The following is a 42,736-nucleotide window of genomic DNA, read 5'->3' as shown; positions in this document are numbered from 1 at the left end:
TGTTGATGGAAGCATTATACTACATTGGGACATTTTCCTTTATGGTATATTAGGACATTATCATAAATGGTTCATATAATCAGGCATTTTATAAATTTTCTCTGGTATTTTTCTCCGCAATGTGCTACATTAAAAAGAATGTATTCACAGGATACACAGTAACTATTTTATTTTTTCAGATAACTATTCAGCAAATACTATTCCGCGAGGCATTTTCACTATGAAAGCCCCAGGAGACAGCTGTGGAAGTGCCGCAGGAGGGTTCGCCTTTCTGTGCATCACAAAGCGCGTAACTGTAAGAGAACTGAACAGTTACTTTTATTTGAGGTGAAGTTTTCATGATAACATTTTTATCCCATTTTTTCATCAAAGATTACAAAGACTACAACTCCCCCCAGGTTCGCCAGTCTTATGGCATGCTCTGCGGAGCTGTAGGAATTGCCTTGAACATTTTTCTTTTTATAGGAAAATGGCTTGCCGGAATCCTAAGCGGCTCTATTGCCATCACGGCGGATGCCTTCAACAACTTATCGGATGCAGGCTCCTCTGTGATCACTCTGGTGGGCTTCAAGCTCTCCGGACAAAAACCGGATACAGAGCATCCCTTTGGACATGGACGCATGGAATATATCTCCGGACTTCTTGTCTCAGTTGCGATTCTGATCATGGGCTTCGAGCTGATCCGCTCCTCCATTGACAAGATCCGCACCCCGGAGCCCATTGAATGCAGCCCGGTTATTATTGCTGTCCTTATTGCATCTATTCTGGTAAAAATATATATGTACTACTATAACCGCACTATCGGTCACAAAATCGACAGTACTGCCATGCAGGCTACAGCCGGAGACAGTTTAAGTGACACAGTTTCCACCAGTCTGGTTCTTCTGGCAACTATCATCAGTCAGCTTACCGGACTGGTGCTGGACGGATGGTTCGGTGTCCTGGTGGGCATTTTTATCTTCTATACCGGAACCACTACAATGAAGGATACCATTGATCCCCTGCTCGGACAAGCCCCGGAGAAAAATTTAGTAGAGGAAATCGAAGAGATCGTTCTTGCCCATCCCCTTGTCCACGGCATGCATGACCTGATTGTCCATGACTACGGTCCAGGCAGACTGATTCTTTCCCTCCACGCTGAGGTTCCCGCCCACGGAGATCTGCTGATCATCCACGATGAGATTGACAACATTGAGCATGAGCTTCAGGACAAACTGAATTGTTCTGCCACCATCCACATTGATCCCATTGTCACAGACAACAAGGAGGTCAATGAAATACGCAGCCAGATTGAAGAAATCACCCGCAATCTGGACCGTCGTCTTTCCATTCACGATTTTCGCATAGTAGAAGGTCCTACCCACACAAACCTGATCTTCGACATAGCGGTTCCTTTCGAATGCAAACTCACCAACGTGGAGATCACAAATCTCCTCAAAGAACGCATCCGCAATATGGATGATGGCAACTATTGTGCCGTGATTCAAATCGACAGAGTATATTCATAAAAAATTCTTTTCCCCATACAAAAAGACTGGTTCTTCATGCAGCTGCATGAAAAATCAGTCTTTTTGTTATTTCGTCCGCACTGCGTCCGCTTTGAAGCACCTTTCCTTATCGAATATTCAAATAGACATCCTCTCTCGTATGAAATCCCCCGTCAATGATCACCTTATCCATATTTTCCGCCGTCACCGCGATTGGATCGATTTTATAATAAGGAATGTCATATGTCCCATCATTGAAGGTTTCTACCGCCTTGTATTCCCCTTCTCCGGAAGTAATATCCTCTCCTTTGCCAAGCGCCACTGCGAACTCAGCCGCTGTATTCGCTTCCTGTTCAATAGGCTTATAGACGGTCATTTCCTGTGTACCTTCCACAATCCTCTGACAGGCTGCCAGATCCGCATCCTGGGCCACCACAGCAACCTTCCCGGCCAGCCGATTCTCCGACAATACCTTCACTGCCTGACTTGCCAGATCATCATTTCCGCACATCACCCCTACAATATCTTTTGTAACTTCCAACCCCTGAGTCACATAGTTTCCGGCCAGCTCTGCCATCCAGTTATCGCAATATCCCGTATAAACCACATTCAGATTACTGCCTTCAATGGCTTTATTGAACCCCCTCACAACTTCATCCACATTTCTGTCTGTAGGAGATCCATTGATAGCAAAAATATTTCCTCCCTCCGGACAAGCCTGGATCAGCGCCTCTCCCATAAGGGTTCCAACCTTTTCATTATCAATGGTAATATACAGATCTGCATTAACATTTTCCACAATGCGGTCATAACAGATTATATAAATCCCCATTTCCCGGGCTTCCTTCAGCACATCATACAGAGCATTTCCATCAATAGGGATCACCACGATCACATCCATCTTTTTCTTAATAAAATACTCTATCTGGGAAATCTGCTCTTCCACAACACCTCCGGCTACCTGCACATTCACTTCTGCCCCAAGGCTCTGGGCCGTAGAAACAAACATATCCCGGTCCCGCAGCCATCTCTCAATTACAAAAGAGTCAAAGCTAAGCCCGATCTGCAGCTTATCTTCCTCTTTTGCTTCTTCCTTCTGCGGCTCCTGAGGCCTACTTCCGCAACCTGCTGCCAATGCAGCTGCCAGGAGCAAAGCCAACGACAAGATCAGCCAACGACACTTTCTCATTTTCCATACCTCGCTTTATACTCACTTGGAGTCATATCCATCTGCTTCTTAAAAATCCTGCTGAAATAATTGGGATCCGAATAGCCGCTCTGGATTCCCGCTTCCTTTACGCTCACATTTGCATCTACCAGAAGCTCTTTGGCTTTATCGATCCGGACTCTGGTCAGATACTCAATAAAATTCTCTCCAGTCTCCTCCTTAAAAATCTTGCTGAAATAATAAGGACTGATATTTACCTGGCTGGACACATCATCCAGAGAAATATCCCTGCTGTAATTTTCCTGAATATAAAGCATGGCCTTCTTTACCGCGGAATTAGACTGATCTTCCTTCTGATCCCGGATTGCCCGGCATACATTTACCATCTTTTCCTGGAACCATTTACGAAGATCCTCATAGGTAGAAAGCGACATTGCAGTATCCAAATAGTCCCTGCGGTAACTAAATCCATAATTGATTGCGCCGCTGTCAAAGGCAATCTTCTCACCCCAGATAATAAACTCCAGTATTTTCAGGCGGATATTATTCATATCCTGTGAATAATGCTCTACCATCCAGTCACAGAAGAAGTTCACCTCCTGGAGCATCCCCTCCTCATTTCCCTCCTCAAGACAGCGGAACATCCTCTTCTCATCATTGCCGGGAAAAGCCTCGTCATAGACACCATTCTGGGAAAGATCCTCTATATGTATTACCCTGCTCAGGCTTCCGTTTAATGCCCGGAGTGCTTCGCGGTAAGATCTCTCAAGCTCTTCCATTTCCCATACTCTTCCAATTCCCACACGAAATTTTGCATCCAGTCTGCCCTCCAATCTTGCCACCAGCTCTCTTGCCTTTTCCACCAGATCAATGCGGTCTTCATAAGGATTCTGGAAAATTTCACAAGGCACTACCACAGGGATGCGGTTGGACATAATATTTCCAACTACACAGGGAAAAGCAGACTTCACCACATCCCGAAATTCCGGATAAAAGCTTTGCGCCTTCACATTCATTCCAACCGGGCTTACCAGTCTTCCATTTTCATAGCTTTGTCCAAACTGCACCACCATAACATAACCCTGGCCATATTCAATATCCAGAAGCTGCTGGTAATAACCTGCTGCTGCCATCTCCTTCTGGAAAAGAAGAGAATTCACATAACCAGATTCCACAACCGGGATAACTGTCTCTAGCTTTTCCTGGATTTTCAACAGATTACTTCTCTGATCACGAACCTTATCCACCTTTGCTGTCGCTTCTTCCACCACAGAAATAATCTTACTTTTCGAAATCGGTTTCGTAAGATACTGTTCCACACCAAGATTGATGGCTTCTTTGGCGTAATCAAATTTGTCATATGCAGAAACTACATAAAACAAGGCGGAATTGTTGAACTTCCGGATTTCCCGCATAGCCTGGATTCCATTAATTCCAGGCATGTGAATATCCATAAACACAATATCCGGGTGAAAGGTCTCCGCCTTCTCGATTACCGCCCTTCCTGTTTTCGCAGTTTCCACACTGCATTTATCTCCGAATTCAGCCAGAATCACTCCTTTAAAAGCCTCCAGCATAAGTCCTTCATCATCTGCTATCAGAATACGGTACATTTTTTTGCTCCCCTTTATTCAGCCTCTGTCACTGCTCATTGCAGCATACTCCATGCTATCACTTTTTACTCATTCACTGGTACCTTCAACCTCCACCGGTAAGGTGATATGCACACTGGTTCCAAGTCCAAGGCCCTCACTTTCTATGGTAAGAAGATCTTTTTGTTTATAATACAATTCCAATCTGTCAATTACATTTCCTACTGCTATGCCTGTAGAATAACGGTCCTCTCCATTATTTCGTGCTTTCCCTGCCATAACGGATTGAATCATCTCCTGTGTCATTCCGGCGCCATTATCACTGACTGTGATTTCCAGGTCATCCCCATCCTTGTGAATGGACATTCTGATTTTTCCAGTTTCCATACAGTCGTGAATTCCATGCTGCACGGCATTTTCCACCAGAGGCTGCAAAATCATGCTTGGAATCCTGAAATTCCCGATTCCCTCATCCACATCTTTTTCATAATTGATATCTCCGGCAAATCGGACATTTAAAATATAAATATAATTGTCAACTGCATCCACCTCTTCCCAGAGAAGAGCATCATCCTCCATTTTCCGCACATTATATCGGAAAAAGTCTGCCATCTTTTCCAGAAAAACACCGGTACGCTCTGCATCCTCCAGCATGGCAAGCTGGGCCCCGGCATTCAGACAGTTAAACAGGAAATGAGGATTGATCTGAGCCTGAAGATATTTCAGCTGTGCTTCTTTCAGATGGGTCTCCATAAGAAGCTCCCTCTCCTTCATCTGTGCCTGCTTCTCTATACTCTCACGCTGTTGTTTAATATGAATGCGTATGCTGTCCAGCATCTGATTAAAGCTCCGGGTTACCACGCCAACCTCATCCTCGCAGACAACAGGCAGAATTGGCACATTCAGATTTCCCATGGCAACCTCATGCGCAGTACTGGAAAGCTGGGTCAGCGGCCGGATCATGGATTGCACAAACAGAATGATAATGGCCACACCTACTGCCGCCACAATGAAAATAACCACCAACGCCAGCCGATACAGTACATCCATAGAAGAAAGCAGGAGCTGGTAATTGGAGGAATTCATCCGGAAACGCAGATTATTCAACTTGTAAATATAAGAATTGATATATTCATAAAGCTGCAGTTCTTTTTCATAAGAAGCCTTGTACTTCTCAATATTTCTGCCTCGCTTGGCTTGAACAGTCTCGCTGGTCTGATTCAGATAGCTTTCTGACATTCTGCGTATATTTTTTTCCAGCATTTTTACTTCATTATCCACATTCCGGTCATTCAGCTTATCCAGAAGCTCCCGGTAATCCTGCTCATAGCGATAGTAATTTTCCAGAGCCTTGGTTCCCTTTATATTCAGATATTCGTAAACCGTTCCTTCCAGCTTGTTTAAGGTATCCGAGAGATCATTAATCGCTGCATTGCTGGAAAAAACAGCATCAATCCGGTCTACACCGGTATGGATCTGTTCAAAGATAAAAAAATTGATGCATACTACAAACACCATGACAAGGGCCATAACAAAGCTTAATCTTGTCTGTATGGAATTCTGGACGGAAAGGCTTTCTTTTCTCTTTCTCACTTAATTCCCCTCCGTTCTGTAAGTCCCAACATTGCTTCTGGTGATCACATGCTGACCCACACTGTAATAGTTGCTGGTATGTCCCAAGGAGGAAAACTCTTCCAGGGCATTCACGCTGTATCTTCCGATTTCATCCATATCCAGAGCGATAGCCGAAGAAATAATCCCTTTGCTGATACCATCCAGAATTACATCGGAATAATAAAAACCAACTACATCCACATTTCCAACCTGGTTATAGTCAACCAGAGCCTGGTAAACGCACTCTGTCACAACCTCATCCATGCACACCAGCACATCTGGCAGGTTCTCCTCGCTTACAAAAATATCCCGGACAAATTCCTCTGTATCAAAGCCAGAGCTGCTGTCAATGTTGTATTCTGAAATCGTTACGGTCTGATAATCCTTCTTTTTTTCCTCCAGTTCTTTTTTAATCTGGTAATAAATCAGATTGGTCTCCTGGGTCTTGGACTGGGAATTTGACAAAAGAAGGACCTGCGTATTCTCATGTTCCTTTAAAAGTCCAAGAATCTGTTCCGTGTAAGCATTTCCCAGCTGATAACTATTCAGTCCAACAAAGCTGATTCTGGCACTGGAGGAATCATCTGTCAGCACCGTAACTACCGGAATATCCGCATCTGAGGCCTCCTGGATCAGTTCCTGCTCTTCATCGCTTCCATCAGCTTCCAGAATGATCCCGTCCACCTGGGAGGCAATTCCAATACGCAGATAATCCGCCTGACTATAATTGGAATCGTGCCCGGGCTCGATCAATTCCAGATAAGCATCTGCATCCTTTGCCGCCTGGCTGGCGCTTTCATAGATGGAATCCCACATCAGGGTATTTTCCGCTCCTGCTATCATCAGATAATGTTTTGCGTAACTGGATGCACCCTCGCCTTCACCAAGATCCACCTGATCCAGTTTTTTCTGGAAATAAATCCAGATTCCAGAGAGAAATAACATACAGCCTACTATAATAAAAAAAACAGTCAATGTGGATTTTTTCATAATTAATAAGTTCCTTTATTGCCCGCGCTTTTGCCTGTAGGCAAACCGCCATTTTATAAATATGATTTCAAATATCTACAGTTTACCATATTTGCATGCTATATGCAAAAGAAGCCATTGCATTTCTGCAACAGCTCCTTTCTAATTACTTTTTACTGCACTCTCAGCAGTTTTTTTGCAATTATTTAGTTGGATTTTCTGTTAGAGATAACATCAAATACAACTGCGATCAGAAGTACAGCACCTTTTACAACATACTGCCAGGAATCACCGATACCCATGATTGACATACCCATGTTGATAACACCAAGGAGAAGAGCACCGATTACAACACCGCCTACAGTACCACTTCCACCGTATGCAGAAGCACCACCGATGAAACAGGAACCGATTGCATCCATCTCGAAGGATGTACCTGTACTACCATTTACAGAACCTACACGTGCTGCGCAGAGAAGACCTGCAAGGCCAGCAAGTAAGCCCATGTTTGTATATGCAATGAAATAAACCTTATTTGTATCGATACCGGAAAGCTGTGTTGCTTTCTCGTTACCGCCGATTGCGTAGAAGTAACGTCCAAACGCTGTCTTGGATGTGATGAAGTTGTAGATCATGCAGATTGCAACTACCCATACAAGCATTACGGAAATACCTTTATACTGATATAATTTGTAGCAATACCACAGAATAACAACTGCAATCACGGCTGCTCTGCTGTAATCAGAAGCTGCTGTATTCTGGCGATAACCTTTTTTCGCTTTGTTTGCTCTGGAACGCATGGTAGAGAAAATAATATAGCATGCGATCAGAACACCAACGATCAGTGCAGAATATTTCTTTCCATCATCAAGTCCCGGAATGTTAATGTAGGATGTAAATACATTCAGGAAAGATTTGTTCTGGATAGATACTGTCTTATTATCCAGTACCAGACGTCCAAATCCACGGAAAATGAACATGCCGGCAAGTGTTGTGATAAATGGAGGAATTCTCTTATAACCAATCCAGTAGCCCTGCCATACACCAACCAGAAGGCCGATTACCAGGCAAAGGAGAATGGTGATAAATGGATTGAAGCCCTTGCTGCCGATCAGGACAGCTGCAACACCACCAACGAAGCAGATAACAGATCCAACAGAAAGATCGATGTTACCACCAGTTAAGATACAGAGTAACATACCACATGCAAGAACCAGTACGTATCCGTTCTGAAGCATAAGGTTTGACATGTTCTGTGCGAAAAGAAGTCGTCCATCAGTCAGAGCACAGAACAGGATAAATACGATTACAAGTGCAATAACCATCGTATATTTTCTTAAAAAGTCTTTTATTTTTGCATTCATTTTGTTTTCCCCCTTCATTATTTCTTCTGATTCTGCATGATATGTGCCATGATGCCTTCCTGGGTAGCTTCTTTCGCATCCAGTTCTCCGGCCATTTTACCTTCATTCATGATATAAATCCGGTCGCACATACCAAGGATTTCAGGCATTTCTGAGGAAATCATGATTACAGATTTTCCCTGTTCCACCATCTGATTGATCAGACAGTAAATATCATATTTTGCACCTACGTCGATACCACGGGTAGGCTCATCCAGAATCAAAATATCTGGTTCTGTGAACATCCACTTTCCAAGAAGGGCTTTCTGCTGGTTACCACCAGACAGGTTACCAATACGCTGCTCATTGGAAGGTGTTTTCGTTCCCATTTCTTTTGTCATCTGCTCCGCCAGCTGTACCTCAAGGTCCGTGTTGATAATTCCATTATCACAGACTTTGTTCAGACGGGCAAGAGTTGTATTGAAACGAATGGACTCATCAAGGATCAGTCCGTTTGTCTTACGGTCCTCAGTTACATATGCAAGACCATGCTGGATGGCTGCACGAGGATCTTTCAAATCTACTTTTTCACCCTTTATGTACAATTCTCCGGAAATTGCACTTCCATAGCTCTTACCGAAGATGGACATTGCCAGCTCTGTACGGCCTGCACCCTGCAGTCCTGAGAAACCAACAACCTCACCTTTATGTACTTTAAAGGAAATATTGTCGTCTACTATTTTTTCCGGATACAGAGGATGATGAACCGTCCAGTTCTTTACCTCCAGCATCACTTCTTTACTTACATTGTGCTCACGTTTCGGATAACGATCTTCCATAGGACGTCCAACCATTCCTTTGATGATCCTGTCCTCGCTTAAGTCATCCACGCCTTTTGTAAGTGTCTCGATTGTGCTTCCGTCTCGAAGAATGGTACAACGGTCTGCACAGTAAATGATCTCATTCAGTTTGTGTGTGATAATAATAGATGTCAGTCCCTGTTTTTTAAATTCCATAAGCAGGTCCAGAAGCATCTTTGCATCTTCATCATTCAGGGATGAAGTCGGCTCATCCAGGATGAGCAGTTTAACATCTTTTGAAAAAGCTTTCGCAATTTCTACCAGCTGCTGTTTGCCGGTTCCGATATCTTTGATCAGGGTCTGGGCAGATTCATGAAGACCTACCTGAGCCATATGTTTCTCAGCCTCGCTGTATGTTTTATCCCAGTCGATGGCTCCTCTTTTATTTTTGATCTCGTTTCCGAGAAACATGTTTTCACCGATGGAAAGCAGTGGGATCAATGCAAGCTCCTGGTGAATAATAACGATACCTTTTGCCTCGCTGTCATTAAGCTTTTTAAACTTACACTCTTCACCCTCGTAGGTAACCGTTCCAGTATAGCTGCCGTATGGATACTGACCACTTAATACGTTCATCAATGTGGACTTTCCCGCACCGTTCTCACCGATCAGCGCATGAATCTCGCCACGCTGAACTTCAAGGTTAACGTTATCCAAAGCTTTGACACCGGGGAATTCCTTCGTAATGTGTTCCATTACTAAAATATTGTCAGCCAAAATGGCGCCCCCTTTCCCATAAAACAGGCGGGGCTTTTCACCCCGCCCACATTTAAACCTTTATTTTTGATTTGTATGACGTTTTCGTTCAGCCTTCATTAGTTTGCCGGATGAAGATATCCGTCATCATCCATTGTGTAGTATCCTGGGTCAACCAGTGCTTCCTGAAGGTTGTCTTTTGTTACAACTGTAGGAACCAGAAGGAAGGATGGGCATTTGTTGCCTTCAGATGTCTCATAGGACTCTGTATCATATGCACACTCGAAATCCCAACCAGATTTTTCAATCAGAGACTCATCAACTGTATCACCAGCCAGCATTGCTTTTGCAAGGTCAAGTGTTACGACTGCTTCATTGGCAACTGCTTTGTAAACGGTCATGGACTGTTTTCCGTCAACGATGTTTGCAAGGTTTGCTTCATCACCATCCTGTCCTGTGATCAGGACTGTGTTATCACCAGCATAGTCAGACTCGATTGCCTGTGTTACACCAAGTGCTGTGGAGTCGTTGGAGCAAAGAGCTACGTCAAGCTGTGTTCCGTCTGCATAATAGGATGCCAGAATATTCTGCATTCTTTCAAGTGCTGTCTGGGTATCCCATGCAGGTGTTGCAACAGAATCAAAATCAGTCTGTCCGGAAACTACATTTAAGGTTCCTGCATCAATGTATGGTTTTAATACATCAAATGCACCGTTGAAGAAGTATCCGGCATTGTTATCAGCAGGATCACCAGCTGTAAACTCGATATTGTATGTCTTGTCTCCAGCATTGTCCAGATCCAGAGAATCTACTACGTACTGTCCCTGAAGGGTACCTACTGTGTAGTTATCAAAAGAAATATAATAGGAAACAGCGTCGGACTTGATCAGACGGTCATAGGAAATAACCGGGATTCCTGCATCTGCTGCTTCATCCATAACTGTATTAAGAGCCTCGCCATCGATAGCTGCTACAACTAACAGGTTAACTCCGTCGGAAATCAGGTTCTGGATATCGTTTACCTGACGGTCTGTCTCGTTGTCAGAGTATGTAAGTTCTACTTCGTATCCAGCATCTTCGAACTGTTTCTGCAGATAGGAACCATCACGATTCCAACGCTCCAGAGACTGTGTAGGCATTGAAATACCGATCTTTCCGCCAGCTGCTCCGTCTTCTGCCATTACCGGAACTGCAAGTGAACCAACTGCCATTGCTGCTACCATTGCCATTGCTACTTTTCTCTTCATGAAAAAACCTCCCGTATCATTTTTATTTGCTATGTTCTATAGCTTTTTGATGGGATTATAATATCATATCGATACTCTGTGTAAAATGGACTAATTTTGGATTGCTCTTTCATTTTTTGTGTTATGATATGCACAAAATTGTGCTGGGGTGGACATTTTTGTTGTGAAATTATGCTAGATTGTAATTATGTGCTATTGACATTTTTAATGTGTGAAGTGATATGCCAAAAAGAAGTATTGGAAAGGTGCATCTCGAAAATTTGCTATTTAATATGTTGAAAGTTGTTCAAGGCGAACGCATTCGGACAATGGTTATTGCTCACTCGCTGGAGCGTTGCGCCGGCGAGTGAGTAATACACATTGTCCAAATGCGTCCCTCCTGAAGAACTTTTCAACACATTAAATAGCAACGTTACTCATTAATCAAAGAACTGTATCCCCATCAGGGTGAGTCCCTGCGCCGGTGCGGTAGGACCAGCAGCGGAACGGTCTTTGGCATCCAGGATTTTCTGCATGCGCTCCGGTGGATACTGTCCATTTCCGATTTCAATCAAGGTGCCGGAAATAATGCGGACCATATTATAGAGGAAACCAGTTCCCGAAACGCGAATCGTAACTATGTCACCATCACGGAAAACTTCAATTCCGGTAACCGTACGGATAGTTGTTTTCACCTGGGCTCCGGAGCCGCAGAAACTGGCAAAATCATGCCTTCCGATCAGGTAGGATGTTGCCTCTCTCATTTTGTCCACATCTAATTTGTAATGATAGAAATAGGAATAAAGCCGCTCAGTTGGTACCGGAAATTTGCGGTTCAGAATGCGATATTCATATGTTTTCTCACTGTCACAGTATCTTGGATGGAAGTCCGGTTCCACTTCTTCAGACATCTGAATCCGGATATCCTCCGGCAGACGCTGGTTCAGAGCATAAGAAATCTTCTCTCCCGGGATGCGGGTGTTGGTGTCAAATACCGCTACGTTTCCAAGGGCGTGTACGCCTGCATCTGTACGACTGGCACCAATCGTTTCAATCTTTTCTCCCAGAAGCTCAGAAAGTGTATCATTCAACACTCCCTGTACTGTAATTCCATTGGGCTGTGTCTGCCAGCCACAATAATTCGTTCCATCATATGCTACAACAAGTCCAATTCGTTTCATCATCTTTCTCCTTGTGAAAATTCCCTCATCTGCATCCGTAGTCTATTTTAAGACTCTGAATACAGATGAGGGAACTATAACTTTTTAAATGGATGTTCAGTCGATTTAAATTCCAGCTGCCCTAAATCCAATTGCAACAGCCAGATACGCTGCCAAAATCACATATGCCATATGATCTCTTTTTTTATAACAAAGCGGTTTCATCTGGGTACGGTTATCGCCGCCATGATAGCATCTTGCTTCCATGGCCATGGCCAGATCATTTGCCCGTCGGAATGCGGAAATAAACAGTGGCACCAGAAGGGGAACCATGTTCTTCGCCTTCTGGATCAGATTCCCATTCTCGAAATCAGCTCCGCGGGCAATCTGCGCTTTCATGATCTTATCCGTTTCTTCCAGAAGAATAGGGATAAAACGTAGGGCGATCGACATCATCATAGCAATATCATGTACTGGTACATGGAGCTTATTCAACGGGCGGAGCAGACGCTCCAGGCCATCAGTCAGCTGGTTAGGCGTAGTCGTCAGTGTCATAATGGAAGAACCAATCACCAGATAAACCAGTCGGATCGCCATAGTACCTGCCAGCACCAGACCTTCCTTTGTTACCTTAATAAATCCCAGCTTCCATACCACCTCACCAGGGGTAAGAATCATATTAAAAAATATGGTGATCAGAAGCAGCATGAAAATAGTCTTCAGACCTTTAAAAATAAACTTCACAGGAACCTTGGACAACAGGATCATTCCTGCAAGAAATATAGTAGCCACTGCATATCCTGCGAAGGTGTGGAACAAAAATACAGATACAATAAATCCAATGGTTCCTACCAGTTTGGTTCTTGGATCCAGCTTATGAATCACGGAATCTGCCGGATAATACTGTCCAATGGTAATATCTCTGATCATTCGTTTCTGCCTCCCTTCTTAAGAAGTGAAGGCTTCTGCTTCTTTAAAGCTTCCAGAATCGTATCCCTGGCTTCCTCCACAGTGGTAGCTGTGGTATCCACATTCAGGCCATTTTCGGAAAGCGCATGCATGATATAGGTGATCTGCGGTGCCGCAAGTCCCATTCCTTCCAGTTCCTTATAATGGGAAAATACATTCTTCGGTGTATCGTCAAATACCATTTCCCCATGATTCATAACGATCAGGCGTTCCACATATTTGGCAATGTCCTCCATGCTATGAGAAACCAGGATAATGGTAATTCCTCTCATCTTATGAAGAGCCGCAATCTGATCCAGAATGTCATCTCTTCCCTGTGGATCGAGCCCTGCAGTAGGCTCATCCAGGATCAGGATTTTCGGGTTCATTGCCAGAACACCTGCAATGGCAACCCGTTTCTTCTGGCCTCCTGAAAGCTCGAAAGGAGACTTGGTAAAATTCTCTTCCTTCACACCTACATGGGCAAGAGCCTTTTTTGCCTCTTCCTCAGCCTGCTCCCTGGAAAGTCCCTGATTCATAGGGCCAAAGCAAACATCTGCCAGAACTGTATTCTCAAACAGCTGGTGCTCCGGGTACTGGAATACCAGCCCCACCTCACTTCGAAGAGCCCGGCGGTTATAATTCTCCGCCCACACGTCTTCTCCATTATAAAGGATCTGACCGCTTGTAGGCTGGATCAAAGCATTAAAATGCTGGATCAAGGTTGATTTTCCGCTTCCAGTATGACCAATCACACCAATGAACTGTCCATCCGGAATTACAAGATTTATATCTTTCAGGGCGTGGCTTTCATAAGCAGTACCCTGACTGTAAGTATAGGTCACGTTCTTAAGCTCTATCGACATAATGCACCCACCAATTCCTCTTTCGTCAGTATTCCTTCCGGAATGTCCACGCCAGCCTTGTGAAGCTCATGGGCGAGCAATGTCACCTGGGGTACATCCAGCCGGTATTTCTTCAGTGTCTCTACCTGGGAAAAAATTTCTCTTGGAGTTCCCTGCATTACCACATTTCCACCATCCATCACATAAACCTTGTTGGCATGGATCACTTCTTCCATATAATGGGTAATGAGGACAACGGTTACATTTTCTTTTTTATTGAGCTCGGAAACGGCTTTCAATACTTCTTTCCTGCCATTCGGGTCAAGCATTGCAGTTGGCTCGTCCAGTACAATACAGCTTGGACGCATCGCCACAACACCTGCGATGGCAACTCTTTGTTTCTGGCCTCCGGAAAGCTTGTTCGGAGACTGATAACGGTAAGCGGTCATTCCTGTCTTTTTCAGACTGTCATCCACACGCTTCCAGATTTCGTCTGTAGGTACTCCCATATTCTCAGGACCAAAGCCTACATCCTCTTCCACAACCGTACCAATGATCTGGTTGTCCGGATTCTGAAAAACCATCCCCGCTTTCTGGCGGATTTTCCACAGCTCCGGCTCCTTGGCTGTGTCCATATCATCCACCCACATGGTTCCCTCTGAAGGGATAAGCAATGCATTTATCTGCTTCGCCAATGTGGATTTTCCGGAACCATTGTGCCCCAGAACGGCCACAAAATCGCCGGCTTCAATGTCCAGGTTTACATCATTGACAGCACGCTGCGTTGCTTCCACATTGCCGTCCTCATCATACTTGAGATAGTCAAATCCCAGCTTGAATGCCTTGATAATTCCCATATTCTTTTTCCTCGTCTGTCAGGCCTTCAGCTCGTCCGTAGCTGCCGGAACTGCACCGGTCAACTCGTCCATTAACGCCCAAATTTCATCTTTTCCCTGCTTTGTCTCAGCGGAAAAAGGAATGATCTTACTGCCCGGGCGCAGCTTCAGTCCGTCCTTGATAGCCTTAATATTCTTCTGTACCTGACTTCTTTTCAGCTTATCCAGCTTGGTTGCAATAATGATCGGATTGTATCCGTTATTTACGATCCAGTCATACATCAGCTTATCGTTTGCAGATGGATCGTGCCGGATGTCGATCAGGAGAAATACTGCTTTCAGGGTCTGTGAGGTATGAAGATAACGCTCGATCATCTTTCCCCACTTCGCCTTCTCGGTCTCCGGAACCTTGGCATATCCATAACCTGGAAGATCCACAAGGTACATAAAATCATTTACATTATAAAAATTGATAGTCTGTGTTTTTCCCGGCTGGGAACTTGTTCTTGCCAGCGCTTTTCGGTTCAGCAGACCGTTAATGAGGGAGGATTTTCCCACATTGGATTTCCCTGCAAAAGCAATTTCAGGTCTTCCTGTGTCTGGCAGTTTGCTGGTGATACCACAAACGATATCCAGTGAAACATTTTTAATTACCATTTTTCCTACCTCTCATTTCAGGCAAGTGCCCGTTCCAGCACTTCATTCATATTTTCCACAAACGTGATCTTCAGTCCGTCTGTGATCTCCTCATCCAGTTCTTTGATATCCGGTTTATTGGACTTTGGAACCAGCACTTCTTTAATCTTGGCGTACTTAGCTGCAAGAAGCTTCTCTTTCAGTCCGCCGATTGGAAGTACACGACCTCTTAAGGTGATCTCACCAGTCATGGCAAGATCCGCTCTTACCGGCTTGTCAATAATGGCAGAAAGCATTGCAGTTGCCATGGTAATTCCGGCTGACGGACCGTCCTTTGGCACTGCCCCTTCCGGAATATGTACGTGAATGTCATTTTCCTGGAAAAATTCCTGATTGATTCCATATCTGGCTGCTACAGAGCGGATGTAGCTGATGCCCGCTGTTGCAGACTCCTTCATCACGTCTCCAAGCTGTCCGGTAAGCACAAATTCCCCTTTACCCGGCATAATATTTACTTCGATCTGAAGGGTATCACCGCCAACCTGTGTCCAGGCAAGACCTCTTGCGATACCAACCTCATCCTTTTTATTCGCCATCAGGTAATTGTATTTCTCCTGCCCCAGAAAGCTCTCAAGGTTCTTGCCAGTGACCGTTACCTTCTCTTTGCCATCTTCCATGATCAGACGTGCTGTCTTACGACAGATCTGACCGATGAGACGTTCCAGATTGCGGACACCGGCTTCCTTCGTATAATTATTGATGATTTTTCGAAGAGCGCCGCCCTGAATGGAAAGTTTGCCTTTCTCAATTCCATTGGCTTCCATTTGCTTGGGAATCAGATGCTCCTTTGCAATGTGCTCTTTCTCATTCTCCGTATAACCGCTGATCTCAATGACCTCCATTCGGTCAAGAAGCGGTCTTGGGATTCCCTGAATATCGTTGGCTGTTGCAATAAACAACACCTCTGAAAGATCCTGGGGAAGCTCCACATAATGGTCATTGAAATGACTGTTCTGCTCCGGATCCAACACCTCAAGAAGCGCAGAAGAAGTATCTCCCTTGTAATCACTGCTTGTCTTGTCAATTTCGTCCAGAAGCATAAGCGGATTGGCAACCTTTGCCTGCTGAAGGGCAACGGTAATCCTTCCCGGCATAGCACCCACATAAGTCTTTCTATGTCCGCGGATCTCAGCTTCATCCTTCACACCACCAAGACAGATACGGACATAACGCTTGCCAGTGGCTTCTGCAACAGATTTGGCAATAGAAGTCTTACCGGTTCCAGGAGGTCCCACAAGGCAAAGTATAGGAGATTTTCCTTTATGTGTCAGCTTACGTACAGACAGGAATTCCATAATACGCTCTTTTACATCTTTCAGACCATAATGACCTTCTTCAAGAATCTTCCAGGCTGCCTTCAGGTTTTCAGAATCTTCAGAGCACTTATCCCACGGAAGGGAAAGAAGTGTCTCAATATATCCCCGCAGAATGCTGCTCTCAGCGGCATTGGTGCTGGTGATTTTAAAGCGGCCGATTTCTTTGAAAATACGATCCTTTACTTCCTGGGAAGCAGTAAGCTCTTTGGCTTTTCTTCGGAACTCCTCAGCCTCATCAGCAGTATTGTCCTCGCCAAGCTCCTCCCGTATCAGTTTCAGCTGTTCTCTCAAAATATATTCACGCTGGTTTTTATCTACACGCTTTTTCAGTTTCTGCTGAAGGTCGTGGCTGATATCCAGCACATTGATCTCATTGCTCAAAATGGCACCAAGAAGCTCATATCTGTCTGTCAGCCTGGCTGCCTCCAGAAGCTTCTGTTTGCTCTGCCAGGAAAGAGGCAGATTAATTACGATCTGGTCGATCAGCTCCGGTGCTTTCTCTATATTCATGATCTGGGCAGACAGTTCTTTTCCAATCTTTCCACCCTTAGCGCAATAAGTTTGGAACAGCTCCCTGATACTTCTGTACATTGCCTCCAGCATCGCCTGAGGCAGTTCCTCTTCTTCCTCATTAACAAGAACAGTCTCTGCTCTTAAATATGGTGTCTCCTGTTCCAGGCCAAGAAGTTCTGCTCTTCTTTTTCCCTCAACAAGAACACGCAGCAGGTTGTCAGGAAGTTTCACAACCTGCTTAATATATGCAATAGTTCCTACCTGAAACAGCTGTACAAATCCAGGATCTTCAATCTGGGGATCCTTCTGGGTTACCAGAAAGATCTTCTGATCCTGAAACATTGCCGCTTCGATTGCCTTTTTGGAACGTTCCCTGCTTACATCGAAATGGATGATCATTCCCGGAAGAATGGTAGTTCCGCGAAGGGCAAGGGCAGGAAGTACATTGATTGGCTCACTCATTTGTAGTCAAATCCCTTCATCAGGCTGTTTCCGGAGTGCCCTTTTTGTGTGCACGCTGGCTTCTTCTGCCTGTATTTGCCGGATTCACCGGCTGTGCAGGAGCTTCCCCATGAACGATCTGAGGTTCACCAGTTCCCTCTACAGCTTCTTTTGTAATAATGCATTTACGAATGGTGTCGTCAGACGGAGTCTTATACATCAGATCCATAAGAGTGCTCTCCATGATCGCACGAAGTCCTCTGGCTCCGGTTTTACGTTCCATGGACTTTCTCGCCATAACACGAAGTGCTTCATCCTCAAAATCAAGCTCTACTCCATCAAGTTCAAACAGTTTATGGTACTGCTTGGTCAGTGCGTTCTTCGGCTCCTGAAGGATGCGAAGAAGTGCGTTTTCATCAAGTCCGTCTAAGGTTACCACTACAGGCACACGTCCTACAAACTCCGGAATCAGTCCATAACGGATCAGATCCTCAGGCATTACCTGCTTGAACAGTTCACCAACATTCTGTTCCTCTTTGGAAGCGACTTCTGCGCCAAAGCCAATTGCCTTGGTATCCTGTCTTCCCTCAATGATCTTCTCCAGACCGTCAAAGGCACCGCCGCAGATAAACAGAATATTTGTAGTATCAATCTGGATGAATTCCTGATGCGGATGCTTTCTTCCACCCTGAGGAGGAACACTTGCAACAGTGCCTTCCAGAATTTTCAGAAGTGCCTGCTGTACACCCTCTCCGGAAACATCACGAGTGATGGAAACATTCTCGGATTTACGTGTGATCTTGTCGATCTCATCTATATAAATAATTCCGTACTGCGCTCTGTCAATATCATAATCAGCAGCCTGGATGATCTTCAGAAGAATATTCTCAACATCTTCACCTACATATCCTGCCTCTGTCAGGGTAGTGGCGTCTGCAATGGCAAACGGTACATTCAGAAGTCTTGCCAGTGTCTGGGCAAGAAGTGTCTTACCGGAACCAGTTGGTCCAAGCATAAGGATGTTGCTCTTCTGAAGCTCTACATCCAGATTTCTTGAAGCAGTAACACGTTTGTAATGATTGTATACAGCAACAGAAAGTGCTTTCTTGGCCTCATCCTGTCCGATTACATAGTCGTCCAGAATTGCATGGATTTCCTCTGGTTTCATCAGATTGATCTCAGATCCAAGAATATCTTCCTGATCGTATCCTCCAAATTCTTCCTCCATGATTTCCGAGCAGATACCTACACACTCATCGCAGATGTAGGCACCATCCGGTCCGGCGATTAATTTGCGGACCTGATCCTCGGTTTTCTGGCAAAAGGAACATCTTACTTTTCCTTCTCTTATCTTCTCAGCCATGAATCTTTAACTTTTCCTTTCTTTTAAATAAAGCAACCTTATTCAGAGCTATTCTGAAAAAAGTTTTCTTTATTTCTTAAAATTTGGGATTATTCTGTAAAATATACCTATTTTACAAAATTATCCCGTTTTACAAGATAAGACTCCTGTTAGTTCAGGAGTCTTTTCTTACAGTAGCATGCAAAAGAAAACTCCGGCTATTAGAGTTCTAAAAGCTCCAGGGGGATTTCTTTTGTTTTCAGTTTAGGCGGGAAAGTTTATACTGGAAATACACAAATATACTACATCTTCATCAGTGTACACTCGGTTATCCAGTTACAGTTTTTCCCTATTTGTGGGTTACAACACCATCGATCAGACCATAAGCCAATGCTTCCTCTGCGGACATGTAATTGTCACGGTCTGTATCTTTCTCTACTACCTCAAGAGGCTGTCCGGTGTTTGCAGCCAGAATTTCATTTAATGTTCTCTTTGTCTTGGCAATGTGATCTGCCACGATCTGGATCTCAGTAGCCTGTCCCTGGGCTCCGCCAGATGGCTGATGGATCATGATCGTAGAATTTGGCAGTGCAAATCTCTTACCCTTTGTACCACCAGCAAGAAGGAATGCTCCCATGCTGGCAGCCATTCCCAGACAAATAGTGGAAACGTCGCACTTGATATACTGCATGGTATCGTAGATAGCCATACCAGCTGTCACGGAACCACCCGGGCTGTTGATATAAAGCTGGATATCCTTTCCAGGATCCTCTGCTTCCAGAAAAAGCAACTCAGCAACTACCAGACTGGCACTTACATCGTTTACTTCCTCTCCCAGGAAAATGATTCTGTCCTTCAGAAGCCTTGAATAGATGTCGTAGCTTCTCTCCCCTCTGCTTGTCTGCTCAATGACATAAGGCACTAAACTCATATATTCCCTCTTTTCTTATCAGATACGCTCCACCTGGTCTGCATTATAATGCGCCAGAGAGAGCGCTTTCATAACAAAATAATTTTTCCCTCTTGGGATGTGCAGTTATCTGCCTGCTGATTATTCAGCGTCTGCTGCTTTCTCAACTTCAACTGCTGCATCAGCGATAACAGTAACAGCCTTCTGAACAGCCATATCTTTCTTCATCTGCTCAAGTCCGCTCTCACCGATAGCTTCTCTGATCTTGTCAGCTTCCATCTTGTAAGCATCTGCCATCTTCTGGATTTCTTCTGTGATCTCTTCTTCAGATGGCTGGATGTTCTCAGCCTCAGCTACTTTCTCAAGAACCAGTCTTGTCTGGATTCTCTTGAGAGCCTGTGGCTTCATGTCTTCCATCATCTTGTCCATGCTCTGGCCTGTGAACTGGAAGTACTGCTCCATGGATAATCCCTGCTGCTGCATTCTTCTGGAGAAATCATCCATCATCTGACGGCACTCTGTCTTTGTCATAAGCTCCGGAATATCCATCTGTGCATTCTCGATTGCTTTATCTACTGCAGCGTTCTCTTTTGCAGTTCTTGCTTCTTTCTCTTTCTTCTCTGTCAGTTTCTTCTTAACATCTTCTTTGTACTCAGCAAGAGTATCAAATTCAGATACGTCTTTCGCAAACTCATCGTCAAGCTCCGGAACCTCTTTGGTCTCGATCTTCTTAACGTCACACTGGAATACAGCTTCCTTGCCAGCAAGCTCTTTTGCCTGATATTCCTCTGGGAAAGTAACCTTAACTTCTACATGGTCACCAGTGTTTGCTCCAACAAGCTGATCCTCGAATCCCGGGATAAATGTACCGGAACCAAGTGTAAGTGCGTAGTCAGTTCCTTTACCGCCTTCAAATGCAACACCATCAACAAATCCCTCGAAATCGATTGTTGTGATATCGCCGTTTGCAGCTGCACGATCCTCAACTGCAACTGTTCTTGCATTCTTATCCTGCTCTTTCTTAACCTCAGCGTCAACTTCCTCGTCTGTTACAGTGATCTCAGACTTCGGAACCTCTACACCCTTGTAATCTCCAAGAGTAACCTCTGGTTTCACAGCTACATCAGCTGTGAAGATAAGAGCTTTACCTGGCTCCATCTGTGTAACATTGATCTCCGGCTGGGAAACGATCTCAAGATCGCACTCGCCAAGAGCTTTTGTATATTCCTGTGGTACAAGAGAATTAACAGCGTCTTCCATAAATACACCCTTGCCATACATGCTCTCGATCATCTTTCTCGGAGCTTTTCCTTTACGGAATCCTGGAAGGCTGATTCTGCTTTTCTGTTTCTGGTAAGCTTTCTCCATTGCTTTGTCTAAATCTTCAGCGGAAACTTCGATGGTAAGCTTCGCCATGTTTTTCTCTAATTTCTCCACCTGTAAACTCATTTTCGTGTTCCTCCTTAATATTCTCAGGTAAAATGTCAGGTCCAATGCATTGACATTGTCCATTTCTTAATAATGATACCGCAGATGATAACCGGAAAGTCCAAAACAGGTTCCTGTCACTGCGATCCTTCTGCGGTTATAAATGCGCAGGGTTTCCCCCTATTATTACAGTCATTGTAGAAGTATAGCACAACCAAATTAAAAACGCCAGTGTTTTTTATGGTTTTCCCTGTTATTCCTAAAAAATTAGGGTTTTTTATAATATTTCCTACTTATAAACTACGGATTCTGCAATCTGGTCTGCTTTTTCCTGTCCAAGGAGCTGGGAAATCAGGGAAAGGGAAAAGTCAATTGCAGTTCCAAGTCCACGGCTTGTAGTAATGTTTCCATCAATTACAACCTTTTCTTCAGACTTCACAGCATCTCCAAGACCGTCCATGCAGGCCGGGTATGCAGTGGCCTTCTTTCCATGTAAAAGTCCGATTTCTGCAAAAACAGTAGGTGCCGCGCAGATGGCTGCGATCTTACCTCCATTATTATAGAAGCTTTTAACCAGATCGGTAAGTGGCTCGAATCCTCCAAGATAAGTGGTTCCAGGCTGCCCGCCTGGGAGAACCAGCATGTCCGCGTCGGAGAAATCCGCCTCACAGAAGGTGGTATCGGTCAGCATGGTGATTCCATGGGCTGTGGTGATCTGTTTGGTGTTTTTAATCGAAACGGTTGTAATAGTGATTCCTGCTCTTCGCATAAGATCAACTACAGTTAAGCCTTCAATGTCTTCAAAACCGTCGGCGAGGAAGATGTATACTTTTTTGCTCATAGTGGAACCTCCTGATTCATTTTCACAATTATTTACTTATAGTTACTGCTCACTGGTAATATTCCGCGAGATGTTTTTTGTAGGCAAAGCTCACATTTTCTTTCCTTTATCAGCAGCTCCCTGCAATGCTTCAAACACAGCACTGCGGAAACCATTTTTTTCCAGGATACGCACACCCTCAATGGTCGTTCCTGCCGGGGAGCATACCATATCCTTCAGTTCTCCCGGATGCATACCTGTCTCCAGAAGCAGCTTCGCACTTCCAAGTACAGCCTGGGCAGCAAACTGATAGGCCTGTTTTCTTGGCATTCCCTGTGCCACAGCTGCATCTGCCATTGCTTCAATAAACATAAATACATAAGCCGGAGAGCACCCACTGACTGCGCTAACTGCGTCCATCAGTCTTTCAGGTACCACCTCTGTGCGACCGAAGCTGTTTGTAATGGCAAGAATCTGATCCAGATCCTCTTCTGTTACCCGATCATTGACACAGGCACCTGTCATTCCTGCCCCTACCTGCGCCGGGGTATTCGGCATAAGACGTACCACCTTTAACGGCTGCTCACATTTTTCTTCCAGCCATGCAAGAGTTTTACCGGGCGCAATTCCTACGATCATATGCTGTGGTGTCAGGAAACTTTTAATTTCACCGATTACCTCCTCATAGAATTGAGGCTTTACTGCTAATATAACAATATTTGCATTTTTCACAACTTCACAATTATCCAGAGTTGTCACAACTCCAAGTTTTTCCCGACTTCTTCTGCTTCCTTCTTCTGTGAGATTTGAAACAATAATCTCATTTTTTTCAAACACACCATTTTTCAGGATTCCACCGATCATTGCAGAACCCATATTTCCACATCCGATAAATCCGATTTTCATATCTTTGCGCTCCCTTCATGTAGGTCATTTGTTTGTTATTGCTCATTATAAAATAAAAATTTTATCTCTTTTTCCCTTTACTTAGAGTACTGTTATGATACTCTGCAGAGTAGGTCACATCCTCCCCAAACCACTTAGGCGGCTGGTAGGCATGAGCGGCTTCTTCGTTTGGGAATTCCACCTCTGCCAGGAGAAGACCTTCGTAAGGGGCTTTGAATACGTCCAGTTCGATGGACAGGCCGTCTTTCTCGGGGATCACATAGCGGATCTTGGAGATCACGATTCCGTCTGCTTTGGGTTTTAAGTGCTCATAAGCTTCTTTTGTCAGCGGCAGATTGTATTCCTCTCTTGCCAGAAGTCCCTTTGATTTATAAGTCAGATAGTAATTGTCATTGGATTTGCGGATTCGCACTACCGGCTCTGTGCACAGATAGCCTTGCTCAATTGCCTTGTTTGGATACTGTTCCAGGTTTTCCGGAAGGTTTTCTCTCTTAACAAGAAACTTTCTCTCAATTTCCAACTTAGTTTCCTCCTCATGTCTTTTTATGAAAAGCACAAACTTTTCAGCTCTCCGTATATACAAAATTGAGGGCAAGCACCCTTGCCCTCAATTTTACTCTTCTACCTTTTTTTATGCAACAACTGATTAAATATTAAATTTATTCCATTTTCTCTTTCACCGGATCCGGGGTCCAGTTTTTCCTTCCGAATCTGGTTGCCAGAGTCAGCATTTCCTTCTGCAATTCTTTGCTGAACTGCCCTTCTTTCAGGCGCCACTTCCAGTTTGTTCCCAGAGTGGATGGCTGATTAATGCGGGCTGAATTATCAAGCTGCAGATAATCCTGAATCGGAATAATACATCTTCCGGCTACACTTCCCATAGCCAGACGGATCATATTCCGGCAGATGCCTTTCTCATCATCGTGGAAGTTCCACAGATATTCCCGAACCATATGACGCTCCTCAGGAGTGATATCCCCATACCAGCCAAGCAGTGTCTCATTGTCGTGGGTTCCGGTATAAACCACACAGTTATTTGTGTAGTTATGAGGCAGATAATCACTGGCATTTCCAGTATCCCGCTCATCAAAGGCAAACTCGATTACCTTCATGTTTGGATAACCGCTCTCTTCCACAAGACGCTTCACAGAATCAGTCATGAAACCAAGGTCCTCAGCAATAATGTCCTTGTGTCCCAACCGATAGGAAACGGTGCGGAAAAGATCCATTCCAGGTCCTTTTTCCCACCAGCCACGTTTTGCATCCTTGTCACCATATGGAATCGCATAATATTCATCAAATCCACGGAAATGATCAATGCGGACAACATCATACATATTAAAGCAATGTGCCAGACGTTTGATCCACCACTCGAATCCGGTATTTTTATGCACATCCCATCTGTACAGCGGATTTCCCCAAAGCTGTCCTGTTGCAGAAAATCCATCTGGCGGACATCCGGCTACCTGTGTAGGCTCGTTATTTTCATCCAGTTTGAAAAGTCCTGGATTTGCCCAGGTATCTGCGCTGTCCATGGCAACATAGATCGGAATATCTCCGATAATACGAATTCCTCTTCTGTTTGCATACGCTTTCAGTTTCGCCCACTGTTCATAAAATTTGAACTGCATATACTCCTGGAATTCAATTTCAAAATACAGTTCTTTTCTGTAATAATCCAGTGCATTATTCCAGCGAAGACGGATGTCCTCCGCCCATTCTGTCCACGGAATTCCCTCAAAATGATCCTTCACCGCCATAAAAAGTGCATAATCGCCAAGCCAATGCGCCTGCTCCTGCTGGAATCTTACAAAGTCAGGATTCTTGGAAATATCACTTCTCTCATAGGCTTTACGAAGAAGTTTGTATCGTCCTTTGTAAATTTTCTCATAATCCACATCATCTTCCCTGGAACCGAAATCCACAGCATCACACTCTTTTTCCGTAAGCACTCCCTCTTCGATCAGGTCTTCCAGACTGATAAAATAAGGATTTCCTGCAAAGGTGGAAAAAGACTGATAAGGTGAATCACCGTAGCTGGTTGGTCCAAGGGGCAGAATCTGCCAACAGCCCTGTCCAGCTGCCTTCAACTGATCCACAAACTCATAGGCACTTTTTGAAAAACATCCAATTCCGTATTTTGAAGGCAGACTGCTGATTGGAAGCAGCACGCCACATTCTCTCTGATTTCCCATTTTTTCCTCCCTGTTCAAAAGCATCAAACTTTAGCATATATTGTTACACTTATCACAGTGTAACATACATGTTTATATCATGCCACAATTCATGTCCTTAAATCAATATCATTTTTTCAAGAAATATGGTATTTTTTTCTAATAATTGTGATATTTATTTTTATTCTTCACCAGACAGGACACAGAACCGGTCAGTCCCAGAGCTTCTGCCATATACGTTTTCTCTCCTTTTTGCTTTCCCGATCTGTAAAGCAGCACAAAAAATCCGAAATCGGACCTTTTTTAATAGATTTAGTCCGATTTCGGATTATGATCAAGACATAGAAACAAACTGCTTACATGCATTCAGCTTAGATTTAGCAAACCAAATTTTATACATGTAAGCTATATTGTACCTTTCGCTTATTTAATAAATAGTTATTTAATAGCAGGCAATTTTACGCTGTTCGACTTCCTCTTGTACCAGCCATTCTGGTACTGGTATCAAATTCACGAAGTCTCCGTTTGGATTCCTCGCTTAAATTTCTCGGTACCTGAACCTGGACGGTTACGTACAGATCACCGTAGACTCCAGCTTTTCCCATTGCCTGGATACCTTTTCCTTTCAGACGGATCTTGCTGCCAGACTGTGTGCCTTCCGGGATACGGCACATTACCTGGCCATTCAGGGTCTGGACTTTTGCCTCACCGCCCAGAGCAGCTGTGATGAACGGCACATTTACGGTGGTGTAAACGTCGGTGCCTTTTCGCTCAAAGCCAGGGCGCTCGCCTACATGAACCTTCAGAAGAAGATCCCCTGCGGGAGCACCTCCGTAACCTGGATTTCCTTTGCCTCTCAGACGGATACTCTTGCCGTTGTCAATTCCGGCAGGAATGTGAACTTTCAGAGTCTGTTTGCCACTGCCGTCTGCACCAGAAAGATTAATCAGCTTGTCGCAACCAAATGCTGCCTCGTTGAAGCTGATGGAAATTTCTGCGTTCAGGTCCTGGCCTTTCTGCTGGTGACTGCCACTAAAGCCGCTATTGCAGCTGTTTCCAAAGCCATCTCCATAACCGGTACCATCAAAACCTCCACTGCCGAAACTACCATTAAATCCGCTTCTAAAAGAGCCGTTTTCAAAACCAGAGTGACCAAAACCGCTTCCTCCAAATCCGTGTGCGGAACCAGCCTTTCCAGAATTGCTTCCTCCTCCGAAGCCTCCTCCAAACAGATTCTTCAGAATATCGTCCATGTCACCACCTTCGAAATGAAATTCCTGATAGCTGCCATCCGGACTTCTGTAAGCACCGCTATGACTATTTCCAAAACCGCCAAAGCCACTGAATCCAGAGCCGTCAAAGCCGCCGTTTCTATTAAAGCCACCTTCACCATATCCGGCACCGCCAGCACCTTCTTCAAATGCTGCATGACCGAACTGATCATAGAGTTTTTTCTTCTCAGGGTCACTGAGCACATTATATGCTTCTGTGACTTCCTTAAACTTTTCTTCAGCATCCGGATTTCCCGCGTTTGAATCCGGATGGTATTTCTTTGCCATCTTACGATAAGCTTTCTTTATAGCATCTTTATCCGCGCTGCGACTGATTCCCAGCACTTCATAATAATCTCTCTTTGCTCCCATACTGGTCACCTCTGACTCCTCATATTGCGAAATAAATTCATTACTGCCCACAGCTTTCATCCATATACTTTGTAATATATTTTCTGAATACAGTAATGTCAATTTATTGTAACTATTCAGTATCTACAAATTCCCCGGAATCTCTTCCGGGGAATGCTGTTGTCCATCTCCCGAACATTCACGGGAAACAACTTTTGTTTTTGTTCTATTTGTAATATAACATTCATTCTTTTAAAAGTCAAGGTATGGAACATAATTTCATATTTTTTTCACATTAGGCTTTTTCAAACAGGCTTTAGAGTATTTTCAAGGTTACTGTTCACTGGTAACATTCCGCGAGGTGTTTTTTGTGAACAAAGTTCACAAAAAACCCGAGAATTGCGGCGCGAAATCATGCGAATGCATGATTTCTGTGCATCGCGAAGCGAGTTACTGGTCACGGAGTGAACAGTAACTTTTCAAGTCATATTTCATCTTCTTAAAATGCGTTTTCTATGGTATAATAATGATACTTTACTATTTTCAGGAGATCTAAAATGAAAAAGAAACAATTAAATCTCACCTCCGGTCCTATTTTACGGACTTTGTCTGAGCTGGCACTGCCAATCATGGCTTCTTCCTTCCTGTCTACCGCCTACAACATTACAGATATGGCATGGATAGGAATGCTGGGCTCTAAAGCAGTGGCGGGTGTGGGCGTGGGAGGTATGTACGTCTGGCTCTCCCAGGGACTTTCTTCCCTGGCAAGAATGGGAGGACAGGTAAACATGGCGCATTCCCTTGGAAGAGGTGATCAGAAGGCTGCCGCAGGCTTTGCACAGGCAGCTCTGCAGCTTACCATACTATTCTCTCTTTTTGTTACATTGATCAGTATATTATTTACGAATCCGCTGCTGCAGTTTTTTGCATTAAATGATGCAGAAACTTACAACAGTGCCAGAATTTATATGCGGATTACCTGCGGACTAATCCTGTTTTCCTTCCTTTCCCAGGTGCTGACAGGTCTTTTCACAGCCCAGGGCGATTCCAAAACACCGCTGAAAGCAAACTTCTTTGGCCTGATACTGAATATGATCCTTGATCCGCTTCTTGTTCTTGGTGTAGGACCATTTCCCAGATTAGAAGTTGTAGGAGCAGCAGTTGCAACTGTTACCGCACAGATTATAGTTCTGCTGATCCTTGTTGCAGAAATTCTCCGTGACCACGGTGAAGCCAATGTACTACACAAAATCCGTCTGCTTTCACGACCGGATATTGCCTGTTTAAAAGGTGTCTTTCGCATTGGAACCCCCACTGCACTTCAGGGAAGCCTTTACTGTATCATCTCCATGATACTCACCCGAATGGTTTCCGGATTCGGGGACGGAGCGATTGCCGTACAGCGTGTAGGCGGACAGATTGAGTCCCTTTCCTGGAACACGGCTGACGGTTTTGGCTCTGCCCTGAATGCTTTCATGGGACAGAACTACGGAGCAGGAAAAAAAGACCGAATCAAATCAGGATACCATATTTCCATTCGGCTTCTGATATGCTGGGCTGCACTGATCACTATTGCCTTTGTATTTTTTCCACGGCAGATTTCTGTGCTCTTTTTCCACGAAGAGGAGGTTATCCGGCTTTCCGTTGATTACCTGCGGATCATCGGATTTTCCGAAATTTTTCTCAGCGTGGAAATGATGACTGTGGGCGCCCTGTCTGGTCTTGGACGTACACAGCTTTGCAGTCTGATCAGCGTTGGCCTGACTGTTATACGAATTCCTCTTGCACTAGTCCTGTCAAACACTGCACTGGGACTGAATGGAATCTGGTGGGCACTGACACTTTCCACCGTTTCAAAGGGAATTATTTTTTATTTTGTGTTCCAGTATATTTGCGAACATAGTTTGTTAAGAACTACAAACAGATAATAAAAGGATCCGGCAGATGATATTTTCACAACATCTGTCGGATCTTATTATCTAATAGAATTTTCTGCTACTCCAGGCAGTTATTCTCCTATGAGTACTTCTTTTCCTTTAAATGCAAATCCGTAATGATGAATCTTTTCATTATAAAACTTGAATTCCAGAACCATAGCCGGCAGACTGCCTTCCCTTTGAGGACGCGGAATCAGCATAATATCATAGCGTCCAAAACCACTTTCCCGATTGGAACGAATCATATAATTCTCCCGTCATTCCACCCAAAACACCTTGATTATACCATCTCGCCATGCCAATATCTACTAATTTCATAAAAATACCACAATTTAAGCGGTCTGTGCGCTGTCTTTCATCATCCTGTAATAGCAAGGGATCAGAAGTGCACACGCACCGAACCAGGCCAGTGGACTGGCAATACAGACAGCCGTATAGCCAAGGATTCCTGCCATTCCAACAGTAGCAATGATCCGCATCACCAGCTCGATCATGCAGGCTGTGAAAGGAGCCCGGCCGTTTTGCATGCTCTGAATGGAAGTGCGGTATACGGCAAGCAGACCAAGAATGAAATAAAATGGTGCCACAATTGTGAGATACATATCGGAATAATGATATATTTCCTGTGTTGGATCAGACAGAAACATCCGCACGATCGGATGGCGAAGGATGAGAATTCCAACACACATAAACAGGTTAAAAGCTTCTGTCTGAATCAGGCAGGCGCGTACTCCCTGACGGATTCTGTCCTTCTTTCCAGCACCAAAATTCTGTGCCACATAATTGGAAATTGCAGTCATCATAGCATTATTTACAAGGACGGAAAGCTGGTCTGCTTTGGAAGCGGCAGTGTAACCGGCTACTGCTGCCGTTCCAAGAGAATTTACCACAGCCTGCATAGCCAGCTGTCCAATACACATAACCGACATCTGAAACCCCATTGGAAAACCGGTTTTCAAATGAAGGACTGCTGCGTCTTTCAGGTCATAAAAATCTTCTCTGTGAAGATGAAGAATCTGAAATTTTTTCATTCCTACAAGCAAGGAAAGTACAGCGGAAAGGAACTGGGAAAGTATGGTAGCCCAGGCTGCTCCTGCCACTCCCATATGCATGGGAACAATAAATAAAATATCCAGAAAAATATTCAAAACAGAAGAAAATACCAGGAAATACAGTGGTGTTTTACTGTCTCCAAGAGCCCTCAGCATATTAGAGATCATGTTGTAAAAAACGGTTGCACCGGTGCCCAGAAGCACCACAAACATATAGTCATAGGCTTCTCCGGAAATATCCTCAGGAATCTGCATCCAGCTAAGTATCTGATGCGCAAGCAGACAACAGACAAGTGTAAGAACCACCGTAAAGGCAATACTTAAAAGAGTGGAAACAGCAATGCTTTTTCGCATTCCTTTTTCATCCTTTGCACCACAACGCTGCCCCAGGCAGATACCAAATCCACCGGTAAATCCATTGATAAAACAGAACACAAAGTAGATAATAATGCTGGTGGAACCAACTGCTGCAAGGGACTCTGCTCCCAGCGTTTTTCCCACGATCACAGAATCTGCCAGAGTATAAAAAAGCTGAAACAGGTTTCCTAAAATTACAGGAATGGCAAATTTCAGCAAAGACCAGAACGGATTTCCTGTGGTCAGATCCATTTCTTTTGAACGAGACATCTGTACCTCCCTCTTGCGCTGCACATGTGCTGGCGCTATAATAAAAATATAAACCACTTGGAGAATTGTATATGTCAATGCGAAAAATTCTGGTAGACGATACCAACAGAGAACTTTGCCCTCATGGAACCGAAAGCTTTCCAATGACAGTGAGTCATGATGATCTCTGGGATTTTGAAGGAAAAAGTGTTCCCATTCACTGGCATAATGATCTGGAGATCAGCCTTCCCAGAAAAGGAGAATCTATCTATCAGATTTATCAAAAAAGCTATCATCTGAATCCAGGAGAAGGTCTTCTCATAAATCGAAATGTGCCTCACAGCTGCCATTCACCGGGCAATCAACCAGCCAGATACAGCACCATTCTGGTCCGCCCGGACTTTATGTACGGAGACTTTGGAAGTGATGTGGAGAAAAACTGTTTCAGACCTTTTCTTCAAAACGCAGCAATTCCATGTGTTCTTTTGACGCCTGATACACCTTCGCACCAACAGATCCTGGAAAAGCTTAATCTGATCGAACAGCTTTTTGATCACAAACCTTACTGTTACGAATTGAAAATCAAAGGACTTCTATGCCAGATTTTCAGTGATATTCTCTTTGAGAGTCAGAACTATTCCTCCCATTACACGCCTTCCAATCAGCTGGAGCTTGAACGTCTGGAACAAATGCTGAATTATCTGAATACGCATTTTGATTCTGTAATATCCCTACAGCAGCTTGCAGATCATGTGCATCTGTCCAGAGAGGTCTGCTGCCGTCTTTTCAAAAAAATGACGGGCAAAACCATCACTGCCTATCTGGAAGAATACCGGGCGAAAAAGAGCTTCTCCCTGGTACAAAGCGGGCAGTATTCCATGACTCAGATTGCTGCCCTGACAGGCTTCAGCAATGCAAGCCGTTTTGCCATCGGATTCCGCAAGTATTTCGGCTGCAATCCCGGTGAATACAATTCTCTGAAAAGCCAGGATTAGTGCTAACTCAGTTTAACCTGTGTTGACACTTTCTTTTCAATGCACGCCTATTATATACCTGCTTGTTAAAAAAAGACGATTCTAACATTGTCATTTCTGATACAGATATTGACATTTTCCAATTGCAATATAATCTCAATATTCTCAGAGCTTTTTTTGTGTAAAAGAAGTATTGCAAAGTAATTTCCTGATCACACAAAGAAGCCCTCGAATGCCAGTAACATTCGAGGACTTCTTCTTTTATTTTTGTATTCAAAACTTGTTTAATTGGAGGCAAGCAGATCTTCCAGGTCCGCTTTGCTACTTGCTCATAACCGAATAACTGCTTCGCAGTTTATCAGAAGGAGCTTACACTCCTCCTGATACAAGAAAGTCTCCCACTGCGTATTGCTTTTCGCAATCGCCCCAGGGAACTTACTTGATTCGGTTAAATTGCTAACAAATTCTTAATTGCTTCCATATACACTTCCACAGCCTCTTCCATCTCAGAAACCAGAATGAATTCATCTGCTCCGTGAATACGATAATCCACCCCCAGTTTCTCCGGACCAAATGCAATAATATTTTTCAGAGATTTGGCATAGGTACCACCGCCAATTACCATTGGTTTGTTCTCCGTGTCGCCAGTCACATCCACATAAGCCTTGTACAGGGCATTTACCAGCGGAGATTCTCTTGGGAAGAACAACGGATTACCGATTTCCCCCACCTCAATACGGCCATTTTCATCTTCCAGATTACCCTCTATACGATTCAGAATATCATCCTTTTTGAAGGTTACAGGTACACGGATGTCGATGGTGCAGGAAATCACACCATTCTCTGTTTTTACGATTCCATTGCAGAAGGTCAGCTCACCAAATTCATCGGCAATTTTAAGGCCAACACCGGAGCCATCACAGGCAGTTCCAATGTGCTGATTATAAAATTTAACAAAATCGTCTTCAAAGCCTGCCTTTGCAAGACATTCCATGGTAACACCTGCTGCGTTGATACCAAGTGTCGGGGTGCTGGCATGAGCCGGTACGCCTTTTGCATAAATGGTGATCTGGTTTTCGGTTTCCGTAACTTTATATTCCTGCAGTTTTGTTTCGGAAAGCATCTGCTCCAGTTTCTCCTTAAGACCAGCTTCTGCCGGAATCACAGTGGTACAGTTATCGCATACTGCGTTGGAAACAAAGCCACCATTCATGGAGATAATTCTGGTATTTTTGGAATATGCCATCATGGACATATAGCCTTTTTCACCATGAATACATGGGAAATTTGCATCAGGTGTAAAGCCGCAGGATAACTCTTCCTCTACCTCATTATAATGTGCCATACATTTGGAACCGGTCTCCTCATTGCATCCCATGATCAGACGGACTCTTTTGTTCAGTTTCACACCGGAATCCTTTAGAAGTTTCATCGCATAGAGAGCTTCAATTACAGGTCCTTTGTCATCTGTAGTTCCACGTCCGTATACATGGTCGCCATCTCGTGTCAGCTTAAATGGATCGTAGGTCCAGTCACCACCTACAGGTACAATATCAAGATGACCTGCAATACCTACGATTTCTTCGCCTTCTCCCATTTCGGCGTAACCACAGTAATTATCAAGATTTACGGTTTTAAAACCAAGCTCTCTGGCAATTTCAAGCCCGATCTCAAGTGCCTCTGCCGGTCCTTCTCCGAAAGGTTTCCCCTCTGACGTGGTGCCAAGCTGGGAATCAACGGCAACCAGCTTTCCAAGATTTTCAAGCATTTCCTCAGATAATGCATGGATTTGTTCTCTTGTATTCATAGATGTTATATTTCCTCCAAATTCTATTTTATCTGTGCAGAGCATTTCCACCAATTGTAATGACTCTCCCGGGTAACGTCTTTTCACAGCTGCTCCAACAGCTGCTTCTCCACATTTTCAAAGCCAATTCTCTCAATAGTCTCCGCAAAACGTTCTCCCTTTATTCCATTGTCACGGAAGAAAAGAATGGCCTTTTCAATCACATCCAGAGCTTCTTCTTTGGATGTAAAAATCCGGCCAAGGGCTTTTCCCTGAGATACTTTTTTACCCCAGCGTCCACCTATGTATATCTTATAGCCGTAAGCGCCGTCCTCAATGGTATGGAACGGACATTTTCCAACACAGCGGCCGCAGTTTTTACATATGTTTTTGTCAATCTGAATCTTCCCATCAACCACCTTTGCCACTTTGTTTGGACAGGCAGCCTCAATGGCACATTTCTTGCAGCCTTTACATACATCTGCATTGACGTTTGGAATTCTCTGTCCAATAATTCCTACATCATTCAGGTCTGGTTTCACACAGTTATTCGGACAGCCACCCACTGCAATCTTAAATTTATGCGGAAGTGCAACCTCCCTGTAGCCTTCATAAAAACGTCTGTAAATTTCTTCTGATACTGCATAGGAATCCAGAAGTCCATACTGGCATGTAGTTCCTTTGCAGGACACTACAGGACGTACCTTAGCCCCTGTTCCACCTGTTACCAGGCCTTCCTTCGCTATAAATTTCTGAAATTCTTCAATCTTATCGTAGGGAATTCCCGGGATTTCCACGGAAAGTCTGGTGGTATACAAAAGCTCACCGTTTCCAAATTTTTCTGCAGCGTCTGCCATACAGCGATGCTGTGCTGCAGTTACTTTTCCATTTGTTGTAAGAACTCTTGCTGAAAACAGGTCGGTTCCTCTGTTATTCAGAAAGCCCATTCCTTTTACTCTTTTTTCATCTTCCGGACTGATTGTTAATGCTGACATTTTTGATACCTCATTTTCTGATGTTATTCACTGATAATTTTTTCATCTATGAATTCTATTATAGCACCTGAATTGGTATTTGAAAAACGTTTTTCTCTGTGGTATTCTATAAGCATATAAATAATACAAACCGGAGGGATAATTTCTATGTTAATTTGTGATTATATTGTAGAATCTATTGACGGCGACTACGCTCACCTGCGCAGGACAGATCTTCCCGAGGAAGAACTGAAGCTGGTAGCAAGAGCGCTTCTGCCATTTGACATTACAGAAGGATGCAGATTACATTATGAAATGATGCAGTATACCATAGTTGACTGATATACTGCATAGTAATTCATTCGATTGTAAAACAACATTCAGGCATTTTCTAGCTCCGCATTAATCGTATCTTCACTGGCTGCCATTGCCTGCAGTGTCATGGTCAGCAATTTTTCCAGTTCCCATCCAAGCTGCTGCGCACCGCGCTCAATTACTTCCCGGGAGCAGCCTGCTGCGAAACCTTTGCTCTTGTACTTTTTCTTCAGGGATTTCAGTTCCATATCTTTAGTGCTCTTAGACGGACGCATTAAAGCTGCTGCCCAGATCAATCCGGTAAGTTCGTCTGCTGCAAAGAGCACTTTTTCCATCTCCTGTTCCGGTGCTACATCAATCGTTACACCGCAGCCTACGGTTATTCCATATCCGTGAGATACCACACTGTGTATCACATCTTCGCCTACCCCTGCCTCGCGAAGCATTTCCGGTGCTTTCAGGCAATGCTCTTCCGGATAAAGCTCGAAATCAATGTCGTGAAGAAGCCCTACGATTCCCCAGTATTCAGCATCCTCTCCATATCCCAGTTCGTTTGCATACCATTTCATGACCGCTTCCACAGTCAGTGCATGCTGGATATGAAATGGATCCTTGTTGTATTTTTTTAATAATGAAAAAGCATCGTCTCTTGTGATTGTTTCCATTGTTGTCACTCCTCGTATGTCTGTATCTGAACTTGATTTCCGGATTTTTCTCCAATTACCCTCACTCACGAACATGTTGTAAAGTCCTGCTCCCGATTTTTCTTTATTGTCAAGCGGATATTCCAGGTCCGCTTCGCTACGTATCTCTACACCGAATAACTGCGCCGCAGTTTATTCGGTTAAAATCTCCTCTTTCTTCGCAAGCAGTGCCTCGCATGCTGCACATGCCGGACAATCACAGTATTTTTCACCTGCAGCTTTGCGCTCTTTTGCGTGAAGCAAAACATTTTTCACACCATCTGTACCAAAAACCTTAGCTCCCATATCAGACTCAGCAAAGGAAATCAATCCCTCGATAGGCATAATATCCGCTTCCATCTCTGCAACGTATGCTTTGGCTGCATCTGCTTCTTTTTCCGTTCCAACAGCATCCAGATAATTTTGTGCTGCGTCTTTGATCTCTTTACAAGCGGATGGTGTTGCTAATAAATCCCCGGTTAATTCACGAATTGTTTTTTCCATAATAAAACTCCCTTTCTGAAGTGTGTTCTTTCTATACTCTGTTTACCACATGAGCATATTCATGATTTGGAATAAAAGAAAAACCTTGCAAATACTATACATCGTTCTTTATTTATATACAACCATTTTGAGGAAAGTAATAATTTTGATACCAGTGTCAAAAGGTCAAAAAGCCTTATCGTGCTTGCACGATAAGGCTTTTGAATATCATAATTTTAATTCCCTGATAACAATTTTTTCCAGGGTTCGTATTCTTTCATATAAGCAAACTCTTCTGCGTTTCTGAAGCCTTCCAGCAATTCTTTTTTCATTTCTTCCGTATATGGATTTTCAACTTCCTGGAATTTCATATGTTTGTATAATTGGGATTCCTGAAAATCACATATGGTATCCACATTGTTCAGCAATTGCTTTGCAACCTGGAAAGTACCCTCCACATTGTTCTCTGCGGTCACAACATTCAACATTGCTGCACATTCATTGTATTTTCCCATATCAAATCCTGAAGCTAATGTACACATTTTCTCTGCCAGAAACCTTGCGTATCCATGATCTTTTTCCTCAAGAGCCTTAGTAATCATGATTCCAAAAGCCAAATTCAAGGTGGTATACTCTGAAAAAACAGCCTTTTCCAGCATCTCAAATGCCTCTTCTTTTTTCCCCTGCTTCATATATAATTGTCCCTGCTTCACCTTTTTCATGGGATCATAATCGGAAAAATAGTTTAAATATTTTTCTGCCATTTCATAATTCTTTTTTCGCAAATAAAAGCCAAACAGGGAATCAGCTGCATAGTGCTGAATTTTTTCATCTTTATCACTCAGCGCCATTTCGTACCAGGAATTGATCTGCTCATCGTACCTATCCGGATTCTCGCACATGCCAATGATCCGGCGCGAATCAAGCATTACCGCAATTTGCCAGATCAGCAAATTGCAGTTTGGATATTCTTTTATGGTATTTACAGCCCACTGATAAGTCTTCTCAAAGCCTTCCTCAGAAAACATTTTGTCCATTTTGTGGATCAGCTCTTCGATTTCAAAGTCAGTCAGATTTTCGCGAAAAGACAGCAAGGTATCAAGGGAAATATGCAGTAATCTTGCAATAGGAGCTAACAATTCAATATCAGGATTGGAGTTCCCAGTTTCCCTTAGTTAAAGATATGAACCCTCTTTATCAGTCTACTTTTCCAATAAATCGGTAGTATATCTCTATTTCCTGTATTCTTTCGTTCTCCTCATTCGTTGTTGCTTCGTGAATAAGGATTTTTTCTATCATTGCATTTAATAACGGTGCTGTCAGTTCCTTTGGTACGGAATACTCCTTGATTAACTCAATCCACTTTTCAGCACCTATCATATCCTGTTCCATTTTACTTAATTCTTCTCTTAGGTTGGTTATCTGCTGTTCAAGTTCTATCTGCTCTTTTTGATATTTCCCCGACAGCATGATGAAGTTTCGTTCCGTTATCTTCTCACAGGCTCTATCTTCATACATTTTTGCAAATAAACGGTCAATCTCATTTTGTCGGTTCTCGGCTTTCTTCAAGGCACTTGCCTTTTTCTTCTTTTCCCGTATTCGCTCTGCATTGCCGACTTTCTGTATTTTGTTCAATACCTTTTCTTCGTCCTGCTGTACTGCCTTAGCCCAATACTGCAATCGTTCCAATACAGCTTGATACAGCACATCATAGCGGATATAGTGCATAGAACAATAACCTTTGCCAAACTGTCCGTAGAAACTACAAGAATAATAACTATACGGTGTTTTATTTGCCTTATTTGTCGCAAACCTCATAGACCAGCCACAATCCGCACACTTGACAAGCCCTGCAAATATCGGCGTTGCCTTTTCCTTTGTCTGTCTACGCCTTGATTTTATCTGCTCCTGCACACGATAGAACACTTCCTTGTCAATAATCGGTTCGTGCGTGTTTTCTACTCGAAACCATTCGCTTTCGGGCTTTCGTACTTTCTTCTTGCTTTTGAAAGAAACGGTTGATTGTCGATTATGAACGCTGTTTCCGATATAGACTTCACTTTTCAATATCGCCTTTACATGAGCAATCGTCCACTCATAACGCTTGCTTTCGGGCTTTCCCTCAAAGATATGAGCAAAAGTACCGTACCTTGTAAAATTCAACCAAGACGCTGTCGGGACTTTTTCTTCTCGCAGTATTTTTGTGATTTTGGCACTACCGTAACCTTGATAGGCTAGAGAGAAGATTTTTTCAACAATCCATTTTGTTTCCTCATCAACCAACAGTTTCCCTTTGATGTCGGGGTGTTTCTTATATCCTAACGGAGCATAAGCCCCATAATACGCACCCTCTGCAAATTTCGTCTTAAAGGCTGATTTCACTTTACGGCTCGTATCTCTTGCCACCCATTCATTGATGATGTTCTTAAATGGTGCAATCTCACTTTCGCCTTTTTCGCTGTCCACACCGTCGTCAATCGCTATGTAACGGACATTATGGCTGGGAAAATACAATTCTGTATATTGTCCTGTCATAATATAATTTCTACCAAGTCGTGATAAGTCTTTTGTTACAACACAGTTGATTTTTCCTGCCTCTATATCCTCAATCATTCTTTGAAAACTCGGTCTGTCAAAATTTGTTCCCGACCAGCCGTCATCAATATATTCATCAATCACATTCAAATGATGTTCTTTTGCATATAGACGCAACATACTTCTTTGTGTGGTAATGCTGGAACTTTCGCCCTGTAATTCATCATCTCGGCTTAACCTAAGATAAAGTGCAGTATTGTAAATCTGTTGTTTCATTGTCAGTTATCCTCCTTTATAACTAACCCGTGTTTACAATACCTGCTTGCAAGTAAAGTATAACACGGGTACTTTTTGTCATTCAATCTATTTCTTACAACTGCACCGATTTTATGCGATTGTCTGCTTTGCTTTTTCCAACATGACATCAGTTAGAAGTTCTTCCATTGTCTTTCCCTTTTCGGAGAAATGCTCTTTTACAACAATCTTTGTCTTTCCTCTGTTGCCAATGCCACACTTGTTATTTTTCTTTTGAATTGTTTTTACAGCATTATCAATAACACATACCCCCTTTCTGTAAAATCTTTCTAAGCAATTCAACGGCTTTTGTCATAGCCCACAGGACTTCCACCTCTGCATAGTTCTTATGTAGCCGTACCCATTGCGTGCGACGCTTTTAACGCTCAAGCTGTGGCTGTACGGGAGTATCATTATCTGACAGCACAGGTCATGGCGATAAAAGAGGACAAATCTTTTACAAGAACACAGATAGGTTGTCGCTCACTTTTGCAGGAGAAAGGTCATGGCGTATCTGTTTCAACGGCTCGCTGTCTGTCAAAGGTATTGAATTGCTTTATTCAGTTGTCAAAGAGCGATTGAAAGAAGAAAATCATCTTTCCTATATATCGCGTTGGAAAAGAGTAAAAGCGTAACCAATATTCAAAACTTTTTTCTTTTCTTGTACCATATAGGGAAAGAAATTGTCATTCTGCTAAGTTGATGATGAAAAGATTTCTTTTCACACCCTAACTACCTATGCAATACCGTTACTGCCAACTATGAAATGAAAGATTTTGTTTGCTCCATATAGGGAACGACAACTACCAAATGTTAAGTTGAGAATGAAAATATTTTCTTCTTTTCACATCAACACTCAACTGCTAATACCTGTTTGAATACAAATTGAAGATACTTTGTCTTCTTTCACATAACACTGTCCACTCATCTTGAATTTCCGACATTTTTTCAAAACTTTTCTTCTTTCACTCCATATAGGGAATGGAAACCTTGATTTGATGACCTATTTTCAAAAAAAGTTAGATTTCCTTTTCTCGTACCATATCTGTACACAAGTTGATGTTTTGTTGCAGATATTTTGAAGAAATTAAAAAATACCGTCATTCTCTTGTGGGACAGCGGTATCTATGCGTTCTTCTATGGTTGATTTTTCTAATTGTAATAAGTGTTTATGCTTATCTTTGAGTTCTGCCTGCTCAATCATATCTTTCAGTATCGTTGTATGATTTTCTCTGTCTAATGCTTGTACCATTTTTATGGTTGGTGCAACCTGTCTTTGTAACCAATGTAATGCCTTTTGTAAAGTATAAGGTTCTGGTTTAGTCGTTAATCGTATCGGCTCTCTATTTTCCCCTATAAACCATGCCCAATCATCATTTGTTTTCCATTGACTTTTCGGTTTATCATCTTCTCTATCAACAAAGCGGACATAATGATTGATGATAGAAAAAGCGGTGCGTTCAGCGTCCCGATAGGTCAGTAAATCTACAACCGCATAATAGGCTCGTTCATTCTTCATGCGTATTTCAAAACGGTTCTTGATTTCTGTATCTTCAACTTCTATGCCATTTTTGACATACTGCTCGTAATTTTTCTGATAGGCACACATATATAACTCACTACTGGTTGAACCGAGATATAAGGTTTCTCCTGTATTCTTTGGTAAATCGCTACCACATTTTTCCGTACCGCTGTAATCTTTCTGCATACGAAAGTAGGAGATACATTCGCCAGCCTTGTATTTTTCCTTTAACTTTGGAATATCTAATATTCCTGCTTTATCATTGATTGCCAAGTCAAGTCGTTTCATCTTACCACCTGCCGTTAAACAATCCAGCATAAAGTCATACCATGAGCGTTCCTGTGCCAATAGATAACTTTCCATTTGCCGACACCCTCTGCCTTTTAGTTCTAATAAAACACCTAAATGCTCTTGCATGGAACACATGATGTTGATGTCGCCTAAAACATATTTGCTTTCATATCCGTATTTTCCAAAATCTTCATAAAGCATATAATCGGCTTTTAGTTGTAATACTTCACGAATAATCTTTAATGCGTCTGTCGTAGGAAAGCGGACACGGAAGTAATCAATCAACAGAAATAGTGGTTCTTGCGGATTGAAACGCTCAATCTGTTTTTCTATCGTTTGTTTTAGTTCAGCAGAGGGAACAACAGTCCCATTCTCTATCTGGTTAAAATATGTACGACTGATACCACAGGCAACAGCAAGTTTTCTTTGTGTTACTCCATATTCTTCACGCTTTTGTCTTAATTCTTCTATAAAGTTTTTATCATTCATTCTTCAATTCCTCCAATCAAAAAAGGCAACTACCATATTTGATAATTGCCTATACTTAAATTTCCGCAAAAGAAAAGACAATCAATTTCTCGTTTGAAATCAACTGTCTTTCCTATGTCTTATTCAATTTTTATGTATTAAATGAGTGCTTTTTAGTTAACACCCTATTAAAAGCGATTTTACCTTGTAAATACAGCGTTTTCCGCTTAGTAGTGTATATTGTTTCTTGTTTTTTGTGCCCCCCTTGTTAGATAACGGGGGCTTTGAACGGCTCGCAAGCTCGCCGAACCGCCGAAGCGAACCGCCCCCTTGCAAGCATGGCGGAAAAATCTTAAGGATTTTCCCGCCAACGTGGTCGGATCGCTCCGTCGGTTTAACAGCTTTTCTGTTTCTCTCTAGTTATCTACGCATATAAATCAAATCGGTTATTCCGTTATAAGTCTGTGTTTTACAAAGCCTTAACTTTATTTCCCTGTCTATGTTGCCCAAAAGACGAACCCCATTTCCTAACAGAGTAGGAATAACAGAAATGTAATATTTATCAATCATATTTTTGCTTACCAACTGCTGAACAAGATTTGCTCCGCCACAAATCCAAATATCCTTTCCTGCTTCTTGTTTTAGCCGTTCCAATAATAAAACAGGATTTTCACTTGTAAAATGAATTTGTTGGGAAGAATTGCACTCTTTATGTGTTAATACATAAGTTGTAAATTTATTATATACCCATTCTTGCGGAGAAAGTTCAGTAACAACCTGATGAGAAGTATTCCACCCCATTAAGACAGTATCTATATCTTTGGTAAATTCTGTATAAGTGTCGATGTTTTCATTGTCATTTCCATGACCATTTAGCCAAGCTACTCCACCATTACCGTCCGCAATATATCCGTCAAGGCTCATGGCAATAAATAAAACTACTTTTCTCATTTTTTCTCTTTTATAAATACAAACAGGAATTTATTTCTCTTTTTTACTCATAAGGGAACAACTGATTGCTACAAATAAACCCATTAAAATCCATGGAAATGCTGCTCTTATAAAATCACTAACCATACTTTATTCCTCCTTAAATTCCAATTTCCTTAGTTCTACAAACTGAAATTTTTGCCTATGAATGTATCTTGTTCTTTATACGCAAACAGGCTTCTGTGTGCATAATCCAATGTCTTGAAAACGGCATTTGAATTAGTCCACAAATATCTTTATTACACCAATAATCAATCAGCCAAATTGCTTTTTCATTGTCGTTTACTACATTCAACGATTCTAAGTATCCTTTTCTTTCTTTCGGTATTTTTCTTTTCAATTCATCATAAGATAACCGTTCAAGCATTTTCTCAGTGCTTTCCCATACTTCGAAAATATATAAATATAATTCTTCCAGATTAAGCTGTTTTGAAAAGTCTGCAATCTGCTGTTTCATGAGTTCATTTCCTGTTGTAATGATAGGTGAATTGATACGCTCTTGATAATTGCCTGCAAAAAATACTTGTTCATCTTCATTTATCACTGTATGCACAACTATATCTTCAATGCGGAAAATATGCCAAATAGAATAAGCAATCGTCTTACTATGATAACCATCAGCGTTTATGAAGGGGATTGAGTTAAAATCTTCTCTGCATAATTCTTCTTTGAAAGATACTAAGGTTTGTATTAACTGACTTCGTAAAGTAAGTAAAGTATCAATACCCCTCTTATAAGTATCTTTCTTTTTTATTTGTGCCTGCATTGTTTTATTAAGTTCAGACCATTCCTTATTCATATTCAATCCTCTCTCAAATTCTGATTTTATCGCCCCATACAGTCGAGTAGACTAAGACCTCTCAATCTTAGCCCCTCACAGATCCGTACGTGCGGCTTTCCCGCATACGGCTCCT

General features: G+C 42.9%; 37 protein-coding genes. 4 read left to right on the top strand and 33 right to left on the bottom strand.

The window, feature by feature from the left end; translation table 11 throughout:
- The first annotated feature begins 338 nt into the window (after positions 1-338).
- A complete protein-coding gene (locus ACESTK_RS17640; protein WP_148461689.1) occupies positions 339-1,508 on the top strand; it encodes a cation diffusion facilitator family transporter in 1,170 nt (389 codons plus the stop codon).
- A 106-nt stretch (positions 1,509-1,614) separates the two neighbouring features.
- Here ACESTK_RS17640 and ACESTK_RS17635 read toward each other — a convergent pair whose 3' ends face one another.
- From ACESTK_RS17635 to ACESTK_RS17535, 21 genes are all read right to left on the bottom strand, one after another.
- On the bottom strand, positions 1,615-2,676 hold the full coding sequence (locus ACESTK_RS17635; RefSeq protein WP_195983248.1) for a sugar ABC transporter substrate-binding protein: 1,062 nt from the start codon (positions 2,674-2,676) through the stop codon (positions 1,615-1,617).
- On the bottom strand, positions 2,673-4,268 hold the full coding sequence (locus tag ACESTK_RS17630; RefSeq protein ID WP_195478432.1) for a response regulator: 1,596 nt from the start codon (positions 4,266-4,268) through the stop codon (positions 2,673-2,675). Before ACESTK_RS17630 ends, ACESTK_RS17635 begins: the two co-directional genes overlap by 4 nt.
- A gap of 69 nt (positions 4,269-4,337) precedes the next feature.
- Positions 4,338-5,840, bottom strand: a complete 1,503-nt coding sequence (locus ACESTK_RS17625) for a sensor histidine kinase (RefSeq protein WP_195700379.1) — start codon at positions 5,838-5,840, stop codon at positions 4,338-4,340.
- Positions 5,841-6,851, bottom strand: coding sequence for a substrate-binding domain-containing protein (locus ACESTK_RS17620; protein ID WP_195700380.1), 1,011 nt, complete (start codon positions 6,849-6,851; stop codon positions 5,841-5,843).
- 185 nt (positions 6,852-7,036) lie between these two features.
- The gene (locus ACESTK_RS17615; RefSeq protein ID WP_148461694.1) at positions 7,037-8,194 is read right to left on the bottom strand and encodes a sugar ABC transporter permease; all 1,158 of its coding nucleotides are present in this window, start codon (positions 8,192-8,194) and stop codon (positions 7,037-7,039) included.
- A gap of 17 nt (positions 8,195-8,211) precedes the next feature.
- On the bottom strand, positions 8,212-9,729 hold the full coding sequence (locus tag ACESTK_RS17610) for an ATP-binding cassette domain-containing protein (RefSeq protein WP_373120376.1): 1,518 nt from the start codon (positions 9,727-9,729) through the stop codon (positions 8,212-8,214).
- Positions 9,730-9,848: 119 nt separating this feature from the next.
- Entirely contained in the window at positions 9,849-10,976 is a 1,128-nt protein-coding gene (locus ACESTK_RS17605) for a sugar-binding protein (RefSeq protein WP_148461696.1), read from the bottom strand.
- 419 nt (positions 10,977-11,395) lie between these two features.
- Entirely contained in the window at positions 11,396-12,139 is a 744-nt protein-coding gene (gene truA / locus ACESTK_RS17600) for a tRNA pseudouridine(38-40) synthase TruA (RefSeq protein ID WP_330382759.1), read from the bottom strand.
- Between the two features lie 102 nt (positions 12,140-12,241).
- Complete coding sequence (locus ACESTK_RS17595; RefSeq protein ID WP_118582725.1) at positions 12,242-13,045, bottom strand: energy-coupling factor transporter transmembrane protein EcfT; 804 nt, start codon at positions 13,043-13,045, stop codon at positions 12,242-12,244.
- Positions 13,042-13,929: an energy-coupling factor transporter ATPase gene (locus ACESTK_RS17590; RefSeq protein ID WP_173719371.1), complete on the bottom strand. Its 888-nt coding sequence runs from the start codon at positions 13,927-13,929 to the stop codon at positions 13,042-13,044. The genes ACESTK_RS17595 and ACESTK_RS17590 overlap by 4 nt, the downstream gene beginning before the upstream one ends.
- Positions 13,920-14,765, bottom strand: a complete 846-nt coding sequence (locus tag ACESTK_RS17585) for an energy-coupling factor transporter ATPase (RefSeq protein WP_118582720.1) — start codon at positions 14,763-14,765, stop codon at positions 13,920-13,922. Before ACESTK_RS17585 ends, ACESTK_RS17590 begins: the two co-directional genes overlap by 10 nt.
- A gap of 18 nt (positions 14,766-14,783) precedes the next feature.
- The gene (gene yihA / locus ACESTK_RS17580; protein ID WP_118582717.1) at positions 14,784-15,401 is read right to left on the bottom strand and encodes a ribosome biogenesis GTP-binding protein YihA/YsxC; all 618 of its coding nucleotides are present in this window, start codon (positions 15,399-15,401) and stop codon (positions 14,784-14,786) included.
- Positions 15,402-15,418: 17 nt separating this feature from the next.
- Complete coding sequence (lon, locus tag ACESTK_RS17575; RefSeq protein WP_373120374.1) at positions 15,419-17,731, bottom strand: endopeptidase La; 2,313 nt, start codon at positions 17,729-17,731, stop codon at positions 15,419-15,421.
- 19 nt (positions 17,732-17,750) lie between these two features.
- The gene (gene clpX / locus ACESTK_RS17570; RefSeq protein WP_118582711.1) at positions 17,751-19,073 is read right to left on the bottom strand and encodes an ATP-dependent Clp protease ATP-binding subunit ClpX; all 1,323 of its coding nucleotides are present in this window, start codon (positions 19,071-19,073) and stop codon (positions 17,751-17,753) included.
- Between the two features lie 328 nt (positions 19,074-19,401).
- Positions 19,402-19,983, bottom strand: a complete 582-nt coding sequence (clpP, locus tag ACESTK_RS17565; protein ID WP_118582708.1) for an ATP-dependent Clp endopeptidase proteolytic subunit ClpP — start codon at positions 19,981-19,983, stop codon at positions 19,402-19,404.
- A 120-nt stretch (positions 19,984-20,103) separates the two neighbouring features.
- Positions 20,104-21,411: a trigger factor gene (gene tig, locus ACESTK_RS17560; RefSeq protein ID WP_118582705.1), complete on the bottom strand. Its 1,308-nt coding sequence runs from the start codon at positions 21,409-21,411 to the stop codon at positions 20,104-20,106.
- A 268-nt stretch (positions 21,412-21,679) separates the two neighbouring features.
- Positions 21,680-22,231, bottom strand: coding sequence for a DJ-1 family glyoxalase III (locus ACESTK_RS17555; RefSeq protein ID WP_173770237.1), 552 nt, complete (start codon positions 22,229-22,231; stop codon positions 21,680-21,682).
- Between the two features lie 90 nt (positions 22,232-22,321).
- Positions 22,322-23,116 carry a pyrroline-5-carboxylate reductase gene (proC, locus tag ACESTK_RS17550; RefSeq protein WP_118582699.1) on the bottom strand — a complete coding sequence of 265 codons (795 nt, stop codon included), beginning with the start codon at positions 23,114-23,116 and terminating at the stop codon, positions 22,322-22,324.
- Between the two features lie 61 nt (positions 23,117-23,177).
- Positions 23,178-23,636 carry a CYTH domain-containing protein gene (locus ACESTK_RS17545; protein ID WP_373120372.1) on the bottom strand — a complete coding sequence of 153 codons (459 nt, stop codon included), beginning with the start codon at positions 23,634-23,636 and terminating at the stop codon, positions 23,178-23,180.
- A gap of 139 nt (positions 23,637-23,775) precedes the next feature.
- On the bottom strand, positions 23,776-25,311 hold the full coding sequence (malQ, locus tag ACESTK_RS17540) for a 4-alpha-glucanotransferase (protein WP_373120371.1): 1,536 nt from the start codon (positions 25,309-25,311) through the stop codon (positions 23,776-23,778).
- Between the two features lie 437 nt (positions 25,312-25,748).
- Positions 25,749-26,933 carry a DnaJ C-terminal domain-containing protein gene (locus ACESTK_RS17535; RefSeq protein ID WP_195991342.1) on the bottom strand — a complete coding sequence of 395 codons (1,185 nt, stop codon included), beginning with the start codon at positions 26,931-26,933 and terminating at the stop codon, positions 25,749-25,751.
- Positions 26,934-27,469: 536 nt separating this feature from the next.
- On the opposite strand from ACESTK_RS17535, the gene ACESTK_RS17530 reads away from it, so the two are divergent.
- Positions 27,470-28,840 carry an MATE family efflux transporter gene (locus ACESTK_RS17530; protein ID WP_195589128.1) on the top strand — a complete coding sequence of 457 codons (1,371 nt, stop codon included), beginning with the start codon at positions 27,470-27,472 and terminating at the stop codon, positions 28,838-28,840.
- A gap of 80 nt (positions 28,841-28,920) precedes the next feature.
- Here the strand turns inward: ACESTK_RS17530 and ACESTK_RS17525 are convergent, their stop codons facing one another.
- Both ACESTK_RS17525 and ACESTK_RS17520 read right to left on the bottom strand, forming a co-directional pair.
- Positions 28,921-29,094, bottom strand: a complete 174-nt coding sequence (locus tag ACESTK_RS17525; RefSeq protein WP_148461707.1) for a hypothetical protein — start codon at positions 29,092-29,094, stop codon at positions 28,921-28,923.
- 87 nt (positions 29,095-29,181) lie between these two features.
- On the bottom strand, positions 29,182-30,528 hold the full coding sequence (locus ACESTK_RS17520) for an MATE family efflux transporter (RefSeq protein ID WP_204453979.1): 1,347 nt from the start codon (positions 30,526-30,528) through the stop codon (positions 29,182-29,184).
- 71 nt (positions 30,529-30,599) lie between these two features.
- Here ACESTK_RS17520 and ACESTK_RS17515 point away from each other — a divergent pair, with 71 nt between their 5' ends.
- Positions 30,600-31,502: an AraC family transcriptional regulator gene (locus tag ACESTK_RS17515; RefSeq protein WP_148461709.1), complete on the top strand. Its 903-nt coding sequence runs from the start codon at positions 30,600-30,602 to the stop codon at positions 31,500-31,502.
- A gap of 427 nt (positions 31,503-31,929) precedes the next feature.
- On the opposite strand, the gene ACESTK_RS17510 is transcribed toward ACESTK_RS17515, so the two are convergent.
- On the bottom strand, positions 31,930-33,288 hold the full coding sequence (locus tag ACESTK_RS17510; RefSeq protein WP_373120369.1) for a M20 family metallopeptidase: 1,359 nt from the start codon (positions 33,286-33,288) through the stop codon (positions 31,930-31,932).
- Positions 33,289-33,371: 83 nt separating this feature from the next.
- Positions 33,372-34,262, bottom strand: coding sequence for a 4Fe-4S binding protein (locus ACESTK_RS17505; protein ID WP_173717264.1), 891 nt, complete (start codon positions 34,260-34,262; stop codon positions 33,372-33,374).
- Between the two features lie 147 nt (positions 34,263-34,409).
- Here ACESTK_RS17505 and ACESTK_RS17500 point away from each other — a divergent pair, with 147 nt between their 5' ends.
- On the top strand, positions 34,410-34,583 hold the full coding sequence (locus ACESTK_RS17500) for a chorismate--pyruvate lyase (RefSeq protein WP_118582657.1): 174 nt from the start codon (positions 34,410-34,412) through the stop codon (positions 34,581-34,583).
- A gap of 38 nt (positions 34,584-34,621) precedes the next feature.
- Here ACESTK_RS17500 and ACESTK_RS17495 read toward each other — a convergent pair whose 3' ends face one another.
- The 8 genes from ACESTK_RS17495 to ACESTK_RS17460 form a co-directional block, all read right to left on the bottom strand.
- Positions 34,622-35,221 (bottom strand): HDIG domain-containing metalloprotein, encoded by a 600-nt coding sequence (locus tag ACESTK_RS17495; protein WP_173772756.1) that lies wholly within the window; start codon positions 35,219-35,221, stop codon positions 34,622-34,624.
- 171 nt (positions 35,222-35,392) lie between these two features.
- Entirely contained in the window at positions 35,393-35,743 is a 351-nt protein-coding gene (locus ACESTK_RS17490) for a molecular chaperone Hsp90 (protein WP_373120368.1), read from the bottom strand.
- A 215-nt stretch (positions 35,744-35,958) separates the two neighbouring features.
- Positions 35,959-36,759, bottom strand: a complete 801-nt coding sequence (locus ACESTK_RS17485; RefSeq protein WP_227200933.1) for a transcriptional regulator — start codon at positions 36,757-36,759, stop codon at positions 35,959-35,961.
- 160 nt (positions 36,760-36,919) lie between these two features.
- Entirely contained in the window at positions 36,920-38,533 is a 1,614-nt protein-coding gene (locus ACESTK_RS17480) for a recombinase family protein (RefSeq protein WP_008394611.1), read from the bottom strand.
- 111 nt (positions 38,534-38,644) lie between these two features.
- Positions 38,645-38,854: a hypothetical protein gene (locus ACESTK_RS17475; RefSeq protein ID WP_008394616.1), complete on the bottom strand. Its 210-nt coding sequence runs from the start codon at positions 38,852-38,854 to the stop codon at positions 38,645-38,647.
- Positions 38,855-39,638: 784 nt separating this feature from the next.
- Positions 39,639-40,853 carry a replication initiation factor domain-containing protein gene (locus ACESTK_RS17470; protein ID WP_008394618.1) on the bottom strand — a complete coding sequence of 405 codons (1,215 nt, stop codon included), beginning with the start codon at positions 40,851-40,853 and terminating at the stop codon, positions 39,639-39,641.
- Positions 40,854-41,252: 399 nt separating this feature from the next.
- Positions 41,253-41,783, bottom strand: coding sequence for a dihydrofolate reductase family protein (locus ACESTK_RS17465; protein ID WP_002303421.1), 531 nt, complete (start codon positions 41,781-41,783; stop codon positions 41,253-41,255).
- A 181-nt stretch (positions 41,784-41,964) separates the two neighbouring features.
- Positions 41,965-42,621: a hypothetical protein gene (locus ACESTK_RS17460; protein WP_002303420.1), complete on the bottom strand. Its 657-nt coding sequence runs from the start codon at positions 42,619-42,621 to the stop codon at positions 41,965-41,967.
- Positions 42,622-42,736 lie beyond the last annotated feature (115 nt).

The sequence above is a fragment of the Ruminococcus sp. Marseille-P328 genome, from assembly GCF_964249465.1.
Taxonomy (GTDB): Bacteria; Bacillota; Clostridia; order Lachnospirales; family Lachnospiraceae; genus Blautia_A; species Blautia_A faecis.
This window is presented reverse-complemented; position numbering and strand designations above follow the sequence as displayed.

What these genes read in the sequence shown, in the direction of transcription:
- ACESTK_RS17640 (WP_148461689.1), top strand. Translation starts at nt 339, where the DNA reads ATGATAACATTTTTATCCCATTTTTTCATCAAAGATTACAAAGACTAC.
- ACESTK_RS17635 (WP_195983248.1), bottom strand. Translation starts at nt 2,676, where the DNA reads ATGAGAAAGTGTCGTTGGCTGATCTTGTCGTTGGCTTTGCTCCTGGCA.
- ACESTK_RS17630 (WP_195478432.1), bottom strand. Translation starts at nt 4,268, where the DNA reads ATGTACCGTATTCTGATAGCAGATGATGAAGGACTTATGCTGGAGGCT.
- ACESTK_RS17620 (WP_195700380.1), bottom strand. Translation starts at nt 6,851, where the DNA reads ATGAAAAAATCCACATTGACTGTTTTTTTTATTATAGTAGGCTGTATG.
- ACESTK_RS17615 (WP_148461694.1), bottom strand. Translation starts at nt 8,194, where the DNA reads ATGAATGCAAAAATAAAAGACTTTTTAAGAAAATATACGATGGTTATT.
- ACESTK_RS17610 (WP_373120376.1), bottom strand. Translation starts at nt 9,729, where the DNA reads ATGGAACACATTACGAAGGAATTCCCCGGTGTCAAAGCTTTGGATAAC.
- ACESTK_RS17605 (WP_148461696.1), bottom strand. Translation starts at nt 10,976, where the DNA reads ATGAAGAGAAAAGTAGCAATGGCAATGGTAGCAGCAATGGCAGTTGGT.
- truA (WP_330382759.1), bottom strand. Translation starts at nt 12,139, where the DNA reads ATGATGAAACGAATTGGACTTGTTGTAGCATATGATGGAACGAATTAT.
- ACESTK_RS17595 (WP_118582725.1), bottom strand. Translation starts at nt 13,045, where the DNA reads ATGATCAGAGATATTACCATTGGACAGTATTATCCGGCAGATTCCGTG.
- ACESTK_RS17590 (WP_173719371.1), bottom strand. Translation starts at nt 13,929, where the DNA reads ATGTCGATAGAGCTTAAGAACGTGACCTATACTTACAGTCAGGGTACT.
- ACESTK_RS17585 (WP_118582720.1), bottom strand. Translation starts at nt 14,765, where the DNA reads ATGGGAATTATCAAGGCATTCAAGCTGGGATTTGACTATCTCAAGTAT.
- yihA (WP_118582717.1), bottom strand. Translation starts at nt 15,401, where the DNA reads ATGGTAATTAAAAATGTTTCACTGGATATCGTTTGTGGTATCACCAGC.
- lon (WP_373120374.1), bottom strand. Translation starts at nt 17,731, where the DNA reads ATGAGTGAGCCAATCAATGTACTTCCTGCCCTTGCCCTTCGCGGAACT.
- clpX (WP_118582711.1), bottom strand. Translation starts at nt 19,073, where the DNA reads ATGGCTGAGAAGATAAGAGAAGGAAAAGTAAGATGTTCCTTTTGCCAG.
- clpP (WP_118582708.1), bottom strand. Translation starts at nt 19,983, where the DNA reads ATGAGTTTAGTGCCTTATGTCATTGAGCAGACAAGCAGAGGGGAGAGA.
- tig (WP_118582705.1), bottom strand. Translation starts at nt 21,411, where the DNA reads ATGAGTTTACAGGTGGAGAAATTAGAGAAAAACATGGCGAAGCTTACC.
- ACESTK_RS17555 (WP_173770237.1), bottom strand. Translation starts at nt 22,231, where the DNA reads ATGAGCAAAAAAGTATACATCTTCCTCGCCGACGGTTTTGAAGACATT.
- proC (WP_118582699.1), bottom strand. Translation starts at nt 23,116, where the DNA reads ATGAAAATCGGATTTATCGGATGTGGAAATATGGGTTCTGCAATGATC.
- malQ (WP_373120371.1), bottom strand. Translation starts at nt 25,311, where the DNA reads ATGGGAAATCAGAGAGAATGTGGCGTGCTGCTTCCAATCAGCAGTCTG.
- ACESTK_RS17535 (WP_195991342.1), bottom strand. Translation starts at nt 26,933, where the DNA reads ATGGGAGCAAAGAGAGATTATTATGAAGTGCTGGGAATCAGTCGCAGC.
- ACESTK_RS17530 (WP_195589128.1), top strand. Translation starts at nt 27,470, where the DNA reads ATGAAAAAGAAACAATTAAATCTCACCTCCGGTCCTATTTTACGGACT.
- ACESTK_RS17525 (WP_148461707.1), bottom strand. Translation starts at nt 29,094, where the DNA reads ATGATTCGTTCCAATCGGGAAAGTGGTTTTGGACGCTATGATATTATG.
- ACESTK_RS17520 (WP_204453979.1), bottom strand. Translation starts at nt 30,528, where the DNA reads ATGTCTCGTTCAAAAGAAATGGATCTGACCACAGGAAATCCGTTCTGG.
- ACESTK_RS17515 (WP_148461709.1), top strand. Translation starts at nt 30,600, where the DNA reads ATGTCAATGCGAAAAATTCTGGTAGACGATACCAACAGAGAACTTTGC.
- ACESTK_RS17510 (WP_373120369.1), bottom strand. Translation starts at nt 33,288, where the DNA reads ATGAATACAAGAGAACAAATCCATGCATTATCTGAGGAAATGCTTGAA.
- ACESTK_RS17505 (WP_173717264.1), bottom strand. Translation starts at nt 34,262, where the DNA reads ATGTCAGCATTAACAATCAGTCCGGAAGATGAAAAAAGAGTAAAAGGA.
- ACESTK_RS17500 (WP_118582657.1), top strand. Translation starts at nt 34,410, where the DNA reads ATGTTAATTTGTGATTATATTGTAGAATCTATTGACGGCGACTACGCT.
- ACESTK_RS17495 (WP_173772756.1), bottom strand. Translation starts at nt 35,221, where the DNA reads ATGGAAACAATCACAAGAGACGATGCTTTTTCATTATTAAAAAAATAC.
- ACESTK_RS17490 (WP_373120368.1), bottom strand. Translation starts at nt 35,743, where the DNA reads ATGGAAAAAACAATTCGTGAATTAACCGGGGATTTATTAGCAACACCA.
- ACESTK_RS17485 (WP_227200933.1), bottom strand. Translation starts at nt 36,759, where the DNA reads ATGGACAAAATGTTTTCTGAGGAAGGCTTTGAGAAGACTTATCAGTGG.
- ACESTK_RS17480 (WP_008394611.1), bottom strand. Translation starts at nt 38,533, where the DNA reads ATGAAACAACAGATTTACAATACTGCACTTTATCTTAGGTTAAGCCGA.
- ACESTK_RS17470 (WP_008394618.1), bottom strand. Translation starts at nt 40,853, where the DNA reads ATGAATGATAAAAACTTTATAGAAGAATTAAGACAAAAGCGTGAAGAA.
- ACESTK_RS17465 (WP_002303421.1), bottom strand. Translation starts at nt 41,783, where the DNA reads ATGAGAAAAGTAGTTTTATTTATTGCCATGAGCCTTGACGGATATATT.
- ACESTK_RS17460 (WP_002303420.1), bottom strand. Translation starts at nt 42,621, where the DNA reads ATGAATAAGGAATGGTCTGAACTTAATAAAACAATGCAGGCACAAATA.